47 protein-coding genes (1 of these 47 running past the window's edge) are annotated in these 56,834 nt (G+C 72.0%); 23 read left to right on the top strand and 24 right to left on the bottom strand.

What is annotated here, in order from left to right; translation table 11 throughout:
• From ALA01S_RS31765 to ALA01S_RS12790, 6 genes are all read left to right on the top strand, one after another.
• Window positions 1-518: the 3' portion of a hypothetical protein gene (locus ALA01S_RS31765; protein ID WP_084267502.1), read on the top strand. Its footprint begins 97 nt before the window's first position; 518 of the gene's 615 nt are visible here — the last part of the coding sequence; its start codon lies beyond the left edge, outside the window; it ends in the stop codon at window positions 516-518.
• Window positions 515-1,021: a hypothetical protein gene (locus tag ALA01S_RS32955; RefSeq protein ID WP_157118976.1), complete on the top strand. Its 507-nt coding sequence runs from the start codon at window positions 515-517 to the stop codon at window positions 1,019-1,021. Before ALA01S_RS31765 ends, ALA01S_RS32955 begins: the two co-directional genes overlap by 4 nt.
• Before the next feature lie 230 nt (window positions 1,022-1,251).
• Complete coding sequence (locus ALA01S_RS32950; protein WP_157118975.1) at window positions 1,252-1,686, top strand: hypothetical protein; 435 nt, start codon at window positions 1,252-1,254, stop codon at window positions 1,684-1,686.
• A gap of 185 nt (window positions 1,687-1,871) precedes the next feature.
• Window positions 1,872-2,348 carry a MarR family winged helix-turn-helix transcriptional regulator gene (locus tag ALA01S_RS12800; RefSeq protein ID WP_066336893.1) on the top strand — a complete coding sequence of 159 codons (477 nt, stop codon included), beginning with the start codon at window positions 1,872-1,874 and terminating at the stop codon, window positions 2,346-2,348.
• Between the two features lie 71 nt (window positions 2,349-2,419).
• Window positions 2,420-3,604, top strand: a complete 1,185-nt coding sequence (locus ALA01S_RS12795) for a multidrug effflux MFS transporter (protein WP_066336890.1) — start codon at window positions 2,420-2,422, stop codon at window positions 3,602-3,604.
• 130 nt (window positions 3,605-3,734) lie between these two features.
• The gene (locus ALA01S_RS12790; protein ID WP_157118974.1) at window positions 3,735-4,325 is read left to right on the top strand and encodes a hypothetical protein; all 591 of its coding nucleotides are present in this window, start codon (window positions 3,735-3,737) and stop codon (window positions 4,323-4,325) included.
• Between the two features lie 137 nt (window positions 4,326-4,462).
• On the opposite strand, the gene ALA01S_RS12785 is transcribed toward ALA01S_RS12790, so the two are convergent.
• From ALA01S_RS12785 to ALA01S_RS12770, 4 genes are all read right to left on the bottom strand, one after another.
• Window positions 4,463-6,640: a TonB-dependent siderophore receptor gene (locus ALA01S_RS12785; protein WP_084267501.1), complete on the bottom strand. Its 2,178-nt coding sequence runs from the start codon at window positions 6,638-6,640 to the stop codon at window positions 4,463-4,465.
• A gap of 14 nt (window positions 6,641-6,654) precedes the next feature.
• Window positions 6,655-6,969: a hypothetical protein gene (locus tag ALA01S_RS12780; RefSeq protein ID WP_066336884.1), complete on the bottom strand. Its 315-nt coding sequence runs from the start codon at window positions 6,967-6,969 to the stop codon at window positions 6,655-6,657.
• 249 nt (window positions 6,970-7,218) lie between these two features.
• Entirely contained in the window at window positions 7,219-8,394 is a 1,176-nt protein-coding gene (locus ALA01S_RS12775; RefSeq protein ID WP_066336881.1) for a PepSY-associated TM helix domain-containing protein, read from the bottom strand.
• Between the two features lie 10 nt (window positions 8,395-8,404).
• Window positions 8,405-8,641, bottom strand: coding sequence for a hypothetical protein (locus ALA01S_RS12770; protein ID WP_238455784.1), 237 nt, complete (start codon window positions 8,639-8,641; stop codon window positions 8,405-8,407).
• Window positions 8,642-8,831: 190 nt separating this feature from the next.
• Between ALA01S_RS12770 and ALA01S_RS12765 the strand changes: the two genes are divergently transcribed.
• Window positions 8,832-9,425 carry a histidine phosphatase family protein gene (locus tag ALA01S_RS12765; RefSeq protein WP_238455783.1) on the top strand — a complete coding sequence of 198 codons (594 nt, stop codon included), beginning with the start codon at window positions 8,832-8,834 and terminating at the stop codon, window positions 9,423-9,425.
• A 185-nt stretch (window positions 9,426-9,610) separates the two neighbouring features.
• Here ALA01S_RS12765 and ALA01S_RS12760 read toward each other — a convergent pair whose 3' ends face one another.
• The 3 genes from ALA01S_RS12760 to ALA01S_RS12750 all read right to left on the bottom strand — a co-directional run bounded on the left by ALA01S_RS12760 (window position 9,611) and on the right by ALA01S_RS12750 (window position 13,352).
• Entirely contained in the window at window positions 9,611-10,198 is a 588-nt protein-coding gene (locus ALA01S_RS12760; protein ID WP_157118973.1) for a hypothetical protein, read from the bottom strand.
• A 332-nt stretch (window positions 10,199-10,530) separates the two neighbouring features.
• Window positions 10,531-12,783 (bottom strand): xanthine dehydrogenase family protein molybdopterin-binding subunit, encoded by a 2,253-nt coding sequence (locus ALA01S_RS12755; RefSeq protein WP_066336915.1) that lies wholly within the window; start codon window positions 12,781-12,783, stop codon window positions 10,531-10,533.
• Window positions 12,784-12,875: 92 nt separating this feature from the next.
• Window positions 12,876-13,352, bottom strand: coding sequence for a (2Fe-2S)-binding protein (locus ALA01S_RS12750; RefSeq protein WP_066336873.1), 477 nt, complete (start codon window positions 13,350-13,352; stop codon window positions 12,876-12,878).
• Between the two features lie 180 nt (window positions 13,353-13,532).
• Here ALA01S_RS12750 and ALA01S_RS12745 point away from each other — a divergent pair, with 180 nt between their 5' ends.
• Window positions 13,533-14,087: a dihydrofolate reductase family protein gene (locus ALA01S_RS12745; protein WP_066336871.1), complete on the top strand. Its 555-nt coding sequence runs from the start codon at window positions 13,533-13,535 to the stop codon at window positions 14,085-14,087.
• Here the strand turns inward: ALA01S_RS12745 and ALA01S_RS12740 are convergent.
• Window positions 14,066-16,135, bottom strand: coding sequence for a glycosyltransferase family 2 protein (locus tag ALA01S_RS12740; protein ID WP_157118972.1), 2,070 nt, complete (start codon window positions 16,133-16,135; stop codon window positions 14,066-14,068). The two genes, ALA01S_RS12745 and ALA01S_RS12740, sit on opposite strands and share 22 nt — an antisense overlap.
• Window positions 16,136-16,444: 309 nt before the next feature.
• Between ALA01S_RS12740 and ALA01S_RS12735 the strand changes: the two genes are divergently transcribed.
• Complete coding sequence (locus ALA01S_RS12735; protein ID WP_066336868.1) at window positions 16,445-17,548, top strand: hypothetical protein; 1,104 nt, start codon at window positions 16,445-16,447, stop codon at window positions 17,546-17,548.
• A gap of 549 nt (window positions 17,549-18,097) precedes the next feature.
• Here ALA01S_RS12735 and ALA01S_RS12730 read toward each other — a convergent pair.
• The gene (locus ALA01S_RS12730; protein ID WP_066336867.1) at window positions 18,098-18,493 is read right to left on the bottom strand and encodes a ChaB family protein; all 396 of its coding nucleotides are present in this window, start codon (window positions 18,491-18,493) and stop codon (window positions 18,098-18,100) included.
• 243 nt (window positions 18,494-18,736) lie between these two features.
• On the opposite strand from ALA01S_RS12730, the gene ALA01S_RS12725 reads away from it, so the two are divergent.
• The 4 genes from ALA01S_RS12725 (at window position 18,737) to ALA01S_RS12710 (ending at window position 27,650) form a co-directional block, all read left to right on the top strand.
• Window positions 18,737-22,306 carry a hypothetical protein gene (locus tag ALA01S_RS12725; RefSeq protein ID WP_066336866.1) on the top strand — a complete coding sequence of 1,190 codons (3,570 nt, stop codon included), beginning with the start codon at window positions 18,737-18,739 and terminating at the stop codon, window positions 22,304-22,306.
• A gap of 574 nt (window positions 22,307-22,880) precedes the next feature.
• Window positions 22,881-23,063, top strand: a complete 183-nt coding sequence (locus ALA01S_RS12720; protein ID WP_066336863.1) for a hypothetical protein — start codon at window positions 22,881-22,883, stop codon at window positions 23,061-23,063.
• 9 nt (window positions 23,064-23,072) lie between these two features.
• Window positions 23,073-25,217: a putative bifunctional diguanylate cyclase/phosphodiesterase gene (locus ALA01S_RS12715; protein ID WP_066336861.1), complete on the top strand. Its 2,145-nt coding sequence runs from the start codon at window positions 23,073-23,075 to the stop codon at window positions 25,215-25,217.
• Window positions 25,218-25,286: 69 nt separating this feature from the next.
• Window positions 25,287-27,650, top strand: a complete 2,364-nt coding sequence (locus tag ALA01S_RS12710; protein ID WP_084267499.1) for a heavy metal translocating P-type ATPase — start codon at window positions 25,287-25,289, stop codon at window positions 27,648-27,650.
• 19 nt (window positions 27,651-27,669) lie between these two features.
• Here the strand turns inward: ALA01S_RS12710 and ALA01S_RS12705 are convergent, their stop codons facing one another.
• Window positions 27,670-29,235, bottom strand: coding sequence for a bifunctional aminoglycoside phosphotransferase/ATP-binding protein (locus ALA01S_RS12705; RefSeq protein ID WP_066336858.1), 1,566 nt, complete (start codon window positions 29,233-29,235; stop codon window positions 27,670-27,672).
• Window positions 29,236-29,306: 71 nt separating this feature from the next.
• On the opposite strand from ALA01S_RS12705, the gene ALA01S_RS12700 reads away from it, so the two are divergent.
• The gene (locus ALA01S_RS12700; RefSeq protein WP_066336856.1) at window positions 29,307-29,783 is read left to right on the top strand and encodes a nucleoside deaminase; all 477 of its coding nucleotides are present in this window, start codon (window positions 29,307-29,309) and stop codon (window positions 29,781-29,783) included.
• 142 nt (window positions 29,784-29,925) lie between these two features.
• Window positions 29,926-31,161, top strand: a complete 1,236-nt coding sequence (locus ALA01S_RS12695) for a zinc-binding metallopeptidase family protein (RefSeq protein ID WP_066336854.1) — start codon at window positions 29,926-29,928, stop codon at window positions 31,159-31,161.
• 66 nt (window positions 31,162-31,227) lie between these two features.
• Here the strand turns inward: ALA01S_RS12695 and ALA01S_RS12690 are convergent, their stop codons facing one another.
• Window positions 31,228-31,512, bottom strand: coding sequence for a helix-turn-helix domain-containing protein (locus ALA01S_RS12690; protein ID WP_084267498.1), 285 nt, complete (start codon window positions 31,510-31,512; stop codon window positions 31,228-31,230).
• 154 nt (window positions 31,513-31,666) lie between these two features.
• Here ALA01S_RS12690 and ALA01S_RS12685 point away from each other — a divergent pair, with 154 nt between their 5' ends.
• Window positions 31,667-32,584, top strand: coding sequence for an SDR family NAD(P)-dependent oxidoreductase (locus ALA01S_RS12685; protein WP_084267497.1), 918 nt, complete (start codon window positions 31,667-31,669; stop codon window positions 32,582-32,584).
• A gap of 30 nt (window positions 32,585-32,614) precedes the next feature.
• On the opposite strand, the gene ALA01S_RS12680 is transcribed toward ALA01S_RS12685, so the two are convergent.
• From ALA01S_RS12680 to ALA01S_RS12650, 7 genes are all read right to left on the bottom strand, one after another.
• Entirely contained in the window at window positions 32,615-35,251 is a 2,637-nt protein-coding gene (locus ALA01S_RS12680; RefSeq protein ID WP_157118971.1) for a diguanylate cyclase, read from the bottom strand.
• Window positions 35,252-35,288: 37 nt separating this feature from the next.
• A complete protein-coding gene (locus tag ALA01S_RS12675; protein WP_066336848.1) occupies window positions 35,289-36,104 on the bottom strand; it encodes an ABC transporter substrate-binding protein in 816 nt (271 codons plus the stop codon).
• Window positions 36,105-36,287: 183 nt separating this feature from the next.
• Window positions 36,288-37,343, bottom strand: a complete 1,056-nt coding sequence (locus ALA01S_RS12670; protein ID WP_066336845.1) for a 6-phosphofructokinase — start codon at window positions 37,341-37,343, stop codon at window positions 36,288-36,290.
• 116 nt (window positions 37,344-37,459) lie between these two features.
• The gene (locus tag ALA01S_RS12665; protein ID WP_066336843.1) at window positions 37,460-38,665 is read right to left on the bottom strand and encodes an efflux RND transporter periplasmic adaptor subunit; all 1,206 of its coding nucleotides are present in this window, start codon (window positions 38,663-38,665) and stop codon (window positions 37,460-37,462) included.
• Window positions 38,666-38,684: 19 nt separating this feature from the next.
• Window positions 38,685-41,060, bottom strand: a complete 2,376-nt coding sequence (locus tag ALA01S_RS12660) for an ABC transporter permease (RefSeq protein WP_066336840.1) — start codon at window positions 41,058-41,060, stop codon at window positions 38,685-38,687.
• Between the two features lie 37 nt (window positions 41,061-41,097).
• Window positions 41,098-41,871, bottom strand: a complete 774-nt coding sequence (locus tag ALA01S_RS12655; protein WP_084267496.1) for an ABC transporter ATP-binding protein — start codon at window positions 41,869-41,871, stop codon at window positions 41,098-41,100.
• Window positions 41,861-42,178 carry a hypothetical protein gene (locus tag ALA01S_RS12650; RefSeq protein WP_066336839.1) on the bottom strand — a complete coding sequence of 106 codons (318 nt, stop codon included), beginning with the start codon at window positions 42,176-42,178 and terminating at the stop codon, window positions 41,861-41,863. Before ALA01S_RS12650 ends, ALA01S_RS12655 begins: the two co-directional genes overlap by 11 nt.
• 247 nt (window positions 42,179-42,425) lie before the next feature.
• Here ALA01S_RS12650 and ALA01S_RS12645 point away from each other — a divergent pair, with 247 nt between their 5' ends.
• The 3 genes from ALA01S_RS12645 to ALA01S_RS12635 all read left to right on the top strand — a co-directional run bounded on the left by ALA01S_RS12645 (window position 42,426) and on the right by ALA01S_RS12635 (window position 46,692).
• Window positions 42,426-43,415 (top strand): zinc-dependent alcohol dehydrogenase family protein, encoded by a 990-nt coding sequence (locus ALA01S_RS12645; protein ID WP_066336836.1) that lies wholly within the window; start codon window positions 42,426-42,428, stop codon window positions 43,413-43,415.
• 150 nt (window positions 43,416-43,565) lie between these two features.
• A complete protein-coding gene (locus tag ALA01S_RS12640; RefSeq protein ID WP_066336835.1) occupies window positions 43,566-46,280 on the top strand; it encodes a histidine kinase dimerization/phosphoacceptor domain -containing protein in 2,715 nt (904 codons plus the stop codon).
• 217 nt (window positions 46,281-46,497) lie between these two features.
• Complete coding sequence (locus tag ALA01S_RS12635) at window positions 46,498-46,692, top strand: YgaP family membrane protein (protein ID WP_066336832.1); 195 nt, start codon at window positions 46,498-46,500, stop codon at window positions 46,690-46,692.
• A 19-nt stretch (window positions 46,693-46,711) separates the two neighbouring features.
• On the opposite strand, the gene ALA01S_RS12630 is transcribed toward ALA01S_RS12635, so the two are convergent.
• The 6 genes from ALA01S_RS12630 to ALA01S_RS12605 form a co-directional block, all read right to left on the bottom strand.
• Window positions 46,712-47,542: a TlpA family protein disulfide reductase gene (locus ALA01S_RS12630; protein WP_066336829.1), complete on the bottom strand. Its 831-nt coding sequence runs from the start codon at window positions 47,540-47,542 to the stop codon at window positions 46,712-46,714.
• 77 nt (window positions 47,543-47,619) lie between these two features.
• Window positions 47,620-49,173: a UxaA family hydrolase gene (locus tag ALA01S_RS12625; protein ID WP_066336903.1), complete on the bottom strand. Its 1,554-nt coding sequence runs from the start codon at window positions 49,171-49,173 to the stop codon at window positions 47,620-47,622.
• Window positions 49,174-49,190: 17 nt separating this feature from the next.
• The gene (locus ALA01S_RS12620) at window positions 49,191-50,225 is read right to left on the bottom strand and encodes a TRAP transporter substrate-binding protein (protein ID WP_066336826.1); all 1,035 of its coding nucleotides are present in this window, start codon (window positions 50,223-50,225) and stop codon (window positions 49,191-49,193) included.
• Window positions 50,226-50,355: 130 nt separating this feature from the next.
• Window positions 50,356-51,567, bottom strand: coding sequence for a fumarylacetoacetate hydrolase family protein (locus ALA01S_RS12615; RefSeq protein WP_066336824.1), 1,212 nt, complete (start codon window positions 51,565-51,567; stop codon window positions 50,356-50,358).
• Window positions 51,568-51,705: 138 nt separating this feature from the next.
• Complete coding sequence (locus ALA01S_RS12610) at window positions 51,706-52,443, bottom strand: FadR/GntR family transcriptional regulator (RefSeq protein WP_084267494.1); 738 nt, start codon at window positions 52,441-52,443, stop codon at window positions 51,706-51,708.
• A gap of 184 nt (window positions 52,444-52,627) precedes the next feature.
• Window positions 52,628-53,671 (bottom strand): nucleotidyltransferase family protein, encoded by a 1,044-nt coding sequence (locus ALA01S_RS12605; RefSeq protein WP_169805910.1) that lies wholly within the window; start codon window positions 53,669-53,671, stop codon window positions 52,628-52,630.
• A gap of 183 nt (window positions 53,672-53,854) precedes the next feature.
• Here ALA01S_RS12605 and ALA01S_RS12600 point away from each other — a divergent pair, with 183 nt between their 5' ends.
• From ALA01S_RS12600 to ALA01S_RS12585, 4 genes are all read left to right on the top strand, one after another.
• The gene (locus ALA01S_RS12600; protein ID WP_084267493.1) at window positions 53,855-54,157 is read left to right on the top strand and encodes a PqqD family protein; all 303 of its coding nucleotides are present in this window, start codon (window positions 53,855-53,857) and stop codon (window positions 54,155-54,157) included.
• Complete coding sequence (locus ALA01S_RS12595; RefSeq protein WP_066336810.1) at window positions 54,158-54,382, top strand: hypothetical protein; 225 nt, start codon at window positions 54,158-54,160, stop codon at window positions 54,380-54,382.
• 134 nt (window positions 54,383-54,516) lie between these two features.
• On the top strand, window positions 54,517-55,440 hold the full coding sequence (locus ALA01S_RS12590) for a hypothetical protein (RefSeq protein WP_066336809.1): 924 nt from the start codon (window positions 54,517-54,519) through the stop codon (window positions 55,438-55,440).
• Window positions 55,441-55,638: 198 nt separating this feature from the next.
• Window positions 55,639-56,834: sigma-54 interaction domain-containing protein (locus ALA01S_RS12585; RefSeq protein WP_066336806.1), on the top strand; the 1,196-nt coding region annotated here is incomplete at its 3' end.

Raw genomic sequence — 56,834 nt, 5'->3', positions numbered from 1 at the left:
CAAGCGTTCTTGTGCGTCAAAGAGATGCAAGAGGCTATGACAGCATCACCGAGTTTGTGAAATCAGAGAAGACGTTCTCATTTGTCACCAGCGACGGCAACAAACGCTACATGAAAATAATGAACGCAAGCGAAGAGAATATAGCAAAGGACAAAGGCATGAGTACAGCGGTTGAAGCCGCCAAGAATGCATTAAAGGGAGGCCCCGACAAGTCAAACGGAGCATATTTTTGGGACGGAGCAGACATCAAATCAAACTATAATAACCATTTTAAAGTAAAGCATGGAATAAGATTTTCAGATCCATCACACAATATTTACGACATTAAAGAATCCACAAAAGAAGTTATTGTATACAAAGTAATAAAGAAAAAAATAGGCAAGAGAGAAATTACAGAAAAAATAGAATCAGGAAGATATGATCACATTTACATCTCAACCGCAGCTTATGGCGGAACAATTTTTTGGAAATTCAATCCTGTATATATCGAAACAACCAGAGCAAAAGAATACAAATGAACCACTTACTTTATTTATGCTGCTTGCTGGCATGCCAAGCGGCAGTAGCAGCCAGTCCTTCACAGGCAATAATTCAAACCTGCCTCAAAGGCAACCCAACCCAAAAATCACCGACAGCCACAGAAGTACCAACAGGAGAAGTCTACAAAGAAGATAACTATTTACCAGGACTCGAAGCAGTATTTCTGATTGAAAAGAATCAAATGGAATTAGGCTATATCAAAGGAAAATCAGGTGACGCCATATTATTCAACAAAAAAATATTCCAACTCAACGAGGCAAGAGTCGCAGCCGGTCCGTTGATGCCGCATGAGTTTGAACCTTATACCGCTACATGGCTTTTAATAACAAACCAAGAAAGTCGCTTCTTATGCGTCAGCTTCAATTTTGAAGGCATCGGCCAAAGTGGAAGATTTCAAAGTATTCGTGGAGGCTATCTTATTGATGCTCGTAAAAAATCAAAAACTCTTTATTTTGCCACGGGTGATATTAGCAAATTTTAAATGCAATGCATTTGCAAATCAGCATGAAATACGCGAAAGTGTTCTGGCCAATGAGAATATTTCGACAATCCTTCCCTCTCGACGACGCGCACTTCCTTATATTCAGCCGCACTATTGGAAAGCACAAATCCTGCAAAATCTTGACCAGCGATTTAACCGGTAAGAACCGGTGAGATCAGAGAAACTAAAACTATCCCAACTGCCTTTTCCCTTGAAGCCCTTGACGCAACATGCTTGCTGAAACGCCTGCCGTTTCCAAAGGAATTCCACGGCCTACAGAAAAATGCGGACCGACCTTTTATCCTTACGTGACAACGAGCCGAAGCACAGACTGGCTGAGCAAATTGATCCGCTCATTCGAATACCGGAAACACAATGTCCGCCATGCCAATTTCGATTATGAAAATCCGGTTTCCAAAGGCATGCATCCGGTATTTACGATATTGCCTCCCATGGACGATATTATCGTCGTTCGGGTAGACGACATGGAATATTCCGAAAGCAGAGATTCCATGATCGACACCTATTTGTCCATGAAAAATGGGAAAGTTGTTGACATCTTGAGCGAAGGTTGCGACTTTGACGTGTCCTATACGTGCAACAACCACAAGCCGGATGAAAAATTCCAACTCCAACCGGACGGGTGTTTCAAAAAAAGCCAGTAACCCATAACTCACGAAGTTCGCCAGAAAACACCAACGCCACTGTCGCAACAGTCCGCCACCAAACGCCACACCCGCGTGCACGCAGCCTCACACGCTCATACCGCCGCTGCGGCGCCCGCGATGTCACCGGCTCGTCCATTCAGGCCTCCCGCCTCAAGCCTTTGCTACGCAAGCTATTATTTAGCATGCAAACAATCGATGATCCCCTGCGCCAGCTCACCCGGGGCCTGCTGCGGCTGTCGCGCGGCTACCGTGCGGCGGCGGACCGGGTGGCGGCGCAGTTCGGCCTCTCGCACGCCACGGCCTGGGCCGTGGTCGTGATCCACCGCGCCCCCGAGGGCGCACGCCCCGGCGCCGTGGCCGAGGCGCTGGAAATCGAGCCCTCCTCGCTCGTGCGCCTCATGGACCAGCTCGTGGCCGCCGGCCTCGTCCAACGCGAGGACGATCCCGCCGACCGCCGCGCCAAGCGGCTGCGCCTCACCGCCGCCGGGCTGGACATCGCCCAGCAACTGGAAGACGCCCTCGTCCTGCTGCGCCGCCGCCTCCTGGGCGACGTGGAGCCGGCCGACCTCCACGCCACGCTGCGCGTGCTCGCCGCGCTGGACACTGCCCTCGCCCACGAGGCCGGCCAGACGACGCCCGCCGACACCGCCACGCCCTGAGCCGCGCACCGCGCTTGGCCTTCTTCCGTTCAACCGCAGCGCCGGCCGCGCCCCCGAGCGGCCACCACCCCATGAAGTTCCCTGCAAACCGCGTCGCCCCGCCGCTGTGGCTGCTGGTGCTGGTCACCTTCAGCGGCACGCTGGCCATGCACATGTTCGTCCCCGCGCTGCCGCTGGTGGCGCGCGAGCTGCACGCCACCACGGCGGCGGCGCAACTGAGCATCAGCCTCTACATCCTGGGCCTGGCGCTGGGCCAGCTCGTCTACGGCCCGTTGTCCGACCGCTGGGGGCGCCGGCCAACGCTGCTGGCCGGGCTGTCGCTCTACACCGCCGCGGCAGCGCTGTGCCTGGCCGCGCCCAACGTGCACACGCTGCTGGCCGGTCGGCTGCTGCAGGCGCTGGGCGGCTGCGCGGGGCTGTTGCTGGCGCGCGCCATCGTCCGCGACACCTCCGACGCGCAGCAGACCCTGCAGCGCCTGGCCACGCTGGGCCTCATCACGCTCATAGGCCCGGGCGTGGCGCCGCTGCTCGGCGCCGTGGTGGTGTCGCACGCGGGCTGGCGCTGGGTATGCGCCTGCTTCGTGGCCCTGGGCGCGGTGGCGCTGGCCGCCGTGGCGCTGCGCCTGCCCGAGACGCGCCCGGCCGTGGCCGCGCAGCCCCGGCGCGGCTCCCTGCTGGCCGACGCGCGCGTGCTGCTGCGCTCGCGCGACTTCGTCGCCTGCGCGTTGGGCGGGGGCTGTTCGACGACGGCCTTCTACGCCTTCGTGGCCGCCGCGCCCTTCATCTTCGTGGAGCGGCTGCACCGCCCGCTGCACGAGGTGGGGCTGTACCTGATGGCGCCGGTGGTGGGCATGTCGCTGGGCAATTTCGCCGCGTCACGACTGGCGCCGCGCGTGGCGCCGCTCGGCCTCATGCGCTGCGGCGCCACGCTCAGCCTCGCCTGCGCGCTGGCGCTGCTGGCGGCCCTGGCCCTAGCGCAGCCGCCGGCCTGGGCCGTGGCCGCGGTGATGGGCGTGCACGCCGCGGGCGCGGGCCTCACCAGCCCGGCCGTCTCCACGCGGGCGCTGAGCGTGGACCCGCGCCTCACCGGCTCGGCCGCCGGGCTCTACGGCTTCACGCAAATGGCCATCGGCGCGCTGTGCAGCGCCCTGGCCGGCCTGGGCACGGACCACGGCGTGGCCGCCGCGCTGGTGCTGGTGGGCGCCGGGGCGGTGGCGCAGACGGCGTTCCGCCTGGGCCTGCGCACGCCCGCCTGAACGACGGGCCCAGGCAGGACAGGCCCCGCCCCGCACCCCCAGGCCCACCCAGGGGGAAATCCCACCCCCACGAAGACGCAGTGGCACCGGCGCTTGCGGCAAGCTCCGCGCTGACCAGGAGGATGGCGCCATGCACACGCCCACGACCCGCCCAAAAGAAGAAGCCCGCTCCCCCTTGCGCTTGGGCGCGCTGGCGCTGGGCCTGGCTGCGGCCGCGCTCTTCATGGCCGCCACCACCGTGCGCAGCCCCCTGGCCGCACCGGCCGACGCGCCGGCCGTGCCCGGCGACTCGCTGCGCGCCAACGCCGCCTTCACCGCCCACCTGCTGCTCACGCCGGATGAGCCCGCCCTGCGCCGCGCTTGGGCCGCGGCCGCCACCGCCGGCACGCAGCCGGACCTGCAGGCCACCGACCGCGTGGCCGCGGGCGCCGGCGTGGGCGCGGTGGTCATCCTCAGCGGCTGCGCCCCCGACGCCGCCGGCCGCTGCGACGTGGCCGTGGAGTTCGCGCTGCTGGCGGCCGACGGCTCGCGCCAGGCCCTGGGCAGCGGCTCGCTGTGGACGCAGCCCCCGGCCACGCCCAACTTCTCCCTGGGCAGCGCCGCGCTCACGCTGCGCACCACGCCCGCGCAGCGCGGCGCGCAACTGCGCGTGCTCGCGCGTGTGACCGACCGCGTCGCGCACCGCACGCTGGAGCTGTCGGCGCCGCTGCGCGTGGAGTAGGCGCGCGGGACGGCGGCGCCGCGCCGTGCTGTTGGGGAACACTGCGAGGGCCTGCCAGGCCTCTCGCGATGCCGCCGAAGGCCGACGCAGCCCCCGCTGTCCCCGGCCGGGCGTCCAACGCCGCCCGGCCTTGCCCCTCACCAGCGGTAACTCACCGACGCCACGGCATTGCGCCGTGTACCCCACCAGCAGTCGCCCCGGCCCAGGCAGGTGGCGACGTAAGTTTTGTCCGTCAGGTTGCTGACGTTCAGGGCCGCGCGCCAGTGCGCGCCCTCCCACGCCAGCAGGGCGTCCAGCAGCGTCACGGACGGCACCGTGGGCCCCGCGCCGTCGTGGAATGCGCTCAGATGCCGCACGCCCGCGCCCAGTGAAAAACCGGGCAGCCCGCCCAACGCGAAACGCCAGCGCCCCCAGGCCGAGAGCTGGTGCGCGGGCACGGCCTCCAGCGGCGCCTCCAAGTCCGTGTAGGTGTAGTTCGCCACCAGGTCCAGGGCCCGCGCGGGCGAGGTTTTCAGCTCCAGCTCCACGCCGCGCGCCCGCGTTTCGTCGAGCTGCGCATACAGGCTGGTGGCCGGGTCCTGGCGCAACTGGTTCACTTCGCGCAGGTCGTACACGGCGGCGTTGAGGACGGTGCGGCCGCCGTCCAGGTCGCCCTTCACGCCGGCCTCCCACTGCTTGCCGCGCAGCGGCTTGAAGCGCTGGTTGCCCTGGTTGGCCACGGGGCGGAAGGACTCGCTGTAGCTCAGGTAGGGCGACCAGCCGCCGTCGGCCAGGTACATCAGCGCCAGCCGCTTGCTGTTGGCGCGGCTGGCCTCGGTGCCGGCGCCCTGCGTCTCGTTGCGCGCCTCGTCGTGGCGCAGCCCGGCGGTGAGCTGCCAGTGCGTTCCCAGCCGCATCTGGTCCTGCAGGTACAGGCCCGCCTGCCGCTGGGTGGAGGGCGCCGCCGGGCTGAGCGCCGGCGGCGTGAAATTGCCGTACACGGGGGCGTAGGCGTCCATGAGGCCGCCGGCCGCGGAGCCCACTTCGCCGCGCTTGCGGTAGCGCGCCAGGTCCAGGCCCAGGAGCCAGTCGTGGCGCACGCCGACGGCGTCGCTGCGGCCTTGCAGGTGCTGATCCAGCGTCAGCAGCCGCGTGCGGTTGTCTTCGGCATAGGCATAGCGCTCCAGCACCCGCTTGCCCATCGGGTCGGCGCCCCAGTCGCCGGGCAGGCTGAAGGAGTCGGCGTAGGTGGAGCGGTAATCCACGTCGTTGCGCGTCCAGCGCGCGTTCTGGCGCAGCGTCCAGCCGTTGTCGAAACGGTGCTCCAGCAGCCAGCCCAGGCTGCGGCGGTCGGTGTCGTAGCGGTCCCAGCCGGGCTCGCCGATGAAGCGGCTCGTGGGCAGCCGGCCGTTGGGGTTGGCCGTGAGCACGCCCGACCACGGGAAGAACTGCGACGTGGAGCCGCTGCGGTCCGACTGCGCCAGGGCCTGCAGTGTCAGCGACGTGGCGGCACTTGGGCGCCAGGTGAGCGAGGGGGCGAGCACGCGGCGGTCGTCGCGCACGTGGTCCACCTGCGTGCCGGCCTCGCGCGCCACGGCCACCAGGCGGTAGAGCCACTGGCCGTCGGCGGTGAGGGGCCCCGTCAGGTCGGCCTGGAGCTGGCGCCGGTTCCAGCTGCCCAATTGCAAGCCGACCTCGCCCTGCGCCTCGGCCTGCGGCCGCTTGCTCACCATGTTGACCACGCCGCCCGTGCCGCCCTGCCCAAAGAGCATGGAGGCAGGGCCGCGCAGCACCTCGATGCGCTCCAGCGTGTAGGGCTCGGTGCGGGCGTTGCTGGTGTAGTAGTCGAAGTTCTTGCGCAGGCCGTCCAGGTATTCCACGGGATCGCCGCCGCGGATGCGCACGGAGTCCGTGCGTGAGTCCAGCCCGTAGGCGTCGGAGCGCACGCCGGCGGCGTAGTTGAGCGCGTCCTGCACGTTGGTGGCGCCCTGGTCGGTGAGGAGTTCGCGGGTAACCACCGTCACCGACTGCGGCGTCTCGGCCAGCAGCGTGTCGGTCTTGGTGGCGGTGGCGGCGCGGCGGGCCTGGTAGCCGCGCACCGGCGAGGTGGCGGTTTCGCGTTCGGAGCGCGCCGTGGCGCGCACGGCGGGCAACGTGGTGTCGGCGGCATCGGCCGCATCCCGCCCATCGCCCGCCGGTGGCAGCGAGGCCGGTGCGCCGGCGGGAGGAGCCGCCGTCTGCGCGCGCGGCGCGCCGCCCAACAAGGCCAGCGCCGCGGCCAGGGCCAGCAGGTGCGGGCGGGGCGGCGCCATGCGCCGGGTTCCTTTGGAAGCCATGGCAGCCGGCCCTTTCAGTGCAGGGCCACGGAAGCGGCCAGCGACTGCGCGCACGGCGGCAGCGCGTGCCCTTGCGCGAGCTGCGCCCAGCGCGACTGCGCGTTGCCCAGCGCGCCGCGCAGCGCCTGGCTGGCACCCTCGTGGCGTTGCAGCAGCAACAGGTTCAGCGCCACCTTGTGCGCCAGCAGCGCGCGCTGCGCGGCGGTGTCCACGCGGGCGTTTGGGCAGGGGTCGGCCCAGGCCGTCATCAGGGCCACGGTGCCGGCCACCAGGGCCTCCAGGCTGGGGCCAGCCGCCGCGTCGAGGGGATCGTGTTCGTCAAGGCGCATGCTCAGTGTTCCAGGGCGTTGTGAGGAGAAAGAAGGAAGCGGGCGGGCCCGGCCCATGCGGCGGCCCGCCCCGGGCGGCCGGCGGCACGCACGGGGGCTCAGGAGGCTCAATGGGTTCGGGGGGTTCGGGGGTTCAGCGCGAGCCTCAGCCCGCCACGGGGACGAAGACGTAGACGGCCACGGCCAGCACCGCCGCCACGGCCACGGGCAGCCAGTCCAGCACCAGGCGCCAGCGCGGGCCTGGGCGACTCATTGGGGCACCTGCGCGCGGCGCGCCCGCGGTGCGGCATCGGCCAGCGCCACGCCGGCCTCCTGCGCCAGCGGGCGCGGCTGGCGCCGCTGCAGCCACAGGTACAGCCCGCTGCCCAGCACCACGATGCTGGCCAGGTCCAGCAGCGCCCACAGCACCTTCATGGGCAGCCCGGCGTAGTCGCCGAAGTGCAGCGGCTGCGACAGCAGCAGCGCCGCCAGATACCAAGGCAGCTCCGGCGCCGCGGTAACGGTGGCGGTGCGGGCATCCACCAGCACCGGCTGCAGCAGCTTGGCCGTGAGCGGCGTGTCGCCGCGCAGGAAAAACGTGTTGTGGTGCGGGCTGGAGAAGGCGGTGCCGGGGAAGGCGATGAAGGACAGTTGCGTGTGCGGCGCGGCGTCCTGCGCCGCCTGCAGCGAGCGCTGCAGCGAGCCGCGCTCGGCCGCGGGCACCAGCGGCTGGCCCTGGTAGGGCGACAGCAGCGCGGCGAGCTGGTCCGACTGCCAGTACTTCATCACCAGCTCGGCCCACGTGTTGACCACGCCGGTGGCGCCCACCACCGTGAACCACACCAGCGTCACGATGCCCAGCAGGTTGTGCAGGTCCAGCCACTTCAGCCGCGCCGAGCGCTCGCGCCGCACGGTGCCGAAGTCCAACCGCCGCATGAAGGGCGCGTACAGCACCACGCCGCTGACGATGGCCAGCACCAGCAGCAGCCCCATGAAGCCTAGGAAGAGCTTGCCCGGCAGCCCGGCGAACAGGTCCACGTGCAGCCGCAGCATCACGTGCATGAAGCCCTCGTCGAGGACGCGCTCGCCCAGCACTTGGGCCGTGCGCGCATCCACGACGATGGACTTGAAGTCCTCGGTGGGCGCCGGCGTGGGCGTGAGGGTGACGAACCACAGCCTGTCGTCGTCCTCGTCCGGGAACGCGAACTGGACGACGCGCTCCGGGTAGCGCGCCTGCGCTGCGCGCAGCACCGCGTCCAGGCTGGCGGGCGGGCCCTCGTGCGCCAGCGCGGGCGGCTCGATCTCGTGGCCCAGGAGGTGGTCGATCTCGTGCTGGAAGATCAGCGGCAGCCCGGTGAGGCACAGCAGCAGCATGAACACCGTGCACACCAGGCTGCTCCACTTGTGCAGCCACGACCAGGCTTTCAGGGAACGCGTGCTCGCCATGGGCCGGGCCTCAGCGCCGCGCGCCGGCAGCCGGCAGCGGCTGACGCTGCGCCGCCCGCCGCCCGCTGAACCAGGCCATCACGGCCACGGGCACGCCCAGCGCGAACCAGGACCAGGCATCGCCGCCCGCCTCGGACACCAGCGCGGACAACAGCCCCGAGGCCGTCAACGCCCCAAGCCCCACCGGCCAGCCCCACAAGCGCCACGCGGGCCCGCCCAAGCCACGCCACCGCGGTTTGGTCCTCACCTCGCCCCTGTTCGATTGGTTCATCGGTTTCTATACGCAAATGCGAATCGTTCTCAATCGTAAACTAGAACGAAACTTTCCCACGAAAAAGCCCATGGCGAGGGCAAGGCGTTTGAGCGGCGCTCGGCTTGCGGCTTGCCCGGGAAACCCTGGTCACATCGGCAGGACAACGGCTCAGGAGGCCTGGACCATGGGCGAGGCGGAACCAGCGGGCATGCAGCGGCGGCAAGTGCTGGCGGCGGTGGTGGCGGGCGCGGCGGCGGCGCCCGCTTGGAGCGCGGCCGCGCCGGACGACGCCGCCTGGGCCGCGCTGCGCGCGGGCGGCATCGTGCTGCTGCGCCATGCCGAGGCACCCGGCGTGGGCGATCCGCCGGGCTTCACGCTCGGCGACTGCGCCACGCAGCGCAACCTGAGCGGGCGCGGACGCGAGCAGGCGCGGCGCGTGGGCGAGCGGCTGCGGGCGCAGCGCGTGGCCGTCGGCGCGGTCTGGACCTCACAGTGGTGCCGCACCCGCGACACGGCCGCGCTGCTGGCACTGGGCGAACCGCGCGAGGAGCCGGCCTTCAACTCCTTCTTCGACGAGCGCGGCGACCCGCGCGCCCAAACCGCCGCGGCCCGCGAGCGGCTGCTGGCCTGGCGCGGCCCGCGGGCGCTGGTGGTGGTGACGCACCAGGTCAACATCACGGCGCTCACGGGGGCCGGCGTGACCTCTGCCGAGGGCATCGTGCTCAGCGCCGCCCAAGGCCGGCTGGACGTCGTGGGCCGCCTGGAGGCGCCGCGTTGAGCCTGCCCGACCGCGCCGGAAAGTCGGCCCCGGCTTTGGCCAAAATTAATGCTGGCCACCCCGCCAGCCGCCACCGTCCCGGTCAACCCAAGCTCTGGTGGCGTCGCTTTCAGGCGCCGCCCCTTTATCTCCCCGCAACCTCAGCGGGGAATAAAAAACCCGATCATTCACATGGTCGGGCTTTTTCAACTGCCCCGCTGCACGGCAGTAAGCTGGTCCGTGAAATGGGACACGTAACCCGTGGACGGCGCACCTTTGGAATATTTGATGGTGCTGTCGAATTTGATTTTCATGCCCGATGCCCTGTCATACCAGGTATTCATGACATTATGGCGGGTATAGGACATCGCGGAGCTGGTGGTATCAACCTCCTCGTAAACATGGACCGCTTCATAAGTGCCGGCCGGCACGGACACCGTTTCCGTGCCCACCACGTGCCCAAGGCGCAGATGCGATGCGACCGGAGGGGATGAACCGCAGGTCCAGGTCCAGTCGCCGGCCCACGTGCTGCCCAGCAGCAGCGGCTTGGGCAACAACACCCGCGAGGAGCTGTCTTGGCAAACGGTCGCCGGGCCGCCATCCACCCGGTTCGTCGTGCGCAGCAGCCGGCCTTGGCCATCGTAGTTGCTCACGGATTCAAGCCCGCCGAAGCGCAGACCATTGACCGTGTTTGAAGCGCTCAGATCCTGGCGCGTCACGGTATGTGAACCGTCCGCCGCCGCCACGCCATAGGTCAAGCGATATGCAGTGTTGATGGTATTGTTGCCGCTCACCAAGGAGGTTTCCTGGTAAGTCAGCGATGAACCCGCCAGCCAGGATGCAGAGGTGATGAGAGATTTCTCCTCGCTACTTCCCGAGCCGCCCCCGCAGGCCGACAAAACCAGCACGCAGGCCGCAATTATTCCGTATTTCCTCAAAACACAACCCTCGTTATTTATTATTTCGCAATCCCGATCGGTTATTAATTGAATATCCGGCGGCTGCGAACCTTCAAATTATGGGGCAGCCGGCCGCGCCGCCATGACGTGTGAAATCAAAAACGTGCCAACGAATCTCGGCGCGCGCGGCGCCCTTGCCGCCGCGCGCGCCGTCAAGGGCGGCAGGCTCAGTTGGCCCGCGCCGTTTTGGTGGCCCTGGCCGGTGCGGCCGAGGCGGCCTTGGGCGGCTTGAGCTGGTCGCCCACGGGCAGCTTGCGCAGCCGCGTGCCGGTGGCGGCGAAGATGGCGTTGGTCAGCGCCGGGGCGATGCCGGAGGTGCCGGGCTCGCCGATGCCGCCGGGCTGGTCCTGGCTGGGCACGAGGTACACCTCCACGCGCGGCATCTCGTTCATGCGCATGACGCGGTAGTCGCCGAAGTTGCTCTGCTGCACCCGGCCCTGGTCCAGCGTCACCTCGTTCCACAGCGCCGCGCCCAAGCCGAACACCACGCCGCTTTCGAGTTGCGCCTGCACCGTGTCGGGGTTGACCACCTGGCCGCAGTCCACGGCCGCCACCACGCGGCGCACGCGCACCTGACCGTCGGCGTTGACGGCCACCTCGGCCACCATGGCCATGTAGCTGCCGAAGGCGTACTGCACCGACACGCCGCGCCCCGCGCGCTCGCCTGCGGCCTCGCGCAGCGGCTGCGTCCAGCCGGCCTTTTGCGCCGCCAGCTCCAGCACGGCGCGGCAGCGCGGCTGCTTGGCGAGCAGCGCCATGCGGTACTGCACGGGGTCGCGCTGCGCCTTGACGGCCAGCTCGTCCATGAAGCTCTCCACCACCCACACGTTGTGCGTGGCGCCCACGCCGCGCCAGAAGGCGGTGGGGATGGGCGGCTCGTGGCGCACGTACTCCACGCGCTGCGCGGGGATGTCGTAGGGAATGTCGGCCGCGGCCTCCACGGCGTCGGGGTCCACGCCGTTCTTGACCAGCGGCGGCGCGAAGCGCGACATGATGGAAGAGCCCGTGATGCGGTGCATCCACGCCTTGGGCCGGCCCTGCTCGTCCAGCGCGGCGGCGATGCGGTCCAGGTAGTAGGGCCGGTACATGTCGTGCTGGATGTCCTCCTCGCGCATCCACACGAACTTCACCGGGCCGCTGGCCTGGCGCGCGAAGGACACGGCCTGGACGATGAAGTCCACCTCCAGCCGCCGGCCGAAGCCGCCGCCCAAGTAGTGGTTGTGCAGCACGACCGCCTCGTCCGGCAGCCCCGCGGCCTTGGCCGCGGCCGTCTGCGCCAGCACCGGCACCTGCGTGCCCACCCACAGCTCGCAGCGGCCCTGGCCCAGCGCCACGGTGCAGTTCATGGGCTCCATGGTGGCGTGGGCCAGGAAGGGCATCTGGTAGATGGCGCTCAGGCCCGCGGAAGCCGGCGTCTCGGCCAGCACGGCCGGCACGTCGCCCGCGTTGTGGGCCACGGCGCCGTCGCCGCGCGAGGCGGCCTCCATGTCGGCCACGATGGCGGCGGTGGTGAGCGCGCTGTACTGGCCGCCCGTCCAGGTCGGCTCCAGCTTGGCCAGGCCCTGCTTGGCGGCCCACATGTGGTCGCCCACCACGGCCACGGCGTTGTCCAGGCGCAGCACCTGGCGCACGCCGGGCACGGCGCGCGCGGCGGCCTCGTTCATGCCCGCCAGCCGCCCGCCCACGATGGGGCAGGCCGCCACGGTGGCGATGCCCATGCCGGGCACCTTGGCGTCTATGCCGAACAGGGCGCGGCCGTTGACCTTGTCGGCCGAGTCCAGCCGCTTGACGGGCTTGCCGATCAGCCGGAACGCCGAGGCGGGCTTGAGCGGCACGTCCTTGGGCACGTCCAGCTTGGCCGCCGCATCGACCAGCTCGCCGTAGTGCAGCGTGCGCCCGCTGGCCGGGTGCGTGACCACGCCGTTGACGGCGCGCAGCTCCTTGGCGTCCACCTTCCAGGTCTGGGCCGCGGCCTGGACGAGCATGGTGCGCGCCGTGGCGCCGGCGCGGCGCAGCGGCTCCCAGGCGCCGCGTATGGAGGTGGAGCCGCCGGTGAGCTGGCCGCCCAGCAGCGGATCGGCATAGAGCTTGTTGTTGGGCGGCGCCTGCTCCAGCTTGACGGTGGCGGGGTCCACCTCCAGCTCCTCGGCGATCAGCATGGGGATGGAGGTGAAGGTGCCCTGCCCCATCTCGACCTTGTGGACGATGAAGGTCACCGTGCCCTGGCGGTCGATGCGGATGAAGCCGCTGTAGGCCAGCTCTGGCGCGTCCTGCGACAGCGCGGTGGTCGCCTGGCCCACCGCGGCCTCGGGCGGCTTCTTGTCGCGCGGCGGGTTGGGGGCGTTGAGCGGGTTGACGGCGCACCCGGGCAGCGCGATGCCCACGAGCAGCCCGCCGCCGGCAGCGGCGCCGGCGCGCATGAAGGCGCGGCGCGAGGCGGAAGACGGGCCGTCGGCACCGTCGCCCTGGCCGCCCCGGCCACCCCGTTGGAACTTGCTGGCGATGTCCATGCTCAGGCTCCGCGGGTGGGACGTGCGATCTGCGAGGCGGCGACCTTGATGGCCGCGCGGATGCGCTGGTAGGTGCCGCAGCGGCAGAGGTTGCCGGCCATGGCGGCGTCGATGGCCGCGTCGTCGGGGTTGGGCGTGGCGCGCAGCAAGGCGGTGGCGGCCATGACCTGGCCGCTTTGGCAGTAGCCGCACTGCACCACGTCGAGCTCGCGCCAGGCGGCCTGCACGCGGCGGCCCACCGGGTCCTGGTCCACGCGCTCGATGGTGACCACGCGCTTGCCCTCCACGGCCGACAGCGGCGTGACGCAGGAGCGCACGGCCTGGCCGTCCAGGTGCACGGTGCAGGCGCCGCAGGCGCCTATGCCGCAGCCGAACTTGGTGCCGGTGAGGCCAGCCACGTCGCGCAGCGCCCACAGCAGCGGCATGTCGGCCGGAAGCGCCAGCGTGGTCGGCTGGCCGTTGAGCGAGAAGGTCGGCATGGTTCACATCCCCGGTGATGAACAAGCCCCGCGCAAGGGCAATTGGTGTTCCCCTGTGACGCGCGAAGGCCATGGGCAAATTCGCAAAGCCCGCCAGCCTACCCTGGCGCGGCGCGCAAGCGCCCGGGCGCCGGCCGGCCACGCTGGACGGCCTCCCGCCAGCCGCCCAGACTTCCCGCCATGAAAACCCAGTACTACACCGCCTCGTCCCTGGACGGCTTCATCGCCACGCCGCAGCACTCGCTGGAGTGGCTGATGCAGTTCGGTGAGGCGCCGGGCGGCGGCTATGACGAGTTCATCGCCCAAGTCGGCGCGCTGGCCATGGGCGCCCACACCTACGAGTGGCTGCTGCGCCACGAGATCCAGCCGGCCGGGCGCCCCGGCAAACCCTGGTTCTACGCACAGCCCACCTGGGTGTTCAGCAGCCGCGAGCTGCCGCGCGTGGCGGGGGCGGACATCCGCTTCGTCCAGGGCGACGTGGCGCCGGTGCACGCGCAGATGGCGCGCGAGGCCGGCGGCAGGAACCTGTGGATCGTCGGCGGCGGCGAGCTGGCCGCGCGCTTCCTGGATGCGGGGCTGCTGGACGAGGTGATCGTCACCTTCGCACCCGTGGCCTTGGGCGGTGGCGCGCCGCTGCTGCCGCGCGACCTGTCCAAGGCGCCCTGGCGGCTGCTGTCGGCGCGCGCCTTCGGCGAGGTCTTCGCCGAGCTGCGCTACGCCGTGCGCCGGGGCTGAAGCCGCTGGCGCAGGCCGCGGCGCGCCCGCGAGAGCCAGGCGGCAGCACCCAGCTTCAGGTCGGCGCAGGCCGCGCCCACGCCGATGAAGCGCGCCAGGCCGTAGGCCAGGCACAGCGCGTTGAAGGCGGCAAAGCCGGAAAGCAGCCATTGCCCGTGGTGGGCGGCCAGCAGCGCGCCCGCCAAGGCCAGCGCCGGCAGGCTCAGTTGCGCCGCCACGTGGCCGGCCGGCGAGGCCGTGCGGTCGCCCACCTTGGGCGTGCGGGCGAAGGCCGCCTTGCGCCGCAGCAGCATCTGGCGCAGCGACTGCAGCACGCCGGCCGCATTCACCGGCACCAGCATGAGATTGAGCGCATAGACGCGAACGAAATCCCGCCACCCGTAGCCGCAGCGGCGCAAGTCCTGCGCGTACAGCAGCAGGTAGGGCAGCGCCGACAGGGCCAGCCAGGGGCTTGCGAGCGCCGGGTCCAGCGGCAGCAGCGCCAGCAGCGCGACGCCGAGGCTGGAGAGCGTGGGCGAGAGCAGGTAGTGCGCGCGGATGAGCAGCTCGCACAGCCCCGGGCGCGCGCCGTGCGCGGGCCGCGCCACGTAGCGCAGCAGGTCGGCCAGGATGATCAGGCCGCCGTTGGCCCAGCGCCGGCGCTGGATGATCAGCGCGCCGAAGTCCGGCGGCGTGGCGCTGTAGGCCAGGCGCTCGGGGTGGTTGTGCAGCGTCCAGCCGCGGCGCACGAGGTCCAGCGTGGAGCCCGTGTCCTCGATGACGGTCTTGTCCTGTATGAACACCGGCACCTCGAAGCCGCGCTCCACCACCGTCTCGCGGATGTCCTGCAGCGCCGCCACGCGCAGCAGCGCGTTGGCACCCACCCAGTAGGTGGCGCCGAAGAACGTGAACCCCTGGTGGACCAGGTACTGGATGTCGGTCTGCGCGCCCGCGCAGCGCTCCAGCAGGCCCGGCGCGCCGGGGTGGCTGGAGTACGGCGTCTGCGCCACGGCGATGCGCTCGTCGCGTGCCATCACCGCGGTGAGCTTCAACAGGTAGTCCGGGCGCACCAGGCTGTCGGCGTCCAGCGTGAGCAGGTAGTCGGCGGCGGGCACGGCGAAGTCGGCCGCCTCCTCCGGCACCTCGCGCAGCAGCTCGCCCTGCGCCGTGGGCTCGATGCGCAAGGCGCGGCCCAACAGCGCGATGTAGCTGTTGAGGTTCATGGCCTTGTTGGGCGCGTGCGAGAGGTTGTCGAAACGCTTGCGCTCGAAGGCCGAGATGTCCATGCGCAGCAGCGTGGCCAGGCGCTGGAACTCCAGCCGCAGCTCGCGCCGCGTGGGCGCGCGCCCGGCGCGCAGTTGCGCGGCGCGCTCGCGGTGCGCGTGGGCCGCGGCCTGGACGATGTGGCGGTTGAAGAAGTCGTCCACGTGGGCGAAGGCGGCGTCGGCCTGCGGCTCGGCCAGTTGCTCCACCCAGGCGGCCAGCGCCTCGTACAGCCCGGCGGCGCGCTGCGCCTCGGCCGCGGCGTCGAAGGCCCGCGCCCCCGCGGTGCGGAACATGAAGCCCGCCAGCTCGCGCTCCAGCCGCTGCGCGGCCTGCTCGAAGCGCGCGTGCAGCGCGGCCACCAGCTCGCGCGTGGCCTGCAGCGCGTCGGCATCCGCCCCCGGGCCGCCGCGCGGATCGTCCAGCAGCAGCACGATGCGCTTGGCCGGGTACTCGCTGAGCGCCGCCGACAGCAGCGTCTGCCGCACCACGCGCAGCTCCTCCTTGTAGGACGGCACCAGCACGCACACGCGCGGCGCGGGGCCGGCGTGCTCGTCGTACACGCTGTCCAGCTCCGGGCGCCCAAGCGACGTGAAGCCCTGCTGGCGGCAGCCGTGGCCGAAGCGGGCCAGCAAGTACACCAGGCTGCCGTAGCTCAGCCCCGCGAACAGCAGCAGCGCCATGGCCGCCTGCCAGGCGGGCGCGCCGCCCGGCGCCCAGGCGCTCGCGACGACGTGGTCCGCGCCCAGCAGGAAGGCCAGCACCGTGGCCACCATGGCCAGCGCGGTGACGGTCAAATCTCGCATCCGGTATTCCCTCAATGGTCGAGCTGGGGAATCTAGGGAGAGTAAATCTGCAAAGCTGTAATGATCTTTGCTGTATCTGCTAATTGAGCGTCAAAGCCGCTACTGCTTTTATCGAATATGTACTGATTTCGTAAAGGTGCGGCTGCCGGCATTTACACATTCAGTGCTTTCACGGGGCCTGGGGATGGAAATGGGGCGAAGTTGTGGTGCGATGCCGGCCTGCCTTGCGCCGGCAGACTCGTTTCATTTGTGTCATGCCGTGCGCACGGCGATTGCCCGCCGGACATGGATTGGAAAGGACCCTCCCACATGCTGAACCTGACCCGCCGCCAGATGCTTGCTGCCGCGGCCGCCACTTGCGCTCCCGCGCTGACCCATGCCCAGGGCGGCGGTATGAAATGGCACCCCGGCCAGTACATCCATATTCCCAGCCGCGGCGGCACGGCCGCCGTGGAAGACACGCTGGATCAGATCCGCAATATCCAGTCCGCCCGCGGGCTGCAATTGCGCTACACCTGGGCCGATCTGGAAACCGACGAAGGCAAGGTGGACGCCAGCCGCATACTGGAAGACCTGGACCGGGTTTCCAAATACAAGAAGCGCCTGCACGTGCTGCTGATGCTCAAGTCTTTTGCCGGCGGCAACCGGCCGGTACCCGAATACCTGGAGAGAAAAACGGAACGCGGTGCGGCGACTTTCAATATAGGCATAGAAGAAAAGGAAGCCCCCGGCGGCCCGCGCAAGCGCAACGGCCAGAACATTGCGCTGTGGGAGCCGGGCGTATTGAAGAGCCTGGAAGAATTCTTGCGCGGCCTGGGCCGGCAACTGGACGGCCACCCGGCGCTGGAGGGCGTGGCCATCAACGAGACCTCGCTGGGCCGGGCCGCGGACCGCAATATCGAGGACGACGACAAGATTCAATTCTTCAAGAACCTGGCCTCGGCCAACCGCACCATGCGCAAGGCCTTCCCCACCACGGTGACCATTCAGTTCGTGAATTTCCCCAAGCAGGCCATTCCCATTCTGGTGGACCAGATGCCGGACTACGGCATTGGGCTGGGCGGGCCGGACGTGTTCCTGGACGACAAGTCGCTGCGCGACAACGTCTACGTGCGCTACCCGGGCCTGGCCGGCGTGATACCGCTGGCGCCGTCCGTCCAATATGAAAACTACGTGGCCCTGAAACACCAGGGCGAGCGCACCATGGTGCCGCTGGAGGATTTGTACAATTTTGCCCGCAACCAGTTGCGCGCCAATTACCTGTTCTGGACGCGGCCGCAGCAGGGCCTGAAGAACGTCTGGCCGGACGTGCTGAATTTCCTGAAAACCCACCCGCAGGCGTCGCAATTGACCGGCGGGTTGGCGACGGCGTGCCCGTCGTCGTTCAAGGGGGGGTGCAGTGCGATTTCTTGAGTGATGAGGTGGAAATCGGCTGATATCGACTGATTGAGGTTTGATTCCTGCCGGAATCGTTCACGGCGATCCGAATCAACCCAACCCAACCCAACCCAACTCGGCTCGGCTCAACTCAACTCAAATGCCGGCATGCATCGGCATGCCGTAAGCCGAGCCGCTTCGCACCCTATTCCGTCATTCCCGCGAAGGCGGGAATCCAGGCGGTCCCACGCCAGAACGAAGTGGGAATGCAGGAACGCCAAGGTATTGACCTCAGCACGCCGACATATGGGCTACGGCCTGTTTGGGGGCTGCCTGGATTCCCGCCTTCGCGGGAATGACGAAGCAGGGGGCGCTGCACATGGGCCTGCGGCAGGCACCCGTCAATTTGCCCGAGCCCAACTCACGAATACTTCGGCGGATCCTTCACCGGCGGCGACTGGCTCGGTGTCGGCGGGTCTTCCACGGCCGGCTCGGCGTCCGGGGCGGGGGGTGCGGGCGGCTGCGGCACCGGGGGGTCCGGCGGGATGTCGTGCAGCCGCCACGGCCAGTCCTGAGCGCCGCCCATCAGCGCTGCTTCCTCGCGATGGCGCGCGCCAGCGCTTCCTTGCTCATGGTCGAGCGGCCGGCGATCTGCAACTCCTTGGCCCGCGCGTACAGCTCGGCCTTGCTGTGGCCCAGCACGTCCACGCCGCCGAAGGTTTCCTTCGGATGCTCGCGCGCCTGGCGCCCGCCCGCGGCGTCCTGCGGGTCGGACGGGCCCTTGTGGTCCTTGGGCTCCCAGTGGTCGCCCACCTTCTCGAAGCCGTGCTTGAGCGAGGCCATGGCCGTGCGGCGGGCGCGCTCGCCGCGGCCGTACTCGCCCTCGGCGCTGCGCAGCGTCTTGGCATAGGTGCGCTGCGCCTTGTCCGGCGAGCGCTGCAGCGTGGAGGGCAGCTCCACGCCGAATCTCTGCTTGCTCATGGGGTCCTCCTGGTCACTGGGTGCGGGCCCTGCTCCACGCGGGGCCCTCCACCCGGCCTGCCCCAAGCCGCTGGCAACCCCTGTTCCCGCGGGGTCCGCACGTGAGGTCTTTCACGGCGCAAGGCCCAGCGTGCGGCACTCATGGCCCGTTGAGCCGGCACGGGGCTGCGGCCACGGCCCTCTGGTCACAATGGCAAAAAAACCGCCATCCCCCGTATCGGGCCTGCCGCAGGAAGTAAACACATGGCCGATGCCAAACCTCTCGCGCCGCGCCGCGCCGGCAAGCCCTCGCCGCGCCCGGCAGGCCAGGCGCAGGCCGGTGCCACGCCCGCTCCGGCCCCCGCCCCCGCCCGCGCGCCGCGCTGGTCGCCGGGCCTGGGCTTTTTCGCCACCGCCACCGCGCTGGCGCTGAGCGCGCTGGGGCTGCTGGGTGCCGTGCTGGACGTGGCCGGCGGCTGGGGCGTGGAAGACTTCCTGGGCTGGACCGGCACCGCCGAGGACGGCCCGCTGGAGCTGCTGCTGCGGCTGTGGGAGCAGAGCGGCCGCACGCCCGCGGCCTGGCTGTACCTCGGCCTGGACAGCGTGCTGCTCGTCCCCCTCTACGGCGGGCTGCTGCTGGCCCTGTCCCTGCGGCAGGCCCAGGCCCTGGGCGCCGACAAGGCCGCGCGCCGCGCCCAACGCGAGCGCGTGGCCCTGAGCGTGCTGGTGCCGCCCGCGCTGGCCCTGGTGCTGGTGGACCTGCTGGAAAACGCCCTGGGCCTGGCCCGCGTGGGCGAGCTGGGCCCCTGGCTGGCCCTGGGCTGCACGGCGCTGGGCGCCGCAGCCCTGTATGCCGGCGCCACGCGGCGCCAGCCCGGCCTGCGCCTGGTCCGGCAGGACGTCTGGGTGACCCTGGGCCTGGCCGCCGCCGCGCTGCTGCTCATGGGCTTCGGCTCCCCAAGCTGCACGCCGCCGGGCCAGCCGCGCGGCCCCTGGCTCGCGCAACTGGGCTGCGGCGCCCACGCGAGCAAGGCCTGGCTCGTGGGCGTGGTGGTGCTGCTGCACGCGGCCACGGCGCTGGCCTGGCTCATGGGCGTGACCCTGCCCGCGCAGGCGCCCGCGGCGCAGCGCACGCAGCGCGCGCAGTTGCGCGCGGCGGTGGTGGACATCGTGCTGCGCAGCCGCGGCGTGCTGCTGGCGCTGGCGGCGCTGGCGGCGCTGCTGCTGGGCACGGGCGTGGCGGGCGACGCGCTCTATGCCACCGCCGTGTCGCCGTTTCGCGCCAGCCACGCCGGGCTGGCCGAGCGGCTGCTGCGCACGCTGGGCATGGTGGGCGGCTTCGCCCTCACGGGCCTGGCGCTGTGGCTGCTGGTGCACGCGTGCTGGCTGTGGACGCGCGCGGCCTGCCAGTTGCGCCGCCCGCACGGCCCCAGGCCCGCGGCACCCGGCAGCACGCCGCCGGGCCAGGCCGTGGCGCGGATCTGGGCCCGCATGCTGGGCTTGGCCCCCGCGCTGCTCATGGCCGCGGCCGCCGCCCAAACGGTGCGCGAGACGGTGCGGCAGCAGACCCTGGGCGCCACCGCGCCCTGGCCCGTGCCGGTGGTGCTGCTGGTGCTCTTCGGCCTGGCCGCGCTGGCGTTGGGCGGCGGCTTCCTGCTGCGCCGCCACCTCGTGGCCGAGGTGCTGTGCTACGACGCCTTCACCTGGCCCGCCCTGGCCGCGCGCGCGGGCGTGGTGGCCGCCCCGGACGCCCCCGCGCTGCCGGCGCCCAAGTACCGCTTGTGCAACCTGCTGCCGCCGCAGGCACTGGCGCCGCTGCTGCTGGGCCTGCTGCTGGGCTGCCGCGTGCTGGACCTGCTGCCCGGCCCAAGCAACGCCGGCCCGCTGGACGTGCTGCCCTCGCTGGCACTGCCCGCGGCGCTGCTGACGCTGGCACTGTGGCTGTGCGTGCTGGGCGCGCTGTCGCTGTTCGAGCTGGCCAGCGCCCGCCCGTGGTCCGGCGTGCTGCTGCTGGCCCTGCTGGGCCTGGCCTGGGCGGGCTGGTCGGCCAACGCCGCCGTGTGGCCGGCCGTGGACCCCGAAGGCGCCGCCGCCGCGGGCGGGCTGCGCATGCTGGGCTTCACGGCGCTGCTGGGCGGCGTGCTGCTGCTGGCCCACACGCTGGCGCTGCGCGAGGCGCGGCGCCACGCCCTGGCCCGCGCCGACGCACCGCGCCGGCCCCTGGGTGCCACGGCGGCGCTGGCCGCCGGCGGCCTGTGGGCGCTGGCGCTGCTGGTGCTCCTGGGCGCGGACCACGGCGCCAGCGCCCGCATGCCGGCCGAAGCCGAGGCCGTGGCCCAGGCCGACCGCCGGCCCACGCTGGACGCCGCACTGGGCACCTGGCTGCACTCGCTGTGCGGCCACGACGGCGCGGCGGCCACCTCCGCCGGCACCGGCGCCGACGCCGCGGACGACCCCGCCTGCACGCCGCCGCTGGCGCTGGACGCGCAAGGCGCGCTGCGCGTGTACCTGGCCGCCGGCGACGGCGCGGGCCTGCGCGCCGCGGCCTGGACGGCACTGGCGCTGCAGCAGCTCAACCAGCGCGACTCGCAATGGCTGCGCCGCACCTTCGCCATCACCGGCGCGGGCGGCGCGGGCGTGGGCGCGGCGCTCACGCGGGCGTGCGCCGTGGACGGCCACATCGACGAGGACTGCGTGCTCGCCTTCGCGCGCGCGGACCTGCAGTCGCCGCTGCTGTCGGCCGGGCTGTTCGAGGACGCGCTGGCCTGGCTGCTGCCCACGCGCTGGTGCGGCCTGCCGGGCTGCGGCGTGCTCTCGCGCGCGGCCTGGTTCGAGCAGGCGCTGGAGTCGGCCAGCCCGGGGTTGCGGCTTGGGCTGATGGAGTCTCGCCGCCAGGCGCTGTCCTACCCCAGCGACCACCTGCCCTACCTGCTGCTGCAGGCGCAGTGGCTGGAGACGGGCGAGCGTGCCATCGCCAGCGACTTGCGCATCGCCTGGACGGACTTCCCCGGCGCGCACGACCAGTTGGGCCTCACCGGCCTGGACCTGCCCTTGGGCACGGCCGCGCACAACGCCGCGCGCGCGGCACCACTGCATCCGCCGGGCGCGCTGCGGGGCTCGCACGAGCGCTGCCGCGACCGCAGCGCCAGCCCCGCCGAAGAAGCCGCCAGCGACGCGCCCCGCGCCCACGATCCGCCCGGCCCGGTGTGCGGCCACCTGGGCGACGGCGGCAGTGCCGACCCCGGCGGCGCGCAGGCCATGCTGGACCTGCTGCAGAGACTCTCGCACTGCCTCTCCGGCAACGCGGCCGGCCGCGAGGGCTGGCCGCACTGCGCGGCCTTGGGCGAGGCACGGCTGGCCTGGCTGCGCGCGCACCTGCTGCCGCAGTTGCTGCTGGTGCGCGCCGACGAGGCGCCGACCGCCCCGGTGAACGGGAAATGCCCGGCGCCGCACCAGCGCGCCCCGGACACGCTGCAACTGGCCATGGCGCAGCCGGTGGCGGGCTGCGCCGTGCCCGCAGGCGACGCGCACGAGCCGCGCCGCCCGCTGTGCCAGGCGCCGGCCCCGGCGGCGCGATGGCCCTGGCTGCAGCCGCAGCGCCCGGCGCAGGCCCAGGCCGCGGCGGCGCTGGCCGAATCCCGCCTGGCACAGGCCCTGGCCACGCTGCGCGCGGACCTGGGTGGCGTGGCCCGCGACAGCACCGAGCCCGCCCTGCGCATCCTGGCCCTGCACCCGGACGGCCTGCGCTACGGCTCAAGCTGGCTGCTGCCGGCCCTGGCCGTGGAGCGGCTGCAGCGCCAGGCCGCGGCCTGCGTGGGAGCGCCCGCGCCGTGAGTACCAGGCCGCGACAGCCCATGGCCGCAATGGCTTCGCGGCGTCAGGCTTATGTCGGCTTGAAATGTTTCGATACTCGCCTTCAGCGCTTGCGTGCGCGCCGGATGGGCATCGCCCCGCTGCCGGATTGAATTTCCAAACTTACTCAGCCGCCGACAGGGCAGCGAAATTCCCTGGCTACCCGGGGAAACTTCAATAAACGAGGTTTGCCTGCTTGAAGCGAACCACTGCTTCCCACTGGTTGCGCCGGCTTAGCCCCTGATTCAAACCCTCATCGCCGCTGGAGCCAAGACCAGTTTTTGCGGCAGAGCAAAGCCCCATCTCCAAATGCTGGACAGGCGGTACTTTTTTGCCTGAATACTGCATTTCCAGCCAAGAACTCGGTTTCGCCAAATTCCCGGCGCCACAATCTCAACAATATTTCGGGGCGCGCCGGCGTGCAGGCCAGGGCAGCGCAACAGTCAGCAAGGCGTCAGTCGCCCATGTACGCATCCGTTACAACCATGAAAGGGGCGATTCACAGCACCGTTCGCTGTGAATCGCGTCGATAAATAGGCACATCGGTAGTTTTTTTGTGTCCGCACTCGTCCATCTCAATGTCCGGCGCTCCGGCGCCGGCCGCTGCCTGCAGGCCCATCTGCCGCGCGGCGAGCCGGCCATCATGCAGGCCACGGGCCACTGCCCGCACCTGAGCGCACCGGCGCAAACCGTCCGCCTGATCCGCCGATTCACCGACCCACTGGCCATTGACGCCTGAGCGTTTCGCATGTCCACCCAACCAGGCACCTCAGGCCAGACCCCGCTGTACGAAGACCTCCCCTGCGGCCACCTGCTGCTGGGCGCCGACAGCCTCATCGTCCGCGCCAACCGGCTGTTCGCCCAATGGCTGGGATGCCCCCCGCAGCACATCGAGCAGCGGCTGCGGCTCACGGAGCTGCTCACGCCGGGCAGCCGCATCTTCTACAGCTCCCACGTCGTGCCCTTGCTCGCGTTGCAGGGCTTTGCCAACGAGGTGTCCCTGGAGCTGACGACGCCGGGCGGCCAGGCGCTGCCGGTGCTGCTCAACGCGCAGCACCTCGAAGGCGCCAGCGGCGAGGACGCGCTCATCAGCGTGACCGCTTTCAACGCCAGCGCCACGCGGCGCTACGAGCAGATGCTGGTGGCCACGCAGGAGCGTGCCGAGCGGGCCCTGGACGAGCTGCGCGAACAGCGCGAGCAGTTGCGCGTGACGCTGGAGTCCATGGCCGACGCGGTGGTGACCGTGGACGCCAATGGGCAGGTCAAGCTGCTGAACCCGGCCGCCGCAACGCTGCTGCGCGTGGATGCGCGCGAGGTGGTGGAGCGGCCCTTCGCCGAGGTGGTCAGGCTGCTGTGGGCCGACGACCAGCAGCCGCGGCCCTGCCCGGTGGTGCAGTGCCTGTTCCTGCCGGAGGCGCAGCAGGAAACGCGCGCCAGCCTGCTGCGCGCGCACGACGGCACGCTGTGCCCCATCAGCGACACGGTGGCGCCCATCCACGACGCGCGGGGCCGCTGCACGGGCGCGATCTGGGTCTGCCGCGACGTGAGCGAGCAGCACCGCCTGGCCGAGCGCGCGGCCCATGCCCTGCGCCACGACATGCTCACCGGGCTGCTCAACCGGCAGGAGTTCGAGCAGGCGCTGGCCCGCTGCGCCGCCGCCCAGGGCTGGCCGGGCTACCTGCTGTGCTACCTCGACATCGACCAGTTCAAGCTCATCAACGACACGCTGGGCCACGCCGCGGGCGACTTGCTGCTGCGCGAGCTGGCGCAACTGCTGCGCGACGGCCTGCGCAAGGACGACCTGCTGGCGCGGCTGGGCGGCGACGAGTTCGGCATGCTGCTCAAGGGCTGCTCGGCCGGCGAGGCCGTGCAGCGCGCCCAGGCGCTGCGCAAGCGCATACAGGACCATCACTTCCACTGGGAGGGCGGCACCCACCGCGTGACCGCCAGCATGGGCGTGGCGCAGCTGCCCGGCCCGGGCGAGCCGGCCTCCATGGCCCTGATCCATGCCGACATCGCCTGCCACGCGGCCAAGGAGGCCGGGCGCAACCGGGTGCAGTTCTTCACCTCGGCTGACACCCTCGTGCAGGCGCGCCACGGCGAGATGCACTGGGTCCCGCGGCTGCAGCAGGCGCTGGCGCAGGACCGCTTCGAGCTGCTCTACCAGCCCATCGTGGCCACGGCGCCGGGGGTCAGCCGCGTCAAGTACGGCGAAATCCTGCTGCGCCTGCGCGACGACGACGGCCAGCTCGTCTCGCCGGCGCTGTTCATTCCCGCGGCCGAGCGCTACCAGCTCATGAGCGCGCTGGACCGCATGGTGCTGCGCAAGACCCTGGACTGGATGCAGCGCACGCCCTCCGTGCACTGCTCCATCAACGTCTCCGGCCAGTCCCTGGGCGACCTGGCCTTCCTCGACGAGGCCGTCGCCAACATCAAGCGCAGCCGCGTGGACGCGCGCCGGCTGTGCTTCGAGATCACGGAGACGGCGGCCATCGGCAACCTGGAGGCCGCGCAGGCCGTCATCGCGCAGTTGCGCGCGCTGGGCGCGCGCTTCGCGCTGGACGACTTCGGCGCGGGCATGTCGTCCTTCGCCTACCTGCACCTGCTCAAGGCCGACGTGCTCAAGATAGACGGCGGCTTCGTCAAGGACCTGCACCGCGACCCGCGGCACCGCGCCATCGTGGAATCCATACACCACGTGGCCGCCGCCTTCGACATGCGCACGGTGGCCGAGTGGGTCGAGAACGAAGCCATACTGAACGAGCTGCACGCCATCGGCATCGACTATGCGCAGGGCTACTTCACGGGCAGGCCGGTTCCCTTGAGAAGCTGGAACGCCGAGTCGCCGTCGCGGCCAACCCAGGCAGCCCCGGCAGGCGCGGCGGTCTCTTAAGCCGCAGCGGCCACGGGCGCAGGCCGCGCGGTGTCCAATGGCGGGTAATCCCTTGATTTCCAGGCCGCCATGAGCACCGACGACAAGCAGCCCAGCTCCTGTTCCGACGCCGCCTGCGGGTGCGGCTCCGCCGGCGCAGCCGCACCCGTCGTCACCCTGCAGCGCCGCAGCCGCGGCACGCCCGCCGAGCTGCCGCCCCCGCCCGGTGCCACGCTGCTGCGCATCCCGGACATGGACTGCGCCGTCGAGGAGGCCGACATCCGCCGCGCCCTGGCCGGCGTGGCCGGCATCAAAGCGCTGCGCTTTCAGCTCACCGCCCGCACCCTGGCCATCAGCGCCCCGGCCGAGGTGATGCCCGCGGCACTGCAGGCCATCGGCGCCGCGGGCTACGCGGCCACCGACGTCACGCCCGGCCGCGCGGGCGCCGGCCAGGCGGCCACGGCCGCGGGCCACGCCCAGGCCCACTCCCACGACCACGACCATGGGCACGCGCAAGAACATGGGCATGACCACGGCCACGGGCATGGCCACGACCACGGCCTGCAGCCCGGCCTCGTGCGGCTGGGCGCCGCGCTGGCCCTGGCCACCGCCGCCGAAGGGCTGCACCTGTTGGGCGAGGGCTCCACGGCGCTGCGGCTGCTGGGCATGGCCGTGGCGCTGGGCGCCATCGCCCTGGCCGGCGTGGACACCTTCCGCAAGGGCTTCAAGGCGCTGCTGCGCCTGAAGCTCAACATCAACGCGCTGATGGCGGTGGCGGTGGCCGGGGCCTTCGTCATCGGCCAGTGGCCCGAAGCCGCCATGGTGATGGCGCTCTACGCCATCGCCGAGCTCATAGAGGCGCGCTCCGTGGACCGCGCGCGCAACGCCATCCAGAAGCTCATGGCGCTGGCGCCGGCCGAGGCGCTGGTGCAGCAGGCCGACGGCCGCTGGCAGGCGCAGCCGGTGGAGCAGGTGCCGCTGCAGGCCCGCGTGCGCGTGCGCCCGGGCGAGCGCATCCCGCTGGACGGCGTGGTCACGGCCGGCCAGGGCACGGTGGACCAGGCCAGCGTCACCGGCGAGAGCCTGCCGGTGGACAAGCGCCCCGGCGACGCGCTGTTCGCCGGCACGGTCAACGGCGCGCAGGAGCTGGAGCTGCGCGTGACGGCCGCGGCCTCGGACAGCACGCTGGCCCGCATCATCCACGCCGTGGAGCAGGCGCAGTCCACCCGCGCGCCCATGCAGCGCCTGGTGGACCGCTTTGCCGCCGCCTACACGCCGGCCGTGTTCGCGCTGGCGCTGGGCGTGGCGCTGCTCGCGCCCACGCTGCTGGACTGGAGCTGGGCGCAGGCCGTGTACCGCGCGCTGGTGCTGCTCGTCATCGCCTGCCCCTGCGCGCTGGTGATCTCCACGCCGGTGACGGTGGTCAGCGCCCTGGCCGCCGCGGCGCGGGCGGGCGTGCTGGTCAAGGGCGGCGCCTACCTGGAGCAGGCGCGGCGGCTGCGCGCCGTGGCGCTGGACAAGACGGGCACGCTCACCGCCGGGCGCCCGCGCCTGGTCGAGCAGCGCGTGCTCGCGGGCGACGAGGCCCTGGCGCTGCGCTGCGCCGCGAGCCTGGCGGGCCGCTCCGACCACCCCGTCTCGCAGGCCATCGCCGCGGCGCTGGCCAATGCGCCGGCCGGTACGCCGCCGCTGCCCGTGGAGCGCTTCGAGGCCCTCACCGGCCGCGGCGTGCAGGCGCTGGTGGACGGCCGCGCCCTGGTGCTGGGCAACCACGGCCTGGTGCACGAGCGCGGCCTGTGCGATGCGGCGCTGGAGGCCGAGCTGCAGCGCCACGAGGCCGCCGGCCGCACGGTGGCGCTGCTGGCCGACGAGCGGCAGGTGCTGGCCCTCTTTGCCGTGGCCGATACGCTGCGCGCCGAGTCCGCCGAGGCCGTGGCCGCGCTGCGCGCGATGGGCGTGGTGCCCGTGCTGCTGAGCGGCGACAACACGGCCACGGCGCGCGCGGTGGCCGCCGAGGTGGGCATCACCGAAGTGCAGGCCCCCCTGCTGCCGGAAGAAAAACTGCGCGCCATAGAGGCGCTGCAGCAGCGGCTCGGGCCCACGGCCATGGCCGGCGACGGCATCAACGACGCACCGGCGCTGGCGCGCGCGGACATCGGCATCGCCATGGGCGGCGCGGGCACCGACATCGCCATGGAGGCGGCCGACGTGGTGGTGATGAACGACGACCTGCGCCGCCTGCCCGCGCTCATCCGGCTGTCGCGCCGCATGACGGCCGTGCTGTGGCAGAACGTGGCGCTGGCGCTGGGCATCAAGGCCGTGTTCCTCGGCTTCGCCGTGGCCGGCAGCGCCACGATGTGGATGGCGGTGTTCGCCGACATGGGCGCGAGCCTGCTGGTGGTGGCCAACGGGCTGCGGCTGCTGGACGGCAAGGGGTTCACATCGCGCCCCTGAGGGCGCTGTCAATCGGCTTTCAGGCGGCCGGCGGCTGCGCCAGCCAGCGCGCGGCCAGTGCCGGCACGTCCACCGGCTGGTCCGTCAGGACTTCCATGGCGCAGGCGCGCTCCGCGGCCTCCAGCGGCTCGGCCGTTGCGAGCTGCTTTTCCAGCACCGCCACGCCGGCCTCGGACGGGTCGCTGCCGGCCGCGTCGCGCGCGGCCACGCGCTCGCGCAAGGTGGCTGCATCGGCACCGCAGGCCAGGATGCCGAAGGGCACGCCCAACTGCCAGGCCAGGTGCTCGAACAGCCGCCGGTGCTCGCGGCTGAGGAACGCGGCGTCCACGATCACCGCAAAGCCGCCCAACAGCGCCTCGCGCGCGCACGCCAGCAGGTGCTCGAACGTGCGCCGGCCCGCCTGCGGCGTGTAGAGGTCCAGCCCAAGCGCCGCCGAGCGCTGCAGCGCCTGCAGGCCAAAGAGGCGCTTGCGCTCCACGTCCGAGCGCACGCGCACCGCCCCGGCCTGCGCCGCCAGCGCCTGGGCCAGCGTGGACTTGCCGCTGCCCGACAGGCCGTAGGTGATCAGCAGGCGCGGCGCGCGGCCGGCGGCGACCAGCGCCTGGGCGCAGGCCAGGTAGTCCGGCCGCGGGCCGGACGGCGCCGAGGACGCCTCCGGCGACAGCGCCGCGACGAGCGCGCGCACCAGCGCCCTGTAGACCTGGAAGAAGCGCAGCACGCGGGTGCCCGCGTAGTCGCCGCCGCGCTGCAAGTACACGTCCAGGAAGCGGAAGGCCAGGTCCGCGCGGCCATGGGCCTGCAAGTCCATGGTGGTGAAGGCGATGTCGGCCATCACGTCGGCCCAACGCAGCGCGGGGTCGAATTCGATGCAGTCGAAGGCGGTGGCCTCCTCCCGCTCGCCTTCGCCCAGGACGATGAGGTTGGCCAGGTGCAGGTCGCCGTGGCCTTCGCGCACGGCGCCGGCATCAAGCCGCCGCCGCAGCACGGGCGCCAGGTTTTCACCTTGTTGGCGGACCCAGGCGCGCAGGGCCTGCAGCCGGGCGTCGACGCCCAGGGCATCGTCGAGCTGGTCCAGCACCGTCAAGGCCGCCTCGCACGCGCCCGCGGGCTGGCCAAAGGGGCCGTCGGCCGCGGCCACGGCGGCGCCGCGATGGAAGTCCGCCAGGCGTTCGGCCAGGCGCTCGACGTGGCGCGGCAGCAGTTGGCCCGCGCGCAGCCGCTCGGACATCAGTGCGCCGTCGGGAAAGCGGCGCATGGCCACGGCGTGGTCCAGCACCGGAGCGCCGCCACCCAGGCGTGGCGCATCCGGCGTGCCGCGCACGGGCAGCACGCCCAGGTAGAGCGACGCGGCCAGGCGGCGGTTCAGCCGCAGCTCGTCCAGGCAGGCCTGCTTGCGGCGGGCCGCGGTGCTGAAGTCCACGAAGGGCAGCCGCACGGGCTTCTTCAGCTTGAAGGCCAGGCGCGCGGTGAGCAGCACCCAGGAGATGTGCGTTTGCAGCAGCGCCACCGGCGCGCCGGTGAGCCGCTGCAGTTGCGCGCGCAGCGGTTCGGGGTTGGGCGCGGGCGGCGGGGCGTCGTCATCCATGCGCGCAGTATGCGTGGCGGCCGCGCCGCCGCTTCACCATGCGGCGCCCATGAACCACCCAGGAGCACGACATGGCCCAGCACGGCGATCTGGACGAACGCGACGCCCTCCACCTGCGCCAGGCCATACGCCTGTCGGCGCAGGCGAAGGCGCGCGGCAACAAGCCCTTTGGCGCGGTGATCGCCGCCGCCGACAGCACGGTGCTGGCCGAGGCCGGCAACACCGGCACCGAAACGCGCGACTTCACCGCCCACGCCGAGATGAACGCGCTGCGCGCGGCCGGCCCGCGCCATGCGCGGCAGCTGCTGGCCGGCGCCACGCTCTACGCCTCCGGCGAGCCCTGCGCCATGTGCGCGGGCGCGGTCTTCTGGAGCGGCATCGGCCGCGTGGTGTTCGCGCTGGACATCGCCGCGCAGCAGCGCGCGGGCAAGCCGGCGGAAATTGCCCTCTCCTGCCGCGACGTGCTGCAGGCCGCGCCGCGGCCCGTCACGGTGCTTGGGCCCTGCCTGGCCGACGAGGCGTTCGAGGCTTTCAAGGGCGCCTGGTAGCGCGCGCACCGCGCCACCCGGGCCCCGCCCGCAGGGCCCCAGGGGACGGCACGCCGCCTGCCCAGGGCTGCGGCGTCGCGCGCCGCAGCGCACTTGGCCGGCCGGCGCCCACAACACTCCCCTTGCAGACCCTGGAGAAGCTATGCCCACCGTCTTCGACTCCATGGCCGCGCGGCTGCGCAGCGCCTGGAAGCCACACAAACAGGCCACCACGCCGCGGGCCTTCCGCTGCCAGTGCGGGCGGCCCGTGTTCTTTCGCAACAGCCAGTGCCTCAACTGCGGCACGGCGCTGGGCTACGACCCGGCGCGCTCGCAGGTGCTGCCGCTGGAGCCCTTGGGCGAGCACCTGTGGCGCGAGTTCGGCGCGAGCGAGCTGGCCCCTGCCTACCGGCGCTGCGGGAACTTCGAGGCCGCCGCGGCCTGCAATTGGCTGCTGCCGGCCGAGGAAAAGGGGCCGGACGGGCAGTTCGCACCGCTGTGCAAGGCCTGCCGGCTCAACCACACCATCCCCGACCTCTCCGTGGAGGAGAACGCGCTGTGGTGGGGCCGCATCGAGGTCGCCAAGCGCCGCCTGGTGTCGCAGCTCATAGGCCTGGGGCTGCCCGTGCTGTCCAAGGTGGAGGACCCCGAGCGCGGCCTGGCCTTCGACTTCCTGCGCGCCCCCGAGGGCGGCCCGCCCGTGATGACCGGCCACGACGACGGCCTCATCACGATCAACGTCGAGGAGGCCGACGACGCCCGGCGCGAAAAGCTGCGCGCCCAACTGCACGAGCCCTACCGCACGCTGCTTGGGCACTTCCGCCACGAGGTGGGGCACTACTACTGGGACCGGCTGGTCAAGGACACCGAGTGGATCAACCCGGTGCGCGAGCTCTTCGGCGACGACCGCATGGACTACGCCGCCGCGCTCAAGAAGAACTACGAAGAGGGCCCGCCCGCCGACTGGAAGGACCGCTTCGTCAGCACCTACGCCAGTTGCCACCCGTGGGAGGACTGGGCCGAGACCTGGGCCCATTACCTGCACATGGTGGACACGGTGGACACGGCGCTGTCCTTCGGCATTGATGCCGACGACGTGGAGATCGAGGCCGTGCCCTGGACCAGGGAAGCCCTGTGGCGGCCGGACGACGCCGACGCCGAGGCCTTCCTGGGCTTCATCAACGCCTGGACCGAGCTGACCGCCGTGCTCAACGAGATGGCGCGCAGCATGGGACAGGCGGACTTCTACCCCTTCGTCCTGCCCAAGCCGGCCGTGGCCAAGCTGCAGCTCATCCATGCCATCGTCCGCGGCACGGGAGCGCAGGTCGAGCCGCCGGCCGCGCCCAAGGCGGCACCCAGCTCCACGGCCGAGGAGGAGCCGGCCGAGCCCGTGGCTTGAACAAGCCGCAGGCGGCCCCGCGCATGGTGCCGGGGCCGGCCGATTCACGCAGTCACACCGGGGCGCTCAAACCGCCGGCCCGTTGGGCCCGCTCTTGGTACGCACCACCAGCTCCAGGCCCAGCAGGTCGATGACGTCCAGCACCTTCTGCAGCTGCAGCGTGGGCTTGCCGCCCTCCAGCTCCACGATGAAGCGGTTGCCCGTGCGGCCGCGGTCGGCGATGTCGAGCTGGCGCAGCGACAGCCGCTTGCGCTGCGCGCGCGCCAGCGCGCCCAGCGCCACCGAGGACCGCACCACGGCTTCGCTCTTGTCTTCTTCCGAAACGGCCGGATGGATGTCGTTCTGGTTCAATGCCGTTACCTCCTTGTAACGGATTGTTCCATTGCCGCGGCGCAAGTGGGCACTGCCGGGCCCCTGGGAAGCTGCACAGGGTGTGTCGAAATACCGGGCGCGGCGCTTGCCGAACGGGGTGCCGCCGCATTGAGCGCCTTCCAGGAGCCCCCCGATGAACGACTTCCCCGACGCCGTCCCCTCGTCCCGCCCGTTTGCCATCGTCACCGGCGCGTCCTCCGGCATAGGGCTGGAGCTGGCGCGCTGTTGCGCGCAGCGCGGCTGGGACCTGCTCATCGCCGCCGACGAGGCGGCCATCCACGACGCCGCCCAGCAGCTGCGCGCCCTGGGCACGCAGGTGCAGGCCGTGCAGGCCGACCTGGCAACGCCCCGGGGCGTGGAGCAGCTCTGGGACGCCGCCGGCGGCCGCGTGGTGGACGCGCTGCTGGCCAACGCCGGGCGCGGCCTGGGCCGCGGCTTCCTGGACCAGGACTTCGGCGCCGAGCGCCATGTCCTGGACACCAACCTCACCGGCACGCTGGCGCTGCTGCACAAGGCCGGGCGCCAGATGCGCGAGCGCCGCAGCGGCCGCATCCTCATCACCGGCTCCATTGCCGGCTACATGCCCGGCACCTACCAGGCCGTCTACAACGGCAGCAAGGCCTTCCTGGACTCCTTCGCCTACGCGCTGCGCGAGGAGCTCAAGGACAGCGGCGTGAGCGTCACCTGCCTCATGCCCGGGCCGACCGAGACGAAGTTCTTCGAACGCGCCGACCTGATGGACACCCGGGTGGGCACCATGAAGAAGGACGACGCGGCCATGGTCGCCCGCCAGGGTTTCGAGGCCATGCTCGCAGGCAAGCCGGCCGTGGTCACGGGGCTGAAGAACAAGCTGCAGGTGGCCGCCTCGCACGTGGTGCCGGACACGGCGCTGGCCCGCGCCCATGCGAAGCAGGCCGCGCCGGGCACGGCGCAGACGCCGGCACAAAAGTCCGCCAAGGCCGTGGCCGGCGCGTTGGGCGGGCTGGCGCTGCTGAGCGCCTGGTGGCTGCTGCGCGGCCCCTCGGCACGGCGCGGACAGGTGACGGTGTGAGCGGCTGAGCGGGCCGCGCGCGGCCCCGCTTCAGGCCGTGGCCGCCGCGTCCTGCGCCACCACCACGCGGTTGCGGCCCTCGTCCTTGGCCTGGTAGAGGGCGCGGTCGGCGCGGCCCAGCAGCGGCGTGGTCTCGCGCTCGGTTGGGCCGAAGGCGGCCACGCCGATGCTCACGGTCACGTTCAGCGGCCCCGCCGCGGTGGACACGTCCTGCCCCGCCACCGCGTGGCGCAGCGTCTCCGCCAGCACGGCCGCCCCTTCCCGCGTGGTGTCGGGCAACAGCACCGCGAACTCCTCGCCCCCCAGCCGGCCCATGCGGTCGGTGCGGCGCAGCCGCTCGCGCGCGACCGCGCACACCTGCGCCAGCACGACGTCGCCCGCGGCATGGCCGTGGCGGTCGTTGATGAGCTTGAAGTGGTCCAGGTCCAGCATCAGCACGGCACCCACGCGGCGGTGGCGCTGGTAGCGCACCAGCTCCTCTTCCAGCGCCTCCAGGAAGGCGCGGCGGTTGAGCACGCCGGTGAGGGCGTCGGTGGTGGCCAGGCGCCTGAGCTCCAGCTCCCGCGCCTTGCGCTCGCTGATGTCCTCCAGCACGGCAATGAAGTGGCGCACGCTGCCGTGCTCGTCGGCCAGCGGCGTGATGGTCTGCGAGACGTGGTAGGGCGTGCCGTCGGGGCGGCAGTTGCTCATCTCGCCACGCCAGACCTCGCCGGCCAGGATGGTGCGCCACATGAGCGCGTAGATCTCCGGGCGCTGGTCGCCGGAGCTCAGCAGGTCCTGCGGGCGCCGCCCAACCAGCTCCTGCAGGCTGTAGCCGCTCAGGCGGCTGAAGGCCGGGTTGGCCCATTCGATGACGGCGCGGCTGTCGGTGATCATCACCGCGTTGTCGGCCGCATCCAGCGCAGCGCCCAACAGCCGCAACTGCGACTCGGCGCGCTTGCGCTCGGTGATGTCCTGGAACAAGCCCACGAAGTGCAGCGGCCGCCCTTCGGCGTCGCGGTCCACGTGGATGGTCAGCCACTGCGTGTAGCACTCGCCGGACTTGCGCCGGTTGATGATCTCGCCGGCCCAACTGCCCTGCTCCAGCAGTTGCGTCCACATCGCGCGGTAGAAGGGCGTGTCGTGCTGCCCCGAGGCCAGCAGCGAGGGCGTGCGGCCCAGCACCTCGTCGGCGCCATAGCCGGTGATGCGGCTGAAGGCCGGGTTGACCGAGACGATGCGGTTGTGCGCGTCGGTGATGACGATGGCCTCGGCGTTGATGGCAAAGACGCGGCTGTTCAGGCGCAGCGCCTCGGCGCTGCGGCGCTGGGCCGTGACGTCCATCTGCAGCAGCAGCGCGCAGCGCCGGCCGTCGCGCTGCAGCGGCCGCACCAGCACGCGATACCAGCGCGGCCCGGCCGAGGCGCTGCCGTGGAAGCTGCCCTGGTAGTCGTCGGCCTGCCCCGCGAGCACGGCGGCGATGCCCTGGCCCAGCGTGGGCGCGTCGGGGTCGTCGCCCTGGTAGAGCGCGCCCAGCGCCTCGTAGTGCGGGCCGCCCAGCAGCGCCGCGGGCAGCGCGGCGTCGCGCGCCATGTCGCGCCAGGCCTGGTTGATCTGCAGCGCGCGCCCGTTGGGCGCGAACAGCAGCACGGCTGCCGGCAGCGCGTCCAGCAGCCGCGCCTGCTGCTCCACCTGCTCGGCCTGCACGCGCATGCGCCGCAGCGTGGCGCGGCGAAACATGCCGTAGCCCCCCAGCAGCGCCAGCGCCGCCAGCCCGATGAGCGGCGTGACGATCCAGGCCTGGCGCCGCACCTCGGCGCGCGCGCCGGCCAGCGCCGCGGCCTCGTCCACGCGCGCCACCACGGCAAAGGGGCGCGCGTGGTCGCTGCGGTAGGCGGTGATCCACGTCCCCTGCTCGCCCATGGGCTGCAGCAGCGTGCCGATGTCGGCGCCGTCCTGCCAGCGCCGCACCAGCGCCTGGTTGGCCCGGCGCCAGGCCGCCGGGTCGGCGTCGCGCGTGCTCAGCAGCAGCGCGCCGTCCCAGCGCAGCAGGTCCACGGCCCAGGCGGTGTCGGACTCGCGCGCCATGAGGCGGTTGAGAAAGAAGTCCACGTTGAGCGTGGCCACCACGCCCGGGCCGGCCGCGCCGCCGCCCATGAGCACGGGCACGAAGCCCAGGTCCACCGCCGCGTCGCCGCCGGCGAGCACGCCGTCGACCAGGTCGCGCCCAACGTGCGCCCTGCCCACGCGCAGCAGCGGCTCGCCGCCATCGGCATCGGGCAGGAAGCCGCGCAGGTCCACCTTCACGCCCAGGTTGGCCGGGTTGGAGCTCAGCACCACCAGGCCCTGGCGGTCCAGCAGCGACAGCGAGCGCAGGTGCGGGGCGTTGTGCAGCACCTCGCGCAGGCGCTGCGCGCGCGCCTCGTCGCTGGCGTCCTGCGCCGCGGCCTGCAGCAGCCCGCGCAGCGACAGCTCCACGGCCGACAGCGTCTGGCCAAAGAGATGGGCGTTGTGCCGCGTCTCGGCCACCGCCAGCCGCCGCTGCGCCTGGACCTGCTCGTCGGCCAGGCGCTGCCCGTGGTAGAGCAGCCCGCCCAGGGCCAGCGCCACGGTCAGCGCCACCGCGGCCACGGTGCTCCAGTCGGCCCGGCGGCTCCAGGTCACGCGCACGCCGGCCTCCGGCGGCATGGCGCCGTGCACGGGCGGCGAAGCGGTCCCATGCGGCTCACTGCGTGATGACGATGGGGTCCAGCCCGTGGCGGCGCGCCGCGGCCAGCAGCCGCCCGTCGCGCTTGATGCGGGCCACGAAGCCGTCCAGCGCCTGCAGCCAGCGCTCGTCCCCGGGCGCCACGGCCCAGGCGTAGGGCGTGACGTGGTAGGTGCTGGTGGGGGCCACCAGCCGCGCCCAGTCGGCGCTGTCGAGCATGCGGCGGCTGTAGGGGAAATCGGTCATGAACACGTCGGCGCGCCCGGACTCCACCTCCTGCTCGCGCGCGTGCGGCGTGTCCAGCACCGCCAGTTGCGCCTGGCGCAGCTTCTCGCGCATCACCGGCTCGTGCAGCGTGCCGCGCGCCACGGCCACGACCACGCCGGGGCGGTCGATGTCGTCCCAGGTGCGGATGCGGCGGTTGCTGCGCGTGGTGATGGCGTAGATGTCGCTGGCCAGGTGCGGCGCCGTAAAGCGCAGCTTTTCCTGGCGCAGCGGCGTCACGCCGATGGCGAACATGGCCACGTCGCAGCGGTCGGCGAGCAGGTCCTCCACGAGCCGCGCGAAGCTGCTGTCCACGAACTGCACGGCCAGCCCCAAGTCCTTGCCCAGCTCCTGGGCCAGGTCCACGTCCAGGCCCACGAGCTGGCGCGTGACCGGATGGCGGTAGGAGATGCCGTAGTAGTCAGGCCAGACGCACACGCGCACCTGGCCGGCCTGGCGCAATCGCTCCAGGCGGGAAGGCGGCTCGGCGGCCAGGGTGGCGCTGGACAGGGCCAGCGCCGCAGCGGCCACCAGCAGGCGGCGCGGCAAGCGGAAACGGGAAACAGACATCCGGAGCGCGGTGGCAAACGTGAGCGGGCGCCAGTGTGGCGGGCCGCCACCGCATTTCCCCGGCGCCGGCCGGTGGATTTTTTGCAGTTGCGCAATGTTTTGCCGCTTTTCCGCAGTAGCGCGCGGCCGGCGCCGCCCACCCGGCCCGGCGCCCACCGCGCACGCGCCGGACGCCTCGGCCGGCTACGCCGGCTCGCCCAGGCTCACGCCGATCTCGCGGGCGCAGCGCAGCAGCGGGTGCTCGGCCGGGATGCAGCGCCGCCCCGCGGCCACCGCCTGCAGCGCCACGCTGGTGAGCTCGCCGCCTTGCAGCGTGACCATGCGGCCGAACTCGCCGCGCCACACCAGGTTGGCCACCTCGTTGCCGTAGCGCGTGGCCAGCACGCGGTCGAAGGCCGTGGGCGCGCCGCCGCGCTGCACGTGCCCCAGCACGGTGGCGCGCACTTCGCTGTCCAGCAGCGGCTGCAGTTGCGCGGCCAGCACATGGGCCACGCCGCCCAGGCGCACGGGCTCGTCGCGGCCCGGCAGCACTTCCTGCACCACCACGCCGGCATCGCGCGCGTGGGCGCCTTCGGCCACGCAGATCACGGTGAAGCGCTGGCGCGACTCGCGCTCGCGGCACACGGCGGCCACGGCCTGCACGTCATACGCGATCTCCGGCAGCAGGATCACGTCGGCCGCGCCGGCGATGCCGGCCTCCAGCGCGATCCAGCCCGCGTCGCGGCCCATGGTCTCCAGGATCATCACCCGCCCATGCGCCTGCCCCGTGGTCTGCAAGCGCTCCAGCGCCTCGGTGGCCACGGCCACCGCCGTGTCGAAGCCGAAGCTGCGCTCGCAGCCCACGATGTCGTTGTCTATGGTCTTGGGCACACCCACCACGGCCAGGCCGCGCGCGGCCAGCGCCTGCGCGATGGCCATGGTGCCGTCGCCGCCGATGGCCACCACGGCGTCCAGCCCCAGGGCCTGCGCGCTTTCGAGCACGCGCTGCGCGCCCGCTTCGCCCTCCATGAGCGGGTTGCGGCGGTTGCTGGTGCCCAGCACGGTGCCGCCGAGATGGATGAGGCCGCTGACGGCGCGCCAGTCGAGCTGGCGCACGCGGCCCTCCTGCAGCCCGGCAAAGCCGTCCTCTATGCCCACCACCTGCGCCGAACAGTGGCGGATGAGCGACTTGGTGACGGCGCGGATCACCGCGTTGAGCCCCGGCCCGTCGCCGCCCCCGGTCAAAACGCCTACTCGCATGCGCTCGCTCCCTCGAAGTCAAAGCCCGCAAGTGTGCCGGCACATTGCGCACCCGCTGCGGTGCGGGCCAGGCCAAGGGCAGCAGCGCCGGGCCGCGTCGGCGCCGGCAACGCACGTCAGGACGTCCGGCGCCGCTGCACGCGCACGCCGTCGCGCACGGCGGCGGCGGGATAGAGCACCACGTCCTGGCCGGGTTGCAGGCCGCTGCGTATCCAGGCGCGGCTGCCGTTGCGCGCGGCCACGTCCACGGGCTGCAGCCGGGCGCGGCCGCCGTCGACCCGGTACACGGCCATGACGCCTTCGTCCTCCACCGGAAACACGGCGCCCACGGGCACCTGCAGCGCCGAGGCCACCGATTGCGTGACGATGCGCACGCCCACGCGGTAGCCGTCGCCCAGGGCGCGCCAGGCCGCGGGGTCGCTCTCGATGTCCATGAGCACGCGCACGCGCTGCTCCTCCACGCCCAGGGCCGAGACCTTGGTGAAGGCCGCGGGCTCCACCAGCCGCACGCGGCCCTGGAGCACCCCGGGGCCGCCCCAGCGCTCCAGCAGCACGCGGCTGCCCGGGGCGGCCTGCAGCGCGTCGGTGGTCAGCAGCTCGGCCACGACTTCCATGCGCGCGGTGTCGCCCAGCTCCAGCAGCGGCGCTCCTGCGGCCACCGTGGCCTCGCTCGCCTGCGCCACGCGCAGCACGCGGCCGGCCACCGGCGCGCGCAGGACGAAGGTGCGCCCGCCCGCCGCCGGCCCCCGCTGCACCGCCGACAGCGCCGCGCGGGCCTGCTCCACGTCGTGCGCGGCCACCTCGCTGTCCAGCCGCGCGGCCTGCACGTCCTGGTGCGCCGCCTGCAGCGCCAGCCGGTCGTTGTCGAACCTGGACAGCGAGACGAAGCCCTGGCGGACGAGCGCTTCGCTGCGCGCGGCCTCGTTGCCCGCCTGCTGCAGCGCCACCTCGGCGCGGGCGGCGCGCGCCGCGGCACGCTCGCGCGCGGCCAGCGCCATGTCCAGCCGCGCGCGCTGCTCGCGCAGCGTGCGCTCGTCCTGCAGGGCGGGCAGCACGGGGGTGAGCAGCGCCAGCACGTCGCCGGGCGACACCGCGTCGCCCTCGCGCAGCGCCATGCGCTGCAGCACGCCGGCCAGCGGGGCGCTGACCACGTAGCGGTCGCGCACGCGGGTGCGGCCCTCCTCCTCGATGAAGGTCTCGAACGGGCCCTGCACCGCGGTGGCCGTCTCCACCGGCACGGGCCGCGGGGCCAGGGCCCAGGCCAGCAGCAGCAGCGCCGCGGCCAGGCCGGCGGCGGTGAAGGCCCAGGTCTTGCGCTTCATGGCGTCGGGGTCCTTGTGTTCAGTCGCGGGTCTTGAGCACGGCCACCAGGTCCAGCCGGTCCACGCGGCGGCGCACCACCAGCGCGCTGGCCGCTCCCGCGGCCACCACCACCAGTGCGGCCCAAGCGTAGGTGCGCGCGCGAATCACCACGGGGAAGAAGAACTGGTCGCTCTTGAGCGCCTGCGCCACGCCATGCGTGAGCCCGTAGCCCAGCAGCATGCCCAGCGGCAGCGCCACGGCAATGCACAGGGCCAGCTCGCCCAGCAGCAGCCATGAAACCTCGGCGCTCGTGAAGCCCAGCACGCGCAGGCTGGCCAGCTCCCAGCCGCGCTCGGCCAGCGCGATGCGCGCGTTGTTGTAGACCACGCCCACGGCGATCACGACCGCGAAGGCGGTGAGCACCGTGCTCATGATGCGCACGTTGCGCGCGCTGACCTCCTGCATGTTGCGCAGCAGCGTGGCCTTGCTGAAGGCGCCAGCCAGGCGCGGGATGTGCCGGGTGGCCCGCAGCAGCGCCGCCTCGCCGCCGCGCTGCACGGACAGGACGAAGCCGGTGGCGACGTCGCCGTCGCCCAGCAGCCGGTTGAGCTGGCGGCGGTCCATGTAGGCGTTCAGGCCCATGGACTCGCGCACCGTGGCGCCCACGGCCAGGCGCAGCCGGCGCGGGCGGCCCACCAGCACCTCGGCCTCCACGGTGTCGCCCGCGCGCACGCCCAGCTTGTCGGCCAGGCGGTCGGTGAGCACCAGGCCGCGCTCCTCCAGCGGCACGGCGTGGCCCTGCGCGTCCATCACGCGGTAGAGCTCGGGGCGCGGCGCGTAGCCGCGAATGAGGCTGCGCTCGTGCCGCGCGCCCCGGATGAGGTTGACGGGGACGAAGCGCGTGGACTCCACGCCCAGCACGCCGGGCAGCCGCGCCAGCTCCAGCCGCACGGCGTCGTCCACCACGTCGTCCATCCACAGCGTGACGTCGCCGCGCAGCGACAGCGTGAACTGGGTGTAGACGATCTCGTCCATGGCGTCGCGCAGGAAGTTGCCCAGCACCGTGATGGCCAGCGCCGCGGCGATGCCGCCCACGCACAGCAGCGTGCGCAGCGGGCGCCGCTCCATGTTGCGCAGCACCATGCGCAGCGCCGAGGGCAGCCGCTGCACGCCCAGCCGCTCCAGCAGCGTGGGCCGGTAGCGCGCGGGCGCGGGCGCTCGCATGGCCTCGGCCGGCGCCAGCCGCACCGTGGCCGCGATGGCGCCCAACGTGCCCAGCACGGCCGTGGCCGCCGTGACGCCGCCGGCCAGCGCCAGCAGCCCCGGCGCCAGGCGGTGCTCCAGGCGCGGGAAGCGGTAGAACTCGGCGTACAGCGCCGTGAGCTGCGCCCCCAGCCACTGGCCCAGCGCCGCGCCCAACGCCAGCCCAAGCGCGACGATCAGCAAGACGAGCTGCAGGTAGTGCAGCGCGATGGCGGCGTTGGCGTAGCCCAGGGCTTTCAAGGCGGCGATCTGCTCGCGCTGCGTGCCCACCAGGCGCGACACCACCACGTTGAGCAGGAAGGCGGCCACGGCCAGGAAGATGGCCGGCAGCACCGTGCCCACCACGCGCTGCGACTTGATTTCACCTTCCAGCATGGCGTGCGAGGCCTGCTCGGCGCGGGGAATGACGTCGCGCCCGCCGTAGGCCGCCAGCCGCTGCTGCAGCGCCGCCATCACCGCCGGCTCGCTCGCGCCGGGGGCCAGGCGCAGCGACACGCGGTTGAAGGCGCCGCGCAGGTCGAAGGCGGCCTCCAGCACCTCGCGGTCCACCCAGAAGATGCCGTAGCCGCGCTGGTCCGGCGTGCCCCACAGCCCGGCGAAGACGTGCTCCGGCGACACCGCCGTGCCCACGACGCGCAGGCGCCGCTGCCGCCCGTTGACCAGCGCGCCCAGGGTGTCGCCGAACTTCAGCCCCCGGGCGCTGGCGAAACCCTCGGAGACCAGCGCGGGGATGGCGCCGTCGCCGGCAGTGCCCCGCTGCAGCGGCTCCAGCGGCTGCCCGGCAGTGAGCGAAACGCGGTTCAGCCGCGGCGGCGCGCGCAGGTCCAGGCCGACGAGCTGGCCGATGACCGGGTCGTCCGAGCCCGGAACCTCCACCCGCACCAGCGCCTCCACGCCCGTCTGCACCTCGGCCACGCCGGGCAGCTCGCCCAACGCCGCGCCCAGCGCGGCCGGGGCGCGCTTCAAGCCGGCGAAGACGTCGGCGAAGCGGCCCTCGGCGTAATAGGCGTCGCGGGCCCGCGCCAGGGAATCCACCGCCGACAGGCTGGTGAGAAAGCCGCCCACGCCGCTGGCCACCACCAGCGCGATGGTCAAGGCCTGGCTCCACAGGCGGCGCAGGTCGCGCAGCAGCTTGAGGTTGAGGGCCTTCATGGTGCCGCCGCCCCGTGTCCGTATCCGCGCGCGCGCCTCACCAGGACAGCGCCGAGGCCGGCAGCTTGCGCGCGTTGGCCTGCACGCGCTGCAGCCGCCCGTCGCCCATGTGGAACACGCGGTCGGCCATGGCGGCGATGGCGGCGTTGTGCGTGATGACGAGGGTGGTGGTGCCGGTGTCGCGGTGCACGCCGCCTATGACTTCCAGGACGAGCTTGCCCGTGTGCACGTCCAGCGCGCCCGTGGGCTCGTCGCACAGCAGCACGTCCGGCCGCTTGGCGATGGCGCGGGCGATGGCCACGCGCTGCTGCTCGCCGCCGGAGAGCTGGGCCGGGAAGTGGTCGCGCCGCGGCGTGAGGCCCACGCGGTCCACGGCCTCGTCCACGGGCATGGGGTGCTCGGCGATGTCGGTGACCAGGGCCACGTTCTCGCGCACGGTGAGGCTGGGGATGAGGTTGTAGAACTGGAAGACGAAGCCCACATGGCGGCGCCGGTAGTCCGTCAGCGTGGCCTCGTCGGCGCGCGTGAGGTCCAGCGTGCCGAAGCGCAGCTCGCCGGCGCTGGCCACGTCCAGCCCGCCCAGGATGTTGAGCAGCGTGGACTTGCCCGAGCCCGACGGGCCCAGCAGGACGATGAACTCGCCGCAGGCGATGTCGAGGTCCACGTCGCGCAGCGCGCGCACCTCCACGGCGCCGGCGCCATAGGTCTTGCAAAGGCCGCGGGCGTGGAAAACGGGCAGCGCCGCCGGTGGCGCGCTGGGCGGCGCCAGCCCGGTTGCGCCGGCAACCGGCCCTTCAGCGTCACGCGCCATCGCGCCGGTACGCGGCGGCCAGGCCCGTGCCCAGCAGCGCCAGCACGTACAGCAGCCCGGCAAAGGCAGGCGGCTCGCCGGCCGGCGCGCCCTGGGCCGGCGCGGCGGGCCGGGTCAGCGGGGCCAGGGCGGGCAGCGCGTCCTCAGGCACGTCCAGCGGCGCCTGCGCGAGGCCCGCGGGCGTGGACGGCAGCGCGGGCGCCACGGCCTCGGGGGCCGGCAGGGTCCAGGTACTCACCACGATGGCCAGCGCGGCCAGGGCACCGGTGAGGGACAGGCAAGTCAGGGCGGGCCTGCGTGCAGTCATGGAAAACACCTCCGGGGCATGTGTTGCATGCGGCCTCCCCGTCGCATGGCGGCCGGGACGGCGCGGCTCCGTTTCGAGGCCGGATTGGCCGCGCATTCCCGAGCGGTCAGATTGATCCATCGCGGCGCTGCGCACAGTGATGCAGATCAACCTGGCGTCGACCGGGCGGTCGGGGCTTGACGCGCCTCAAGGCGCACCCCGTGACGCAATGCACACAATCCGCCGCACGATCAGCAAGGAGTCACCGATGCGCGCCATGGTGTTGCACCAGCCGGGCCTGCCGCTGGAACTGGTCAGGCGCCCCGATCCCGTTCCCGGGCCGGGCGAGGTGCGGCTGCGGGTGCTGGCCTGCGCCGTGTGCCGCACCGACCTGCACGTGGTCGATGGCGAGCTGCCCGGCACGCGGCTGCCCATCGTCCCCGGCCACGAGATCGTGGGCGTGGTCGAGGCCCTGGGCGAAGGCGTGAGCGAACCGCGCCTGGGCGAGCGCGTGGGCGTGCCCTGGCTGGGCCATGCCTGCGGGCATTGCGGCCCTTGCGCGCACGGGCAGGAGAACCTGTGCGACACGCCGCAGTTCACCGGCCACACGCGCGACGGCGGCTTCGCCTCGCACGTGGTGGCCGACGCCGCGTTCTGCCTGCCGCTGCAGGCGCAGGGCGCCGACGCGGTGCACCTGGCGCCGCTGCTGTGCGCCGGGCTCATAGGCTGGCGCTGCCTGCGCGCCGCGGGTGACGACGCGCACGCGCTGGGCCTGTACGGCTTCGGCGCGGCGGCGCACCTGGTGGCGCAGGTGGCGCTGCGCCAGGGCCGCGAGGTCTACGCCTTCACGCGCGAGGGCGACACGGCGGCGCAGGACTTCGCGCGGCGCCTGGGCGCCGCTTGGGCCGGCTCGTCGGCGCAGGCGCCACCCAAGCCGCTGGACGCGGCCATCCTCTTCGCCCCCGTGGGCGACCTGGTGCCGCGCGCGCTGCAGGCCGTGCGCAAGGGCGGCCGCGTGGTGTGCGGCGGCATCCACATGAGCGACATCCCGTCCTTTCCCTACCGGCTGCTGTGGGAGGAGCGCCAGGTGATGTCGGTGGCCAACCTCACGCGGCGCGACGGGCTGGAGTTCCTGCAGATGGCCGCCCGCGAGCCGCTGCAGGTGCACACCAGCGTCTACCCGCTGGAGCAGGCCAACCAGGCGCTGCACGACCTGCGCAGCGGCCGCGTACAGGGCGCCGCGGTGCTGGTGCCCTGAGATGGCGCGGGGCGGAACAAAACGTTACCGCTTCGATAACAATCGGGTGGGCCGCGCGTCTTGACGCGGGGCCGGACCGCGCTGTCGCGGCTGTTTTGCTCACCCATTTCTTCCATGGCATCGGCATCTCGACAACGGGTCCTGGGGGCCTTGCCCATACCGCCGGCCATTGCCGTGGCGCTGGTGCTGCTGCTGCTGGTGGCGCTGGGGGCGATGTGGTTCCAGAACGTGGCCACCGAGGCCGCGCGCTGGCGAGCGCACACGCTGCAGGTGCGGCTGGAGCTGTCGGAGCTGCGCAGCGACGTGCTGGAGATCTCGCGCGCCGTGCGCGGCTACGTGGCCAGCGCGCGCGAGGACTGGCTGGAGCCCGGCCGCCAGGCCCAGCGCAGCGCCGCCGAGCGGCTGCAGCGGCTGCAGGCGCTCACCGGCGACAACGCCCTGCAGCAGCAGCGGCTGCAGGCCCTGGAGCAGCGGCTGCACACGCTCAACGCCCTGGACGAGGCGGTGCTGCGCGACGCGCAGCAGCGGGGCTTTCGCGCCGCGCGCGAGCACATCGCCTCCACCAGCGCGCCGACGGAGCTGGCAGCGATGAAGGCGCTGCTGGAGGCGCTGGACGCCGAGGAGCTGCGCCTGCTGCACTCGCGCGAAGCTGCGGCGCAGCGCAACTTCGACCTGGCCGTGGCCATCACGGCGCTGGGCAGCCTGCTGTCGCTGGCGCTGGTGGCCTGGGCCGGCTGGGGCCAGCAGCGCAGCCTGCGCCGCCTGGGCGCCACGGTGCGGGCGCTGGAACAGGCCCAGGACCAGTTGGGCGCCGCCCATGCCCGGCTGCAGGGCCAGGCCGGGCAACTGGCCGAGCTCAACGAGGCGCTGTGGCGCTCCATAGGCGACGGCGAGGCGCGGCAGCCCGCCTCGCCGTCGCCGCAGCGCCTGGACGACCCCGACCGGCTGGAGGCGCTGCGGCGCACGCAGCTCATGGACACGGCGCCGGAGGAGGAGTTCGACCGCTTCACGCGGCTGGCGGCGCTGTCGCTGCAGGTGCCGCTGTGCCTCATCAGCCTGGTGGACAGCCGGCGCCAGTTCTTCAAGAGCAGCTTCGGCCTGGGCGGCGAGCTGGCCGGCACGCGCGAGCTGCCGGTCCAGGCCTCGTTCTGCCAGTTCGTGGTCACCGCGGGCGAGGCACTGGTGGTGGAGGACGCGCAGCGCGCGCCGCCGCCGCGCTACGACGGCCCGGTGCCGGCGGGCGTGGGCGCCTACCTGGGCGTGCCGCTGGCCACGCCGGACGGCCTGGTGCTGGGCAGCTTCTGCGTGGTGGACGACAAGCCGCGGCAGTGGAGCGCGGCCGAGCGCGCGACGCTGGAGCGCATCGCGCAGTCGGTGCTGGCGGCCATCGCGGTGCGCATGCAACTGCAGGTGCTGGAGCGCCACGTGGCGCGGCGCACCGCCGAGGTTCAGTTGCTGGCCGGGGCGATCAAGAACTCGCTCAACGGCGTGTGCATCGTCAACGTGCAGGGGCGCTTCACCTACGTCAACGACGCCTACGCCTACCAGTTCGGCTATGCCAAGGCCGAGGAGGTGGCGGGCATGGCGCTGGCCGAGCACTGCGCCGACCCGCAGACGGCCGCCACCATCGTGGGCGAGCTGCACGCCTGGGGCGCGTGCCGGCGCGAGCTCACCGCGCGGCGGCGCGACGGCAGCCGCTTCGAGGTGCTGATGGACATGTACCTGGCGCAGGACGAGAGCGAGCGCGACGTGTACGTGGGCACCTGCATGGACATCACCGAGCGCAAGCGCGCCGAGCAGGCGCTGCGCCTGAGCGAGGAGCGGCTGCGCCTGGCCCTGGAGGCCGCGCACATGGGCGCCTACGAAGTCGAGGGCGGCACGAGCCGGGTGCAGCGCATCGGCAGCCTGTACGCGTCGCTGGGCCTGCTGCGCGAGCACGACGGCCGCGACTTCATGCAGCGCGTGCACCCCGAGGACAGGCACACGCTGCAGGCCAGCATGGCCGGCCTCAACCCCCGGCAGCCGGGCTACTCGCTGGAGTACCGGCTGCGCACGCCGCAGGGCGCCTGGGTCTGGCTGGCCGACCACGCGCAGGCCCGCTTCAGCCTGGACGGGACGCTGCTGCGGCAAATCGGCATCAACATGGACGTGACCGCGCGCCGCGAGGCCGAGGCCGCCCTCAAGGCCGCCCTGGCCGAGAAGGAGGTGCTGCTGCAGGAGGTGCACCACCGCGTGAAGAACAACCTGCAGGTGGTCTCCAGCCTGCTGCAACTGCAGCGCCGCCAGTTGCAGGACCCGGCCGTGCAGGCCGCCTTCACCGAGACCGAGCAGCGCGTGCGCGCCATGGCGCTGGTGCACCAGCGGCTCTACCAGCAAAACACCCTGTCGGCGCTGAACTTCTCCGACTACCTGCGCACCCTGGCCGACCAGCTCGTGCGCTCCTTCGGCGCCGAGCGCCGCGTGCGCACGGCGCTGGTGCTGCAGCCGCTGCAACTGCCGGTCAACGCCGCGGTGCCACTGGGGCTCATCGTCACGGAGCTGATCACCAACGCGCTGAAGTACGCGTGGGGCAGCACCGGCGAAGGCGAGCTGCGCATCGCCCTGGCCGAGTCCGCGGCCCCCGGCCCGCACCAGCTGGTGCTGGAGGTGCGCGACGACGGCGCGGGGCTGCCGCCGGACCTGGACCCCGCGCAGTCCAAGGGCCTGGGCATGCGGCTGGTGACGCTGCTGTCACGCCAGATCGACGCCACAGTGGAAAACCTCGACGGCCCGGGCACGGCCTGGCGCTTGACGGTGCCGCTGGAGGCGCAGCCGCCCCAGCAGCCGCCAACGCTCCCGGCGGCGCCCTCCAGCGCCGTGGCCTAGGCGGCGACTGCCACTGCCGGCAGCGGGCGCTGCCACGTCACTTGGCACAAGCGGGCGCTTGAACGCCAAGTGCCTGTCGCACAAGGCGTTTCCTTCCGCCGCCGGCCTGGTACGGAAAGTGAGTTGATGCCCTGGCGTTGCACGCGCCGCGCCTCCATGGACGCCGCCGCGGCGCCCACGGCGCATGCAGCCTTCACCAGGAACCAGGAGCTGGACCATGAAAACCAACGTCGGCGGCACGGACCGCGTGCTGCGCATCCTCGCGGGCCTCGTGCTCATCACCCTGGCCGCCACGGGCACCGTGGGCGCCTGGGGCTACATCGGCATCGTCCCGCTGCTCACGGGCCTGGTGCGCGTGTGCCCGGCCTATTCCCTCCTGGGCGTCAACACCTGCCCGCTGGACAAGCGCTGAGCGCGCGCCGCGGCCGGGCTCAGCGCGCCTGGCGCAACCGCTGCACCTGCACCTGCAGCGCGGCGGCGTTGAGCGCGCCCAAGTGGGCGTGCACGCGCCGGCCCTGCGCGTCGAAGAAGAGCGTGAGCGGCAGCCCGCTGGAGCCGCTGGCGTGGCCCAGCGCGCGCGTGGCGTCCAGCCAGACGCCCTCCTCGGCCATGCCTTCGCGCTTGAGGTAGGCGCGCACCACGGCGGCCGCCTCGCCCTGGTTGACGAGCAGGAAGCGCACGTCCGCGCCGTCGCGGCGGCGCGCCGCCTCCAGCACCGGCATCTCGGCGCGGCAGGTCGGGCACCAGCTCGCCCACAGGTTGACCACGGCCGGGCGCCCGCCCAGCACCTCGGCCAGCGGCTGCTGCCCGCCACCGGCCAGCGCGGTGAGCGCCACGTCCGGCGCCGGCACGGGCAGCGCCCGCCCGCCCGCGGCCAGCACGGCCACGCCCAGCACCGTCCACACGCCCACGCCGGCCAGCGCGCTCCACAGCAGCGGGCGGCGCAGTGCCGGCAGGGCGCGGCTGCGCGCGGCCAGCCAGAGCGCGGCCACGGCCACGCCTATGGCGTCGTCCCAGCCGCCATCACGGATGTCGAACACCGCCCAGGGCTGCGCCAGGTAGGGCTGCCAGTGCGGCAGCACATGGCCCAGCCGCGCCGCCAGCAAGGCGGCCACGGCCGCGCCCAACAAGGCACGCTCGGCCTGCGCGGCCTGGCCCGCGCCCGCCAGGCGGCGCGCCGCGAACACGGCCAGCGCCAGCGCCGCCAGCAGCATCAGCGGGGCGACGGGCAAGGCCAAGGGGCCCAAGGTGATGGAGAGCATGGAAGGCACGGACGGCGCAATGAGGCGATGGGCTCAAGCATCCCATGCCCGCGGCCTGCACCGCCTGGGCGCCGCGCTCAGGTCACCACGCTGAGCTGCCAGGGCACGAACTCGTTCTGCCCGTAGCCGTGCACCTCGCTGCGGGTGCGCTCGCCGCCGGCGGTGCGCAGCATCTGCGCGAAAAGCTCGGCGCCCTGCTCCGCGATGGTCTTGCGCCCGTCCAGCACCTCGCCGCAATTGAGGTCCATGTCGTCGCGCTGGCGCTGCCACAGCGCCGTGTTGGTGGCCAGCTTGAGAGAGGGCGCGGGCGCGCAGCCGTAGGCCGAGCCGCGCCCGGTGGTGAAGCAGATCAGGTTGGCGCCGCCGGCCACCTGGCCCGTGGCGGACACGGGGTCGTAGCCCGGCGTGTCCATGAACACCAGCCCGCGCGCGCGCACCGGCATGGCGTACTCGTAGACCTCGTTGAGGTTGGTCGAGCCGCCCTTGGCGATGCCGCCCAATGATTTTTCGAGCACCGTGGTCAGGCCGCCGGCCTTGTTGCCGGCCGAGGGGTTGTTGTCCATGCGCGCGCCGCCATGCGCGCAGTGCTCCTCCCACCAGCGGATGCGCTGCACCAGGCGCTCGCCCACCTCGGCGCAGCGCGCGCGGCGGGTGAGCAGGTGCTCGGCGCCGTAGATCTCCGGCGTCTCCGACAGGACGGCCGTGCCGCCCTGCGCCACCAGCAGGTCCACCGCCGCGCCCAGCACCGGGTTGGCGGTGATGCCGGAATAGCCGTCGGAGCCGCCGCACTGCAGCCCCACCACCAGCGCGCCGGCGGGCACCGGCTGGCGCGTCACGTCGTTGGCGCGCGGCAGCATGGCCTTCACGTGCTCGATGCCGCGGGCCACGGCGGCGGCCGTGCCGCCGGATTCCTGGACGTTGAAGGTGCGCAGCCGCTCGCCGGGCTCCAGCCCCTGCGCCGCCATCAGGCGCGGAATCTGGTTGGTCTCGCAACCCAGGCCCACCACCAGCACGCCCGCGAAGTTCGGATGCGCCGCGTAGCCGCCCAGCGTGCGCTGCAGCACCTGCAAACCCTCGCCCTCGGCGTCTATGGCGCAGCCGCTGCCGTGGGTGAGCGCCACCACGCCGTCCACGTTGGGAAAGGCGGCCAGGGCCTCGGGGTGGATGTCGCGGCGGAAATGGTCGGCGATGGCGCGCGCCACCGTGGCCGAGCAGTTCACCGAGGTGAGGATGCCGATGTAGTTGCGCGTGGCGATGCGCCCGTCCTCGCGGACGATGCCCTGGAAGGTGGCGGGCTGCGCCGCGGGCGGCGTGGCGCGCGCGTCGCGGGCAAAAGCGTAGTCGCGGGCGAAATCGCCCATGGCCAGGTTGTGCACGTGCACGTGCTGCCCCGGCGCGATGTCGCGGCTGGCGAAGCCGATGATCTGCCCATAGCGGCGCACCGGCGCGCCGGCGGCCACGGTGCGCACCGCCACCTTGTGGCCCGGGGGCACGAGGGCGGACACCGTCACGCCCTCGCCCGCCAGCACGGCGCCGGGCAGGAGTTGGTCCAGCGCGACCACCACGTCGTCATCGGCGTGCAGCCGCAGCACGCGCGGCGCGGCGGCCACCGGGGAAAGCGTTGCGGACACCTTGCTGCTCCCCGTCTTCACTTGGCCGCCGTTTTGCTCGCGCCGCGCGCCTTGGCCAGCTCGGCGTTGAACTCGGCCACCACGGCCGGGTCCAGCCCCTTGACGAAGGCGTCGCCCACGGGCTTGAGCTTGTCGCGCAGGCGGTCGCGCTCGGCGGCGCTGAGCTCGTTGACCACCATGCCCTTGGCCGTGACGCTCTTGACCATGCTGGCCTCGGCCTCGCGGTTGACCTGGCGCTGGTAGGCGGTGGCTTCCCGGGCGGCCTCGGCCAGCAGCTTCTGCTCGTCGGCGCCGAGCTTGTCCCAGGTCTTCTTGCTGAACAGCACCACCAGCGGGTCGTAGACGATGCGGGTGAGCGACAGGTACTTCTGCACCTCGTAGAAGCGGCCGGTCTCTATCGTGGGCAGCGGGTTGTCCTGCCCGTCCACGGCCTTGCTCTCCAGCGCGGCGTACAGCTCGGTGAAGGCCAGCGGCACGGGGTTGGCGTCCACGGCCTTGTAGATGTCCAGGAAGATGGGGATCTGGATGGAGCGCATCTTCAGCCCCTGCAGGTCTTCCCATTTGTGGATGGGCCGCTTGCTGTTGGTGATGGAGCGAAAGCCGTTCTCCCAATAGGCCAGGCCCACCAGGCCTTTCGCCGGCAGCTTGTCCAGCAGCTTGCGGCCGAAGGGGCCGTCCACCAGCTGGTCGGCCTCGCGGGCGTCGTTGAAGGCCATGGGCACGTAGAAGATGCCGAAGTCCTTGTCCATGGTGGACAGCAGCCCGGGGCTCACGAAAGTGACGTCCACCGTGCCGCCCTGCAGCGAGGAGATGACCTGCGCATCACCCCCCAGGGTGCCGCCGGTGAAGAGCTTGGCTTTCATCTTGCCGCCGCTCTTGGCCGTGACCAGCTCGGCGAACCTCTGGCCGCCCAGGCTGAACGGGTGGTCCGCCGCCTGGGCCGAGGCGAATTTCAGCGTGCGTTCCTTGATGTCGGCCGCTTGGGCGTTGGCCATGGGCAGCAGCGCGGCGCCCACCAGGGCGGCCAGCAGGGCCTTGCGAAGGGTGTTCATGGTGTTGTCTCCGGGGGTGGTTGCAGGCACGGCTTCGCCCGCGGCACGCCCGCTGGCGCGGGCTGCCGAAGGAAACCGTCGTTTGGAAGGAGGCGCCGGCGCTTGCCGGCGCGGGGTCAGCGCGTGGCCGTCACAGCCCGTTGCTCAGGAGGCCGCGCGCGGCGAGGTTGCCGATGAAGGCGCGCAGGCCGAAACGCCAGGGCGGCGCCGTCTCGCTGTGCGTCACGCGGTTGTGCAGGCCGCCCAGGCGGGCGCTGCGGATGGTGACCACGTCGCCCAGGTCATGGGTAAAGCCGCCGCCGGGCTGGTGGCGGTCTTCGATGGGCGCGAAGAGGGTGCCCAGGAAGAGCATGAAGCCGTCCGGGTACTGGTGCGCGTGCATCGTTTGGTCCACGAGGTCCTGCGGGTCGCGGCTGATCTGGCGCATGGAGTTGATGCCGCGCAGCTCGAAGCCGTCCGTGCCGCGGACGAGCAGGTGCACGTCCTCGCGGCGCACGTCGTCGAGCGTGAAGCCGTCGTCGAAGAGGCGGATGAAGGGGCCGATGGCGCAGGAGGCGTTGTTGTCCTTGGCCTTGCCCAGCAGCAGCGCGCTGCGGCCTTCGATGTCGCGCAGGTTGACGTCGTTGCCCAGCGACGCGCCCACGATCTCGCCGCGGCTGTTCACCGCCAGCACGACCTCGGGCTCCGGGTTGTTCCAGGCCGACTCGGCGCGGATGCCGATGTCCTCGCCGGTGCCCACGGAGGACAGCACGGGTGCTTTCGTGAACACCTCGGCGTCCGGGCCGATGCCCACCTCCAGGTACTGCGACCACAGCCCGCGCTGCTGCAGCAGCGCCTTGAGCGCCATGGCGCGCTCGGAGCCGGGGCGGATGTCGGCCAGGTTTTCACCGACCAGCGACAGCACCTGCCCGCGCAGCGCCTGGGCCTGCGCGGCGTCGCCGCGCGCCTGCTCCTCGATGACGCGCTCGATCAGGCTGGTGGCGAAGGTCACGCCCGCGGCCTTGATGACCTGCAGGTCGCAAGGCGCCAGCAGGTAAGGTTTACTTTGGTCGCGCGTGTCGGCCACGGCGTTGGCCAGCAGTTCATCGAGGCTGCCGATGCGCCGGCCCTGCGCCTGCCGCACCTGCACCGCGGGCAGCGTGGCTTCGAGCAGGGTGCTCATGGTGGGGAAGCGGTCGCTCAGGTCGTACACGCCGTCCTCGCGCAGCACCACCACCGAGGGGCCGGCCACGGCGCCGGGCACCCAGGCGCGGCCCACCAGCGTGCCGGCACAGCCGTCGTCAGGCAGCACCTGCGCGGCTTGCAGAACCAGGGGAGAGGAAGTGGAGGCGGTGGACGTCATGGCGGTTGGGGGTGGGTTGATCGTTGGGAGGATGCGGCAATGCGGCGGCCCGGCCGGCAGGTGCGCAGCCTGCGGCACGGCAGGGGAAAACGGACGTGGGGTTGAGACTGGGAGTGGATGCGGAGGTGGGATGAGGCGTCAGCTGTACACGGCGGCGCCATCGGCGGCACCGGCCGCGGGCGGCAACTCCAGGTTGCGCTCCAGGGCGGATTTCACGTTGTCGAGGTGGCGCAGCATGGCGGCGCGGGCAGCATCGGCATCGCGGCGCTCTATGGCCTCGATGACGGCCAGGTGCTCGTCTATCGCGGCGGCATGGCGCGCGGGCACGTCGAAGTGCTGGTCCAGCTTGCGGAACATCGCGCTCTGGCGGAAGTCCCACAGCGTCTTGACCAGGTGCGCCAGCGCGCCGTTGGACGAGGCCTCGGCGATGCGCACGTGAAAGAGCGCGTCGCCGTCCAGCGCGCTGGCGCTGGCGTCGAACTCCGCGCGCATGAGCGCCAGCGTCTCGCGGATGCGGGCGTGGTCCGCAGGCGTGGCGTTGAGCGCGGCCAGCGCCGCGGCCTCGGCCTCCACCAGGCCGCGCGCGGCCAGCACCTCGAAGGGCCCCGGCTCGGCCACCAGCACCGAGTTGGCCACCACGGCCCGCGGCGCGGTGACGTACACGCCGCTGCCCACGCGGATGTCTATGAGCCCGTCGATCTCCAGCGCGATGAGCGCCTCCCGCACCGAGGCGCGGCTCACGCCCAGCTGCTGCGCCAGGTCGCGCTCGGACGGCAGGCGGTCGCCGGGCTGGAATTCGCCGCTGCGGATCAGCTCCGCGAGCTGGTCGGCGATCTGGCGGTACAGGCGCTGGGTGGAGACGGTTTGAAGCGGCATGTCAGGTCGATGAGGCTTGGGCCCGCGGCACGAACCCCTGGCGCCTGCCCGCTCACCAGGTCCGGTGGTCAAGTGGTCAGGCCAGTTGGGTGAATCTTAGGGATCAAACGAAAAATGACTGCACGGGAAAACCCGAAGGCGTGCGGCGGGGCTGTATCCGGGCGTTGGGCGCGGCCGTCTGTGCTCAGGACTGATCCAGCAGCCGCTTGCGCCACTGGTAGTGCGGGCTGTAGCGGCCGGGCATGGGCGGCGGGAAGGGGTAGGTCCAGGGCCGGGCGCCGATGAGGTGGTGGTCCAGCATGCGGTGGATGAGGCGCAGTTGCAGCGGGCCCACCACGTCCTGCGCCTGCGCCAGCCACCGCATGAAGTCCGCGGGCACGCTCGGCACGCCAAAGCGCGGCAGGTAGGCCAGCAGCGCGTAGAGGCAGCCGCGCGCCATGGCGTTGTCCAGCCAGCCCTGCAGCCGCCGCCAGTCCAGGCCGGCGCCGCAGTGGCGCATGAGCAGCAGCGCGTCGCACAGCGAGGGCAGGAAGCTGGGCTGCACCTTGAGCACCGTCATGTCGTTGAACCACGAGGCGGCGATGTAGGCCAGTTGCAGCTCCGCGGGCAGCCGCTGCACGCGCCGGCCCAGCCACAAGGCCGGCTCGGCGCGCTGCAGCACGGCCTCGGCCGAGAACACGCTGCCCGCGCCCAGGGGCGAGCCGTCGGCGTAAAGCCCCTTGTGCAGCTCCACGACGGCGCCGTGCGCGCGGTGGCGCAGCGGCTCGTCGTGGTGCGGGCCGGGCGGGCGCTCGAATTCGATGCGCTCGAAGGCGCCCGTTTCGCCTGTGAGTGCGCGCGCAACCGTCTCGTGCAGCGCGGCGGGGAACAGCACGTCCATGTCCGCCATCGGGCGCAGGTGCGGCTGGGCATAGAACTGCACGCTGACCGAGACGCCCTTGAGCAGCGTGAGCTCCACGCCCAGCGCGGCGCACGCGTCCAGCAGCTCGGCGCCCACGACGTCCAGCGCCGCGCGGCGCACGCGCGCGGTCAGCTCGGCGGCCAGCAGCTCATGGCGCCAGCGCGCGGGAATGGCTTGCGGCGCGGCGCGCGTGGCGTGGTGCAGCAGCGGGCCCAGCCCGCCGTCCAGCAGCCAGCGGATCTGTCTGTCCTGCTGCGCCGCAGCCTCGCTGCCCTCGGCGGCCGCCTCGGCCTCGGCCAGGGGCTTGTCAGTAACAAGGTGCGTCAACAGTTCACATATCAGCATCTGCTTGCTTTCGCAACGTCCCGTAGCGCCAAACCTTCAAACCTGGGGGAGTTTTTTCGCGGCATTGCAGGGTCTGTGAATCAATGATCCCTGCTCGCTTGTTCATTCGAGCAGGGCACCGCGGACCATACACAAGGCCCGCGGGCCGCTTCCGGAGGGAGATCAATGAGCCATGCCTACGCCCCGAGCACGGGGATGATCGTTCGCGACGTGGACAGCGAGGTCCTGATCCTCGACACGGTGTCCAACCACATCCACCAGCTCAACGAGACGGCCAGCATCGTCTGGCGCCTGCAGCGCGAGGGTTGCACCGCCCCGGACATCGCCGCCGCGCTGGCCCAGGACTTCGCCATCGACGAATCCCGGGCGCTTGCCGACGTCCACGACGTGCTGCAGCGCCTGGCGTCGCTGAACCTGCTGACCGGAGATGAACGCAGCGTTTTCCACCATCCAGGAAAGGAGTGCTGAATGCCAGTCAACGACCCGTCCCGCCGCCACTTCGTCAAGCGCGGCGCCTACGTGGCCCCCGCCATACTGACGCTGGCCGCCGCGCCGCAATTCGCCAAGGCCGGCTCCGTCAAGCCCGGCAACAACGGCAACCCCAACCCGGGCAACAACGGGAATGACGGGAACAACCCCGGCAACAACGGCAACGGCAACGGATACGGCTACGGGAACGGCAAGAAGCCCTGACCCCCGCCGAGGCCGGCCCCCCTGCCCGGCAGCCCCCCACGCCGGCCTTGCGGCTCCCGCCCAACGCCGGCGTTCTTCATGCCACACCGCAGGCCTCGGCCGCCCTGGAGAACTTGTCCGTGAGTTGCCGCCCCATGCCCGCAGAACCCACCCAACCCGCCCTCCCCGCCAACGGCGCCGACCCGGGCCAACCCGCCTGGGGCCCTGACGACGCCGCCGCTTGGTCCTTCCAGATCCTGGGCCAGACCGTGCGCATCGCCTGTGACGACGCAGCCCCCGCGCGGGTGCTGCGCGCCAACTTCGCCGCCCTGCCCGCGGCCGACGCGCAGGCCGAGGCCGACCTGGACTACCGCGCCTGCCGCCACCCCCAGGGCGAGGGCTGGATGCTGCTGCGCCGCGGCCAACCCGCCGTGACCGCGCCGGACCTCTGCGAGCTGCTCTACCACCTGGAGAAGGACCTGATCATCGCGCTGCAGTTGCGCCGGCCCACGCTGCTGCACCTGCATGCCGCGGCGCTGGAGTTCCAGGGCCGGGCCTGGCTGCTGGCCGGGGAGTCCGGCGCGGGCAAGTCCACCACCGCCTGGGGCCTGCTGCACCACGGCTTCAACTACCTCAGCGACGAGCTCAGCCCCGTGGACCTGGAGGCGCTGGCCGTCCACGCCTACCCGCACGCCCTGTGCCTCAAGCGCCGCCCGCCCAACGCACCGCCCTGGCCTGAAGGCCAGGTGCTGGAGCTGGGCCGCACGATGCACATCCCCGTGGCGGCGCTGCCCGCGGCGGTGGCGCCCTCGCCCTGCCCGCTGGGGGGCATGCTCTTCGTCCGCCACGACCCGCTGCTGCGCGAGCCCGAGCTGCGCCCGCTGCACGCGGCCGAGGCCGGCGCTCACCTCTACGTCACCACGCTCAACGCGCTGGCGCACGCGCGCCACGGCATGGACGCCGTGGTCGGCCTCGCCAAGAGCGTGCCGGCCTGGTCGCTGACCACGGCCGACCTGGACGGCACCTGCCGCCTGGTGCGCAAGCTCGCGCTGCAACAAGGCCGCCAAGCCGGCGACTGACAGCAACGGCAGCGGCACGGCGCCTGGCGGGCCGCGCGTGAAAGACGTGCAAGGCACGGAGTAAGAACGCGGCGGCACCGCCCGCTGCCTCCCGCTGCCGGACCTGCCAAATGCGGCAGTAGACTCGCCGCCGCCCGCGCGCGGCCTGGCCGAGGCGCGCGGGCACCCTCTTTCTTCCGGCCGACTGGGAACCCCGCCATGTCCAGCGTCCTGCCGGAGCTCGTGTCCTACCTCGAAGGACTGGCCGACCCGCACATCGTCTTCGACCGCAAGTACCGCATCGTGGCGGCCAACGCGGCCTACCGGCAGCAGTTCAGCGCCGGGGGCGCCTCGGTGGTGGGCCGCACCTGCTACGACGTGTCGCACCATTTCGACCGCCCCTGCGACGAGGCCGGCGAGAGCTGCCCGCTCGCGCGCTCGCGCCAGAGCGGGCAGCGCGAGCGCGTGCTGCACCTGCACCACACGCCCAAGGGCGAGGCCTACGTGAACATCGAGCTGACGCCCGTGCTGGACGCCAGCGGCGAGGCGGCCTTCTACGTGGAGAAGATGGAGCCGCTGCGCATCGCCCAGGGGCGTCCGGCGGCGCAGGGGATGATCGGCCGCGCGGCAGCCTTCCAGGAGATGCTGGCTCTGGTGGCGCGCGTGGGCCCCTCGCAGGCCAGCGTGCTGCTGCTGGGCGAATCCGGCACCGGCAAGGAGCTCGTGGCCCGCGCCGTGCACGAGGTGAGCCTGCGCGCGAACAAACCGCTGGTGGTGGTGGACTGCGCCAGCCTGCCGGAGACGCTGTTCGAGAGCGAGCTGTTCGGCCACGAGCGCGGCGCCTTCACCGGCGCGCACGCCAGCAAGCCGGGCCTGGTGGAAGCGGCCAGCGGCGGCACCTTGTTCCTGGACGAAGTCGGCGACATCCCGCTGCTCATGCAGGTGAAGCTGCTGCGGCTGCTGGAGAACGGTACCTACCGCCGCGTGGGCAGCACCGAGCTGCGGCGGGCCGACGTGCGCGTGGTCTCGGCCACGCACCGCGACCTGGACGCCATGGTGGCCGACGGCCGTTTCCGCGAAGACCTGTACTACCGGCTCAGCACCTTCCCGATACGGCTGCCCGCGCTGCGCGAGCGGCGCGAGGACATCCCGCTGCTGGCCAAGTCGCTGCTGGAGCGCGTGACGCCGCGGCAATTGAAGCTGTCGCGCGCGGCGCTGGCACGGCTGGCCGCGCACGATTTCCCGGGCAACGTGCGCGAGCTGCGCAACGTGCTGGAGCGCGCCGCGCTGCTGACCGACGGCGACACGGTGGAGGCGGAGCAGGTGGAGCAGGCCCTGGCCATAGGCCGGCGGCTGCACGGCGCGCCGGCCGCGTCGGCCCGCGCGGCGCTGCCGGCGGCCGTGGCCGCGCCCGC

It is taken from the genome of Azohydromonas lata NBRC 102462, from assembly GCF_001571085.1.
In the GTDB taxonomy this organism is placed as follows: Bacteria; Pseudomonadota; Gammaproteobacteria; order Burkholderiales; family Burkholderiaceae_C; genus Azohydromonas; species Azohydromonas lata.
The sequence above is the reverse complement of the archived record's forward strand: the minus strand, read 5'-3'. Positions and strand labels throughout refer to the sequence as shown.

Coding starts and splice junctions, on each gene's coding strand:
- ALA01S_RS32955 (WP_157118976.1), top strand. CDS start 515: ATGAACCACTTACTTTATTTATGCTGCTTGCTGGCATGCCAAGCGGCA.
- ALA01S_RS32950 (WP_157118975.1), top strand. CDS start 1,252: ATGCTTGCTGAAACGCCTGCCGTTTCCAAAGGAATTCCACGGCCTACA.
- ALA01S_RS12800 (WP_066336893.1), top strand. CDS start 1,872: ATGCAAACAATCGATGATCCCCTGCGCCAGCTCACCCGGGGCCTGCTG.
- ALA01S_RS12795 (WP_066336890.1), top strand. CDS start 2,420: ATGAAGTTCCCTGCAAACCGCGTCGCCCCGCCGCTGTGGCTGCTGGTG.
- ALA01S_RS12790 (WP_157118974.1), top strand. CDS start 3,735: ATGCACACGCCCACGACCCGCCCAAAAGAAGAAGCCCGCTCCCCCTTG.
- ALA01S_RS12785 (WP_084267501.1), bottom strand. CDS start 6,640: ATGGCTTCCAAAGGAACCCGGCGCATGGCGCCGCCCCGCCCGCACCTG.
- ALA01S_RS12780 (WP_066336884.1), bottom strand. CDS start 6,969: ATGCGCCTTGACGAACACGATCCCCTCGACGCGGCGGCTGGCCCCAGC.
- ALA01S_RS12775 (WP_066336881.1), bottom strand. CDS start 8,394: ATGGCGAGCACGCGTTCCCTGAAAGCCTGGTCGTGGCTGCACAAGTGG.
- ALA01S_RS12765 (WP_238455783.1), top strand. CDS start 8,832: ATGGGCGAGGCGGAACCAGCGGGCATGCAGCGGCGGCAAGTGCTGGCG.
- ALA01S_RS12755 (WP_066336915.1), bottom strand. CDS start 12,783: ATGCGCGCCGGCGCCGCTGCCGGCGGCGGGCTGCTCGTGGGCATCGCG.
- ALA01S_RS12750 (WP_066336873.1), bottom strand. CDS start 13,352: ATGCCGACCTTCTCGCTCAACGGCCAGCCGACCACGCTGGCGCTTCCG.
- ALA01S_RS12745 (WP_066336871.1), top strand. CDS start 13,533: ATGAAAACCCAGTACTACACCGCCTCGTCCCTGGACGGCTTCATCGCC.
- ALA01S_RS12740 (WP_157118972.1), bottom strand. CDS start 16,135: ATGCGAGATTTGACCGTCACCGCGCTGGCCATGGTGGCCACGGTGCTG.
- ALA01S_RS12735 (WP_066336868.1), top strand. CDS start 16,445: ATGCTGAACCTGACCCGCCGCCAGATGCTTGCTGCCGCGGCCGCCACT.
- ALA01S_RS12730 (WP_066336867.1), bottom strand. CDS start 18,493: ATGAGCAAGCAGAGATTCGGCGTGGAGCTGCCCTCCACGCTGCAGCGC.
- ALA01S_RS12725 (WP_066336866.1), top strand. CDS start 18,737: ATGGCCGATGCCAAACCTCTCGCGCCGCGCCGCGCCGGCAAGCCCTCG.
- ALA01S_RS12715 (WP_066336861.1), top strand. CDS start 23,073: ATGTCCACCCAACCAGGCACCTCAGGCCAGACCCCGCTGTACGAAGAC.
- ALA01S_RS12710 (WP_084267499.1), top strand. CDS start 25,287: ATGAGCACCGACGACAAGCAGCCCAGCTCCTGTTCCGACGCCGCCTGC.
- ALA01S_RS12705 (WP_066336858.1), bottom strand. CDS start 29,235: ATGGATGACGACGCCCCGCCGCCCGCGCCCAACCCCGAACCGCTGCGC.
- ALA01S_RS12700 (WP_066336856.1), top strand. CDS start 29,307: ATGGCCCAGCACGGCGATCTGGACGAACGCGACGCCCTCCACCTGCGC.
- ALA01S_RS12695 (WP_066336854.1), top strand. CDS start 29,926: ATGCCCACCGTCTTCGACTCCATGGCCGCGCGGCTGCGCAGCGCCTGG.
- ALA01S_RS12685 (WP_084267497.1), top strand. CDS start 31,667: ATGAACGACTTCCCCGACGCCGTCCCCTCGTCCCGCCCGTTTGCCATC.
- ALA01S_RS12680 (WP_157118971.1), bottom strand. CDS start 35,251: ATGCCGCCGGAGGCCGGCGTGCGCGTGACCTGGAGCCGCCGGGCCGAC.
- ALA01S_RS12675 (WP_066336848.1), bottom strand. CDS start 36,104: ATGTCTGTTTCCCGTTTCCGCTTGCCGCGCCGCCTGCTGGTGGCCGCT.
- ALA01S_RS12670 (WP_066336845.1), bottom strand. CDS start 37,343: ATGCGAGTAGGCGTTTTGACCGGGGGCGGCGACGGGCCGGGGCTCAAC.
- ALA01S_RS12665 (WP_066336843.1), bottom strand. CDS start 38,665: ATGAAGCGCAAGACCTGGGCCTTCACCGCCGCCGGCCTGGCCGCGGCG.
- ALA01S_RS12660 (WP_066336840.1), bottom strand. CDS start 41,060: ATGAAGGCCCTCAACCTCAAGCTGCTGCGCGACCTGCGCCGCCTGTGG.
- ALA01S_RS12655 (WP_084267496.1), bottom strand. CDS start 41,871: ATGGCGCGTGACGCTGAAGGGCCGGTTGCCGGCGCAACCGGGCTGGCG.
- ALA01S_RS12650 (WP_066336839.1), bottom strand. CDS start 42,178: ATGACTGCACGCAGGCCCGCCCTGACTTGCCTGTCCCTCACCGGTGCC.
- ALA01S_RS12645 (WP_066336836.1), top strand. CDS start 42,426: ATGCGCGCCATGGTGTTGCACCAGCCGGGCCTGCCGCTGGAACTGGTC.
- ALA01S_RS12635 (WP_066336832.1), top strand. CDS start 46,498: ATGAAAACCAACGTCGGCGGCACGGACCGCGTGCTGCGCATCCTCGCG.
- ALA01S_RS12630 (WP_066336829.1), bottom strand. CDS start 47,542: ATGCTCTCCATCACCTTGGGCCCCTTGGCCTTGCCCGTCGCCCCGCTG.
- ALA01S_RS12620 (WP_066336826.1), bottom strand. CDS start 50,225: ATGAACACCCTTCGCAAGGCCCTGCTGGCCGCCCTGGTGGGCGCCGCG.
- ALA01S_RS12615 (WP_066336824.1), bottom strand. CDS start 51,567: ATGACGTCCACCGCCTCCACTTCCTCTCCCCTGGTTCTGCAAGCCGCG.
- ALA01S_RS12610 (WP_084267494.1), bottom strand. CDS start 52,443: ATGCCGCTTCAAACCGTCTCCACCCAGCGCCTGTACCGCCAGATCGCC.
- ALA01S_RS12600 (WP_084267493.1), top strand. CDS start 53,855: ATGAGCCATGCCTACGCCCCGAGCACGGGGATGATCGTTCGCGACGTG.
- ALA01S_RS12595 (WP_066336810.1), top strand. CDS start 54,158: ATGCCAGTCAACGACCCGTCCCGCCGCCACTTCGTCAAGCGCGGCGCC.
- ALA01S_RS12590 (WP_066336809.1), top strand. CDS start 54,517: ATGCCCGCAGAACCCACCCAACCCGCCCTCCCCGCCAACGGCGCCGAC.